This window comes from Methylobacterium sp. Ger2507, assembly GCF_055231875.1.
In genome coordinates this window covers 3,568,187-3,622,960 of the sequence record NZ_JBUYVC010000001.1, presented here as the reverse complement: position 1 = coordinate 3,622,960, position 54,774 = coordinate 3,568,187, and the positions used below count along the sequence as shown (strand labels likewise).

57 protein-coding genes (2 of these 57 only partly in view) are annotated in these 54,774 nt (G+C 69.8%); 29 read left to right on the top strand and 28 right to left on the bottom strand.

Features of this window, described 5'->3' with window-relative positions; translation table 11 throughout:
• Positions 1–112, top strand: the final stretch of a protein-coding gene (locus ACV7NL_RS16695) for a hypothetical protein (protein WP_056185360.1). 116 nt of this gene lie to the left of the window's left edge; only the last 112 of its 228 coding nucleotides appear in the window; its start codon lies off the left edge, out of view; the stop codon is at positions 110–112.
• A gap of 341 nt (positions 113–453) precedes the next feature.
• Positions 454–888 (top strand): PilZ domain-containing protein, encoded by a 435-nt coding sequence (locus ACV7NL_RS16690; protein WP_056185363.1) that lies wholly within the window; start codon positions 454–456, stop codon positions 886–888.
• Between the two features lie 42 nt (positions 889–930).
• On the opposite strand, the gene ACV7NL_RS16685 is transcribed toward ACV7NL_RS16690, so the two are convergent.
• A complete protein-coding gene (locus ACV7NL_RS16685) occupies positions 931–1,374 on the bottom strand; it encodes an HIT family protein (protein ID WP_056185367.1) in 444 nt (147 codons plus the stop codon).
• Positions 1,375–1,762: 388 nt separating this feature from the next.
• On the opposite strand from ACV7NL_RS16685, the gene ACV7NL_RS16680 reads away from it, so the two are divergent.
• Complete coding sequence (locus ACV7NL_RS16680; RefSeq protein ID WP_056487030.1) at positions 1,763–2,509, top strand: glutaredoxin family protein; 747 nt, start codon at positions 1,763–1,765, stop codon at positions 2,507–2,509.
• Between the two features lie 253 nt (positions 2,510–2,762).
• Positions 2,763–3,740 (top strand): cation diffusion facilitator family transporter, encoded by a 978-nt coding sequence (locus tag ACV7NL_RS16675; protein WP_056185374.1) that lies wholly within the window; start codon positions 2,763–2,765, stop codon positions 3,738–3,740.
• A gap of 3 nt (positions 3,741–3,743) precedes the next feature.
• Here the strand turns inward: ACV7NL_RS16675 and ACV7NL_RS16670 are convergent, their stop codons facing one another.
• From ACV7NL_RS16670 to ACV7NL_RS16660, 3 genes are read right to left on the bottom strand one after another with little or no spacing between them, the layout of a single operon-like run.
• Complete coding sequence (locus ACV7NL_RS16670) at positions 3,744–4,238, bottom strand: glutathione peroxidase (protein WP_463356272.1); 495 nt, start codon at positions 4,236–4,238, stop codon at positions 3,744–3,746.
• Positions 4,239–4,275: 37 nt separating this feature from the next.
• Positions 4,276–5,436: a M20 aminoacylase family protein gene (locus ACV7NL_RS16665; protein ID WP_056185378.1), complete on the bottom strand. Its 1,161-nt coding sequence runs from the start codon at positions 5,434–5,436 to the stop codon at positions 4,276–4,278.
• Positions 5,433–6,755, bottom strand: coding sequence for a GNAT family N-acetyltransferase (locus ACV7NL_RS16660; protein WP_463356271.1), 1,323 nt, complete (start codon positions 6,753–6,755; stop codon positions 5,433–5,435). Before ACV7NL_RS16660 ends, ACV7NL_RS16665 begins: the two co-directional genes overlap by 4 nt.
• A 237-nt stretch (positions 6,756–6,992) precedes the next feature.
• On the opposite strand from ACV7NL_RS16660, the gene ACV7NL_RS16655 reads away from it, so the two are divergent.
• Positions 6,993–7,283: a hypothetical protein gene (locus ACV7NL_RS16655; protein ID WP_463356270.1), complete on the top strand. Its 291-nt coding sequence runs from the start codon at positions 6,993–6,995 to the stop codon at positions 7,281–7,283.
• A gap of 117 nt (positions 7,284–7,400) precedes the next feature.
• Here ACV7NL_RS16655 and ACV7NL_RS16650 read toward each other — a convergent pair whose 3' ends face one another.
• On the bottom strand, positions 7,401–8,165 hold the full coding sequence (locus tag ACV7NL_RS16650; RefSeq protein WP_463356269.1) for a glycerophosphodiester phosphodiesterase family protein: 765 nt from the start codon (positions 8,163–8,165) through the stop codon (positions 7,401–7,403).
• Entirely contained in the window at positions 8,162–8,635 is a 474-nt protein-coding gene (locus ACV7NL_RS16645; RefSeq protein ID WP_463356268.1) for a RidA family protein, read from the bottom strand. Before ACV7NL_RS16645 ends, ACV7NL_RS16650 begins: the two co-directional genes overlap by 4 nt.
• Positions 8,636–8,929: 294 nt before the next feature.
• Between ACV7NL_RS16645 and ACV7NL_RS16640 the strand changes: the two genes are divergently transcribed.
• From ACV7NL_RS16640 to ACV7NL_RS16625, 4 genes are all read left to right on the top strand, one after another.
• Positions 8,930–10,123, top strand: a complete 1,194-nt coding sequence (locus ACV7NL_RS16640) for an aspartate aminotransferase family protein (protein ID WP_056487045.1) — start codon at positions 8,930–8,932, stop codon at positions 10,121–10,123.
• Between the two features lie 137 nt (positions 10,124–10,260).
• Positions 10,261–11,214: an ornithine carbamoyltransferase gene (argF, locus tag ACV7NL_RS16635; RefSeq protein WP_056185521.1), complete on the top strand. Its 954-nt coding sequence runs from the start codon at positions 10,261–10,263 to the stop codon at positions 11,212–11,214.
• A 222-nt stretch (positions 11,215–11,436) separates the two neighbouring features.
• Positions 11,437–12,489 (top strand): Hsp33 family molecular chaperone, encoded by a 1,053-nt coding sequence (locus tag ACV7NL_RS16630; protein ID WP_463356267.1) that lies wholly within the window; start codon positions 11,437–11,439, stop codon positions 12,487–12,489.
• A 173-nt stretch (positions 12,490–12,662) separates the two neighbouring features.
• On the top strand, positions 12,663–13,829 hold the full coding sequence (locus ACV7NL_RS16625; protein ID WP_463356266.1) for a hypothetical protein: 1,167 nt from the start codon (positions 12,663–12,665) through the stop codon (positions 13,827–13,829).
• Positions 13,830–14,053: 224 nt separating this feature from the next.
• Here the strand turns inward: ACV7NL_RS16625 and speG are convergent, their stop codons facing one another.
• From speG to apaG, 3 genes are read right to left on the bottom strand one after another with little or no spacing between them, the layout of a single operon-like run.
• Entirely contained in the window at positions 14,054–14,638 is a 585-nt protein-coding gene (speG, locus tag ACV7NL_RS16620) for a spermidine N1-acetyltransferase (RefSeq protein WP_056185397.1), read from the bottom strand.
• A 13-nt stretch (positions 14,639–14,651) separates the two neighbouring features.
• Positions 14,652–15,824, bottom strand: coding sequence for an acetylornithine deacetylase (gene argE, locus ACV7NL_RS16615; RefSeq protein WP_463356265.1), 1,173 nt, complete (start codon positions 15,822–15,824; stop codon positions 14,652–14,654).
• Between the two features lie 4 nt (positions 15,825–15,828).
• Positions 15,829–16,221 (bottom strand): Co2+/Mg2+ efflux protein ApaG, encoded by a 393-nt coding sequence (apaG, locus tag ACV7NL_RS16610; RefSeq protein ID WP_463356264.1) that lies wholly within the window; start codon positions 16,219–16,221, stop codon positions 15,829–15,831.
• A 192-nt stretch (positions 16,222–16,413) separates the two neighbouring features.
• On the opposite strand from apaG, the gene ACV7NL_RS16605 reads away from it, so the two are divergent.
• The 6 genes from ACV7NL_RS16605 to ACV7NL_RS16580 all read left to right on the top strand — a co-directional run bounded on the left by ACV7NL_RS16605 (position 16,414) and on the right by ACV7NL_RS16580 (position 21,291).
• Entirely contained in the window at positions 16,414–16,836 is a 423-nt protein-coding gene (locus ACV7NL_RS16605) for a hypothetical protein (protein WP_463356263.1), read from the top strand.
• A gap of 97 nt (positions 16,837–16,933) precedes the next feature.
• Positions 16,934–18,040, top strand: coding sequence for a 2'-deoxycytidine 5'-triphosphate deaminase (locus ACV7NL_RS16600; protein ID WP_056487060.1), 1,107 nt, complete (start codon positions 16,934–16,936; stop codon positions 18,038–18,040).
• A gap of 45 nt (positions 18,041–18,085) precedes the next feature.
• Complete coding sequence (gene map, locus ACV7NL_RS16595; RefSeq protein ID WP_463356262.1) at positions 18,086–18,838, top strand: type I methionyl aminopeptidase; 753 nt, start codon at positions 18,086–18,088, stop codon at positions 18,836–18,838.
• Between the two features lie 493 nt (positions 18,839–19,331).
• Positions 19,332–20,630, top strand: a complete 1,299-nt coding sequence (gene oxlT, locus ACV7NL_RS16590; protein WP_463356261.1) for an oxalate/formate MFS antiporter — start codon at positions 19,332–19,334, stop codon at positions 20,628–20,630.
• Between the two features lie 138 nt (positions 20,631–20,768).
• Positions 20,769–20,966 (top strand): hypothetical protein, encoded by a 198-nt coding sequence (locus ACV7NL_RS16585; protein WP_056185421.1) that lies wholly within the window; start codon positions 20,769–20,771, stop codon positions 20,964–20,966.
• 157 nt (positions 20,967–21,123) lie between these two features.
• Positions 21,124–21,291 (top strand): hypothetical protein, encoded by a 168-nt coding sequence (locus ACV7NL_RS16580; protein WP_156376258.1) that lies wholly within the window; start codon positions 21,124–21,126, stop codon positions 21,289–21,291.
• Between the two features lie 8 nt (positions 21,292–21,299).
• Here the strand turns inward: ACV7NL_RS16580 and ACV7NL_RS16575 are convergent, their stop codons facing one another.
• The 4 genes from ACV7NL_RS16575 to ACV7NL_RS16560 all read right to left on the bottom strand — a co-directional run bounded on the left by ACV7NL_RS16575 (position 21,300) and on the right by ACV7NL_RS16560 (position 26,536).
• Positions 21,300–21,836, bottom strand: coding sequence for a hypothetical protein (locus ACV7NL_RS16575; protein ID WP_463356260.1), 537 nt, complete (start codon positions 21,834–21,836; stop codon positions 21,300–21,302).
• 425 nt (positions 21,837–22,261) lie between these two features.
• Positions 22,262–22,990, bottom strand: coding sequence for a 6-phosphogluconolactonase (pgl, locus tag ACV7NL_RS16570; protein ID WP_056487073.1), 729 nt, complete (start codon positions 22,988–22,990; stop codon positions 22,262–22,264).
• Positions 22,991–23,081: 91 nt separating this feature from the next.
• Positions 23,082–24,056 (bottom strand): phosphogluconate dehydrogenase (NAD(+)-dependent, decarboxylating), encoded by a 975-nt coding sequence (gene gnd / locus ACV7NL_RS16565; protein WP_056185430.1) that lies wholly within the window; start codon positions 24,054–24,056, stop codon positions 23,082–23,084.
• Between the two features lie 146 nt (positions 24,057–24,202).
• A complete protein-coding gene (locus ACV7NL_RS16560) occupies positions 24,203–26,536 on the bottom strand; it encodes an NADP-dependent malic enzyme (protein ID WP_056185432.1) in 2,334 nt (777 codons plus the stop codon).
• A gap of 379 nt (positions 26,537–26,915) precedes the next feature.
• Between ACV7NL_RS16560 and ACV7NL_RS16555 the strand changes: the two genes are divergently transcribed.
• Entirely contained in the window at positions 26,916–27,170 is a 255-nt protein-coding gene (locus ACV7NL_RS16555) for a DUF3297 family protein (protein WP_056185435.1), read from the top strand.
• A 3-nt stretch (positions 27,171–27,173) separates the two neighbouring features.
• On the opposite strand, the gene ACV7NL_RS16550 is transcribed toward ACV7NL_RS16555, so the two are convergent.
• The 4 genes from ACV7NL_RS16550 to aspS form a co-directional block, all read right to left on the bottom strand.
• A complete protein-coding gene (locus ACV7NL_RS16550) occupies positions 27,174–27,866 on the bottom strand; it encodes a hypothetical protein (RefSeq protein ID WP_247636420.1) in 693 nt (230 codons plus the stop codon).
• Positions 27,863–28,888 carry a hypothetical protein gene (locus ACV7NL_RS16545; RefSeq protein WP_156634084.1) on the bottom strand — a complete coding sequence of 342 codons (1,026 nt, stop codon included), beginning with the start codon at positions 28,886–28,888 and terminating at the stop codon, positions 27,863–27,865. Before ACV7NL_RS16545 ends, ACV7NL_RS16550 begins: the two co-directional genes overlap by 4 nt.
• An 88-nt stretch (positions 28,889–28,976) precedes the next feature.
• Entirely contained in the window at positions 28,977–29,312 is a 336-nt protein-coding gene (locus ACV7NL_RS16540) for a hypothetical protein (protein ID WP_056487085.1), read from the bottom strand.
• Between the two features lie 40 nt (positions 29,313–29,352).
• Complete coding sequence (gene aspS, locus ACV7NL_RS16535; RefSeq protein ID WP_056487088.1) at positions 29,353–31,167, bottom strand: aspartate--tRNA ligase; 1,815 nt, start codon at positions 31,165–31,167, stop codon at positions 29,353–29,355.
• A gap of 217 nt (positions 31,168–31,384) precedes the next feature.
• Here aspS and ACV7NL_RS16530 point away from each other — a divergent pair, with 217 nt between their 5' ends.
• On the top strand, positions 31,385–31,831 hold the full coding sequence (locus tag ACV7NL_RS16530; RefSeq protein WP_200935908.1) for a hypothetical protein: 447 nt from the start codon (positions 31,385–31,387) through the stop codon (positions 31,829–31,831).
• A 141-nt stretch (positions 31,832–31,972) separates the two neighbouring features.
• Positions 31,973–33,124, top strand: a complete 1,152-nt coding sequence (rnd, locus tag ACV7NL_RS16525; RefSeq protein ID WP_463356259.1) for a ribonuclease D — start codon at positions 31,973–31,975, stop codon at positions 33,122–33,124.
• Positions 33,125–33,173: 49 nt separating this feature from the next.
• Here the strand turns inward: rnd and ACV7NL_RS16520 are convergent, their stop codons facing one another.
• On the bottom strand, positions 33,174–35,015 hold the full coding sequence (locus ACV7NL_RS16520; protein WP_463356258.1) for a hypothetical protein: 1,842 nt from the start codon (positions 35,013–35,015) through the stop codon (positions 33,174–33,176).
• 150 nt (positions 35,016–35,165) lie between these two features.
• A complete protein-coding gene (gene erpA, locus ACV7NL_RS16515) occupies positions 35,166–35,492 on the bottom strand; it encodes an iron-sulfur cluster insertion protein ErpA (RefSeq protein WP_056185457.1) in 327 nt (108 codons plus the stop codon).
• A gap of 163 nt (positions 35,493–35,655) precedes the next feature.
• On the opposite strand from erpA, the gene ACV7NL_RS16510 reads away from it, so the two are divergent.
• Entirely contained in the window at positions 35,656–36,957 is a 1,302-nt protein-coding gene (locus tag ACV7NL_RS16510; protein ID WP_463357147.1) for a deoxyguanosinetriphosphate triphosphohydrolase, read from the top strand.
• A 37-nt stretch (positions 36,958–36,994) separates the two neighbouring features.
• On the opposite strand, the gene ACV7NL_RS16505 is transcribed toward ACV7NL_RS16510, so the two are convergent.
• Entirely contained in the window at positions 36,995–37,621 is a 627-nt protein-coding gene (locus ACV7NL_RS16505) for a PilZ domain-containing protein (RefSeq protein ID WP_056185462.1), read from the bottom strand.
• 106 nt (positions 37,622–37,727) lie between these two features.
• The gene (locus ACV7NL_RS16500; RefSeq protein WP_056487098.1) at positions 37,728–38,336 is read right to left on the bottom strand and encodes a PAS domain-containing protein; all 609 of its coding nucleotides are present in this window, start codon (positions 38,334–38,336) and stop codon (positions 37,728–37,730) included.
• Between the two features lie 352 nt (positions 38,337–38,688).
• Here ACV7NL_RS16500 and ACV7NL_RS16495 point away from each other — a divergent pair, with 352 nt between their 5' ends.
• Both ACV7NL_RS16495 and ACV7NL_RS16490 read left to right on the top strand, forming a co-directional pair.
• Positions 38,689–39,504: a rhomboid family intramembrane serine protease gene (locus ACV7NL_RS16495; protein WP_463356257.1), complete on the top strand. Its 816-nt coding sequence runs from the start codon at positions 38,689–38,691 to the stop codon at positions 39,502–39,504.
• Positions 39,505–39,704: 200 nt separating this feature from the next.
• The gene (locus ACV7NL_RS16490; protein ID WP_056185470.1) at positions 39,705–40,136 is read left to right on the top strand and encodes a CBS domain-containing protein; all 432 of its coding nucleotides are present in this window, start codon (positions 39,705–39,707) and stop codon (positions 40,134–40,136) included.
• A gap of 539 nt (positions 40,137–40,675) precedes the next feature.
• Here the strand turns inward: ACV7NL_RS16490 and ACV7NL_RS16485 are convergent.
• From ACV7NL_RS16485 to folE, 3 genes are all read right to left on the bottom strand, one after another.
• Positions 40,676–41,761 (bottom strand): patatin-like phospholipase family protein, encoded by a 1,086-nt coding sequence (locus tag ACV7NL_RS16485; protein ID WP_463356256.1) that lies wholly within the window; start codon positions 41,759–41,761, stop codon positions 40,676–40,678.
• Positions 41,762–41,885: 124 nt separating this feature from the next.
• Entirely contained in the window at positions 41,886–42,320 is a 435-nt protein-coding gene (hisI, locus tag ACV7NL_RS16480) for a phosphoribosyl-AMP cyclohydrolase (protein WP_463356255.1), read from the bottom strand.
• A gap of 10 nt (positions 42,321–42,330) precedes the next feature.
• Positions 42,331–43,161, bottom strand: coding sequence for a GTP cyclohydrolase I FolE (gene folE / locus ACV7NL_RS16475; protein ID WP_056185477.1), 831 nt, complete (start codon positions 43,159–43,161; stop codon positions 42,331–42,333).
• A gap of 245 nt (positions 43,162–43,406) precedes the next feature.
• On the opposite strand from folE, the gene ACV7NL_RS16470 reads away from it, so the two are divergent.
• Both ACV7NL_RS16470 and yidD read left to right on the top strand, forming a co-directional pair.
• Positions 43,407–43,850 (top strand): iron-sulfur cluster assembly scaffold protein, encoded by a 444-nt coding sequence (locus ACV7NL_RS16470; RefSeq protein WP_056185479.1) that lies wholly within the window; start codon positions 43,407–43,409, stop codon positions 43,848–43,850.
• Between the two features lies 1 nt (position 43,851).
• Entirely contained in the window at positions 43,852–44,196 is a 345-nt protein-coding gene (yidD, locus tag ACV7NL_RS16465) for a membrane protein insertion efficiency factor YidD (RefSeq protein WP_463356254.1), read from the top strand.
• Here the strand turns inward: yidD and ACV7NL_RS16460 are convergent.
• Positions 44,180–45,568: a 2-hydroxycarboxylate transporter family protein gene (locus tag ACV7NL_RS16460; protein WP_463356253.1), complete on the bottom strand. Its 1,389-nt coding sequence runs from the start codon at positions 45,566–45,568 to the stop codon at positions 44,180–44,182. The genes yidD and ACV7NL_RS16460 overlap by 17 nt on opposite strands.
• Positions 45,569–46,052: 484 nt before the next feature.
• Here ACV7NL_RS16460 and thrS point away from each other — a divergent pair, with 484 nt between their 5' ends.
• Positions 46,053–48,080, top strand: a complete 2,028-nt coding sequence (gene thrS / locus ACV7NL_RS16455) for a threonine--tRNA ligase (protein ID WP_056185484.1) — start codon at positions 46,053–46,055, stop codon at positions 48,078–48,080.
• A 104-nt stretch (positions 48,081–48,184) separates the two neighbouring features.
• On the opposite strand, the gene ACV7NL_RS16450 is transcribed toward thrS, so the two are convergent.
• Both ACV7NL_RS16450 and ACV7NL_RS16445 read right to left on the bottom strand, forming a co-directional pair.
• Positions 48,185–48,568, bottom strand: a complete 384-nt coding sequence (locus tag ACV7NL_RS16450) for a hypothetical protein (RefSeq protein WP_463356252.1) — start codon at positions 48,566–48,568, stop codon at positions 48,185–48,187.
• Positions 48,569–48,597: 29 nt separating this feature from the next.
• Positions 48,598–49,521, bottom strand: coding sequence for a hypothetical protein (locus ACV7NL_RS16445; protein WP_056185490.1), 924 nt, complete (start codon positions 49,519–49,521; stop codon positions 48,598–48,600).
• A 226-nt stretch (positions 49,522–49,747) separates the two neighbouring features.
• Here ACV7NL_RS16445 and ACV7NL_RS16440 point away from each other — a divergent pair, with 226 nt between their 5' ends.
• The 3 genes from ACV7NL_RS16440 (at position 49,748) to ACV7NL_RS16430 (ending at position 51,584) form a co-directional block, all read left to right on the top strand.
• Positions 49,748–50,311 carry a nitroreductase family protein gene (locus tag ACV7NL_RS16440; RefSeq protein ID WP_056185493.1) on the top strand — a complete coding sequence of 188 codons (564 nt, stop codon included), beginning with the start codon at positions 49,748–49,750 and terminating at the stop codon, positions 50,309–50,311.
• Positions 50,312–50,321: 10 nt separating this feature from the next.
• Positions 50,322–50,933 carry a flavin reductase family protein gene (locus tag ACV7NL_RS16435; protein ID WP_463356251.1) on the top strand — a complete coding sequence of 204 codons (612 nt, stop codon included), beginning with the start codon at positions 50,322–50,324 and terminating at the stop codon, positions 50,931–50,933.
• Positions 50,934–51,074: 141 nt separating this feature from the next.
• A complete protein-coding gene (locus ACV7NL_RS16430) occupies positions 51,075–51,584 on the top strand; it encodes a P-loop NTPase family protein (RefSeq protein ID WP_463356250.1) in 510 nt (169 codons plus the stop codon).
• A 29-nt stretch (positions 51,585–51,613) separates the two neighbouring features.
• On the opposite strand, the gene ACV7NL_RS16425 is transcribed toward ACV7NL_RS16430, so the two are convergent.
• Positions 51,614–52,543, bottom strand: a complete 930-nt coding sequence (locus ACV7NL_RS16425; protein ID WP_056185503.1) for a DMT family transporter — start codon at positions 52,541–52,543, stop codon at positions 51,614–51,616.
• Positions 52,544–52,868: 325 nt separating this feature from the next.
• Between ACV7NL_RS16425 and ACV7NL_RS16420 the strand changes: the two genes are divergently transcribed.
• Both ACV7NL_RS16420 and ACV7NL_RS16415 read left to right on the top strand, forming a co-directional pair.
• Positions 52,869–53,948 (top strand): efflux RND transporter periplasmic adaptor subunit, encoded by a 1,080-nt coding sequence (locus ACV7NL_RS16420; RefSeq protein WP_463356249.1) that lies wholly within the window; start codon positions 52,869–52,871, stop codon positions 53,946–53,948.
• On the top strand, positions 53,938–54,774 hold the 5' end (the start) of the coding sequence (locus ACV7NL_RS16415) for an efflux RND transporter permease subunit (RefSeq protein WP_463357146.1). The gene runs 2,325 nt beyond the window's last position; only the first 837 of its 3,162 coding nucleotides appear in the window; it begins with the start codon at positions 53,938–53,940; its stop codon lies off the right edge, out of view. The genes ACV7NL_RS16420 and ACV7NL_RS16415 overlap by 11 nt, the downstream gene beginning before the upstream one ends.

Here is a 54,774-nt window from a genome sequence, read left to right as displayed (position 1 = left end):
GCTCGGCGCCACCGGCGATGCGCCGCGGGATTTCGACGACCGCGCGGCCGAGACCGCCGTGCGCTTCAACGGCTTCTACCTGTTTCAGACCATGGACAGCCGTTTCCACTGAGGCCGGCCCCCGAGCCCCTGCATCAGGCCGCTGTCGGCACGATCCGAACGCCGCCCCGCATGGGACGAACCGGCCTTCGCGGGAAGCGGGCCGGGGAGACGGGCTGCCGAGATCCCGGCGACGAAATCCTGATCGGAAAAGCCTGACCGGGCAGGCTGGTCCGCGGACGGTTGCGACTTCTGACACCAAAATCCCGGTCGCGAAGTCCTCGCCATAGAAGTCCTCGCCACCGAAGTCCCCAGTTCGATGTCTCGCCCGATCCCAACAACGCGGCGATTATTCCTTAACAGGCCGCGTGTCAGGGTTCCGCTTCGTCTGAAACGGAGCCGGAGGCCGACCCCATGTCGGAGCAGCAGGGTACGGACAACCGCAAGGAGGCCCGACAGAGGACCTTCCTCAAGGGCCGGATCATCTTCAACAAGGGGGCCTCGACGATGGATTGCCTGGTGCGGGATCTGTCCGCGTCGGGCGCGCGCCTGGCCCTGACCGAAACCCCGACCCTGCCCGAGAGCTTCGACCTCTACATCCCGCAGAAGGCAAAGACCTATCGGGCCAGTCTGTGCTGGCGCCGCGCCGACGGCATCGGCGTCACTTTCGCGGACGAGGCCGCGCAGGCGTCCGCGCCGCCGAGTTCCCAGACGTCCCCGTCATCGCCGGACGGGGCGGCCCCCGGGGCGGACGACGCCGCCTCGGTGCTGGCCCTGGTGCGCCGGATCGGCGAACTCGAGGCCGAGAACGCCGCCCTGCGCCGCCTCCTCACGACCCTGCCGGCCTGAGGCCGCGATCCCACCCGGCGGAATCGTTTTCCCGGGGCCCGATCAGGCGGCCAGCGCCGTCCGGATGCGCGCGGCATGCTCTGCCAGGACGGCCTTGTCCGCCATGCCGCCGCTGTGGCGCTGGAGCGGCACCCCCTCGAAACGGGGCACGACGTGGACGTGGAGGTGGAACACCGTCTGTCCGCCCGCCGGCTCGTTGTACTGGAACACCGTGAGGCCGTCGGCCGCGAAGGCCGCCTTCACCGCGCGGGCGACCCGCTGCACCGTCCGGGCCAGGGCCGCGAGGACGTCCGGGTCGGCGTCGAGGAGACCGCGCGACGGGGCCTTCGGGATCACCAGGGTGTGGCCGTCGCCCTGCGGCATGACATCCATGAAGGCGAGGGTATCGGCATCCTCGTAGACCCGCTCGGCCGGGATCTCCCCCCTGAGGATCTTGGCGAAGACGTTGTCGGGATCGTAGGCTGACGCTGCGGGCGTGACGGTCATGCGGCCGGCTCCGGTTGTGGCTCGGGTGATGGGCGCGCACGATGCACAGGCCGACGCACCCCGTCCACCTCGTCCCCACCCTCCTCATCCCTGGCCTGGGCTGTCGCGTTGGGACCCTGCCGTTTGGACGATCCCGGTGCTTCGCCGCTCAGTCTTGGGAAGCGAAAGCCGCGTCCGACGCATGCCGGAGAGCCGGCCTCTGCAACCCAGGGTCTGTCACCCGACGATCCCACAACGAATCGTCTCCGACCCCTTGACCTTCCCACCGTGGGAAGCACCATCTGCGGGACGTCGCGCACCGGCAGCCGGTGCATCACGACGCAGGGCGAACCGGCGGGGTTTCGAACCGCCCCCGGGGCCGGCCCGCGTCACCCGTCGAGGAGCCCCCATGTCGAGTCCTGCCCGGACGGCCACCCTGTACCGCATGGTGATGCCGAAGCACACCTGTCCCTATGGCCTGAAGGCCAAGGACCTGCTCGAGCGCGAGGGCTTCGCGGTCGAGGACCATTGGCTGACGACGCGGGACGAGACCGACCGCTTCAAGGCCGAACATGACGTGAAGACCACGCCGCAGACCTTCATCGCCGGCCAGCGCGTCGGCGGCTACGACGACCTGCGCCGACATCTCGGCCGGTCCGTCCCGGACCCCCAGGCCACGACCTACACGCCGGTGATCGCGGTCTTCGCCATGACGGCCCTGATGGCGCTCGCCGCCAGCCACGCCGCCTTCGGCTCCCCCTTCACCCTGCGGGCGGCCGAGTGGTTCATCGCCCTCAGCATGTGCGTGCTCGCGATCCTGAAGCTGCAGGACATCGAGCGTTTCTCGTCGATGTTCCTCGGCTACGACCTGCTGGCCCAGCGCTGGGTACGCTACGCCTACGCCTATCCGTTCTGCGAGGCGCTGGCCGGGCTCCTGATGCTGTCCGGCGCCCTGTCCTGGATCTCGATCCCGGTGGCGCTGTTCATCGGCACGGTGGGGGCGGTCTCGGTGTTCAAGGCGGTCTATATCGACAAGCGCGAGCTGAAATGCGCTTGCGTCGGCGGATCGAGCAACGTGCCGCTCGGCTTCGTCTCGCTGACCGAAAACCTGATGATGGTCGGCATGGCCCTCTGGATGCTGGTCATGGTGGCCTGATCCGCCGGCCGCCCGATCGATCGGCGGCCGAACCCCGCGGGAGCCCGGCGCACGAAGCCGGGCCGACCTTCATCCGGGGCGGCGACCTTCGGACGCGCAGAACTGTCATGGACGGAGAACCTTTGGGGGCTGCCATGCGTTGCCTGCGCTTCGCCCCCAGCGGCAACGCTTGTCCGAACGCCGCGCCCCGCGGGCGGGCCGGTCGGGCGTCGCCGCAGCCCCGATCGCGTCCCGCAAAGAGCACCGCCCCCGCATGGCCCATGAGAGCACCAGCGCCATCTACACCGCGGCGGGCGCCAACCTGGCCATCGCCGTGGCGAAATTCGTGGGCGCCTTCCTCACCGGCAGTTCGGCCATGCTGGCCGAGGGCGTCCACTCGGTGGTCGACACCACCAACCAGATCCTGCTGCTGATCGGCATGAAGCGGTCGCAGCGTCCGGCGACCGAGAAGCATCCGTTCGGCTACGGACGCGAGCTGTACTTCTACGCCTTCATCGTGGCGCTGTTCATCTTTCTCGGCGGCGGCGCCTTCGCGGTCTACGAGGGCATCCACAAGCTCCAGCATCCGGAACCCTCGGCGGACGCGGTGATCTATGGCTACCACATCTCCGGATTCTGGGTGAACGTGGCGATCCTGGGCTTCTCGGTGATGGCCGAGGGCTATTCCTGCTTCGTGGCCATGAAGGCGTTCTGGGCCGAGAAGGGCCAGCGCCCGCCCCTCGCCGCCATCCGGCGCAGCAAGGACCCGGCCCTGTTCACGGTGCTGGCGGAGGACGTCGCCGCCCTGATGGGCCTCGTGGTGGCGCTCGCCGGCGTGATCCTGGCGCATGTCCTGGACATGCCGTCCCTGGACGGCTGGTCCTCGATCGGCATCGGCCTGATCCTGATCGGGATGGCGGCCTTCCTGATGGTGGAGACGCACGGCCTCCTCATCGGCGAGGCCGCAGACCCGGAACTCGTCGGGGCGATCCGCGCCGTGGTGCGCGACGAGCCCGGCGTGCACCACGTCAACACCGTGCTGACCCAGCACCTCGGTCCCTCCGACGTCCTGGTCAACATCAGCCTCGACATGGACGACACCCTCAGCGCCGGGCAGATCGAGGCCATGGTGGCCCGCGTCGAGGCCAAGCTGAAGGCCCGCAGTCCTGACGTGACCCGCGTCTTCATCGAGGTTCAGGCCCGGGCGAGCCTCGAAGCCATGCCTGAGACCCCGGCCCCTATGCCCGCCTGAAGCTCAGGGGGCAGGCTCGGCCAGGGCCGCCACGATGGCGGCGTCCAGGGCCTCGGGCTTGGTGGCGGGGGCGTAACGGGCGATCACCCGCCCGTCGCGCCCGACCAGGAACTTGGTGAAGTTCCATTTGATCGCCCGACTGCCGAGGAGACCGGGCTTGGCCCGGGTGAGGTGGGCGTAGACCGGATCGGCGCCGGGCCCGTTGACCACGACCTTGGCCAGGAGCGGGAAGCTCACGTCATAGGTCAGGCTGCAGAAGCGAGCGATCTCGGTGGCGTCCCCCGGCTCCTGGGCGCCGAACTGGTTGCAGGGGAAGCCCAGCACCACGAGGCCCTGGGCGCGGTGCTTCCGCGCCAGGGACTCGAGGCCGGCATATTGCGGCGTGAACCCGCATTTCGAGGCGGTGTTGACGATGAGGAGCACCTGGCCCCGATGCCGGGCCAGGGGGTAGGGCGCTCCATCGGCCGCGCGCGGGGTCAGATCGTGAAGGCTGTCCATGGGCGGGCGACCGTGGGTTCGACGCGCGGGGGCGCGTTCAGGCGGCGGTGCGGCGCTCGACGAGGCGGGCCAGGAAGGCCGAGCCGAGCGGGATGATGCTGTCGTCGAAGTCGAAGCTCGCATTGTGCAGGCCGGGACCGGGCGTCGAGCCGATCCACGCATAAGCGCCGGGCACGCGCGCGACCATGTCGGCGAAATCCTCGCTGCCCATCCGGGGCTTCGACTGGTCGTCGATGCCCTCGGGCCCGAACAGCTCGCGGGCGACATCGGCGGCCGCCGCCGCATGCTCGGGGCTGTTCATCAGGACCGAGAACACGTCGCGGATGTCGACCTCGATGGTCGCGCCGTAGGCCGCCGCGATGCCCTGGGCGATTTCGCGGATGCGGGTGGTGACGAGGCTGCGCAGGTCCGCGTCGAAGGTCCGCACCGTGCCGGTGATGTGGGCGCCCTCCGGGATGACGTTGTAGGCGGCCCCGGCGTGGAACTGCGTCACCGAGAGGACGGCGCTCTTCAGCGGGTCGGCGTTGCGCGAGACGATCGACTGCAGCGCCTGGACCAGGGTGGAGCCCACCACGATCGGGTCGATGCCCTGCTGCGGCTGGGCCGCATGGGCGCCGCGCCCGGTGATGCGGATGTCGAAGAAATCCGCCGCCGCCATGGCGGGGCCGGGGCGCAGCTTGATCTTGCCGTGCGGGCCGTTGGGCTGGTTGTGGATCGCGTAGATCTCGTCGCAGGGGAATTTCTCGAACAATCCGTCGGCGATCATCGCGCGGGCGCCACCCTGGCCCTCTTCCGCCGGCTGGAACACGAACACCGCGGTGCCGTCGAAGTCGCGGGTCTCGGCAAGGTAGCGCGCCGCACCCAGCAGCATCGTGGTGTGCCCGTCATGGCCGCAGGCGTGCATCTTGCCCGGCACGGTCGAGCGGTAGGGCAGGTTGGTCTCCTCCTCGATCGGCAGGGCGTCCATGTCGGCGCGCAGGCCGACCCGCCGGCCGGACCCGGTGCGGCCCTCGAGCACGCCCACCACCCCGGTGCCGCCGATGCCGCGATGGACGGTGACGCCGTAGCGGGCCAGCTCCGCGGCGACGATGCCGGAGGTGCGAACCTCCTCGAAGCCGAGCTCGGGATGGGCGTGGAAGTCGCGGCGGATGGCCACGAGGTCGTCGGCGAAGGTCTTGATGCGATCGATGGGACTCACGGGTCTTCCTTGGGCTCTCGCGTCTCGTCGGCGGAGGGTGTCGCCTCCGGCGCGGCCCCAGGCAAGTCGGATGCCGAAGCCGCATCGGTTTCGCGCCGGAACGGCGTCAGCGTATCCAGGACTTCGGCCGCCTCCAGCACGTGTTCGCGCTCGCGCACCAAGTAATCGGCCACGGCCCGGCGCAGGGCCGGATCGGCGATGTCGTGGGCCGAGTGCATGAGGACGGGGCGGTAGCCGCGCGCGAGCTTGTGCTCACCTTGCGCCCCCGCCTCGACGCGCTTCAGCCCCTGCGCGATGGCGAAGTCGATGGCTTGGTAGTAGCACACCTCGAAATGCAGGAACGGATGATCCTCGACGCAGCCCCAGTTGCGGCCGTAGAGGGCGACGTCGCCGATGAGATTGATGGCCCCGGCAACGTAGCGTCCCTCACGCTTGGCCATCACCAGCAGCACCCGCTCCGGCATGCGCTCGCCGAGCAGCCCGAAGAACGTGCGGTTCAGGTAGGGCCGGCCCCACTTGCGGGCGCCGGTATCGGCGTAGAACGCGTAGAAGGCGTCCCAGTGGGCCGGGGTCAGATCGGCGCCGGTGACGTGCTCGATGGTGATGCCGTTGGCCAGGGCGTCGCGGCGCTCGCGCCGGATCGCCTTGCGCTTGCGGGAGGCGAGTGCGGCGAGGAAATCCTCGAAGGTCCGGTAACCGGCATTGTCCCAGTGGAACTGCTGGTCGACGCGCTGCAGGAAGCCCAGCGCCCCGGCCTGGTCCCACTCGCGCTCCTGCATGAAGGTGACGTGGATCGAGGAGGCTTTGGTCTCGGCCCGCAGGGCGCGCAGGCCCGCCACGATGGCGGACGCCGCCTCGTTCACGCCCTGACCCGGCGCGATCAGGAAGCGCGGGCCGGTGACGGGGGTGAAGGGCACGCTGACCTGCAGCTTGGGATAGTAGCTGCCGCCGGCCCGCTCGTAGGCGTCGGCCCAGCCATGGTCGAAGACGTACTCGCCCTGGCTGTGGGATTTCAGGTAGCAGGGCGCCACCCCGACGAGGCGGCCCTCGCGCTCCACCGCCACGTGGAGGGGAAGCCAGCCGGTCTTGCGCGAGACGCAGCCGGAATCCTCCAGGGACGACAGGAAGGCGTGCGACAGGAAGGGATTGTGGGTCTCGTCGCCCCCCGACAGGGTCTCGGCCGAGGTGGCGCAGGCATCCCATTCGGCCGCCGCGATCCCAGCCAGGCCCGGCACCGCGCGCACCTGCAGCTCCGTCACGGTCTCGGCCGGGGCGTCGGGGCCTTCGCCGGAACGCTGTGTTTCGCCGGGAATGTCCATCGCGAGGCAATCTAGTCCTCGGCGACCGGCGGGCCAAGGGCGGCGCGGGGCCGCGCGCCGTCGCACGGGAGGCTTGGCATTTCAGATCTTCCTGGCCGAGATGTAGCCGGCCGAGATCTTGCCGCCGGCCGGGTGTTTTCCAGAATCAGGCTTGTCTGGGCGAGACGGCACGCCCACCGTGATCCGACGCGTGCTTCCCAGATGAGCCAAGAGGGGACTGATGACCCCGCATGTCGGGTGACCCTGCATGTCGGGCAGACGCATCCGGTGCGGACGCCGCCCGACGATTTCGCTGACGATGTCCTGATCGCGAGGGCCAATCTCGACGAGCCAGGCACCAACGTTCCCGGCACGATCTTCGTCTCGACCATGCTGGGTGCCCATGGCCCCCGGGTGAAACGGTACGCCGACCGACCCGGACGGTCGCTGCCCTGCCTGATCGTCCCGATCGGCCCCGATCCGCAGCCGCGCGACGATTGCCTGCCGCCCATCGTCTCGCGGGCGGCGCTTCCGCGGATCACCGAATAGGTTCGCCTCAATCACGGGGCGCGACTCGGTTTCTGGACCGACGGCGCGACCCGGAACCGCCGCGAGGTCGCTGCCTTCCCGGACACTTTCGAGCCGGTTACCCGATCAGCGCCACGTTCAGGGGCAAAACCCCTCGAACACCATCTGGTCGGCGTGGATCTCGGCCTGGCGGCGCTGGTCCGGGTTGCGCACGGTCCAGGTCATCACCGGGCGCTGGCCGAGGAGCCGGCACAGCACGGTGGGGGCGCAGGGCAGGTCGTCGACTCGCCAGGACAGGAAGTCCGGCCGGGTCTCGTCGAAGTGCAGCAGGTCGGAGAGCGCGCGCCGCAGGCTTGGGGCCAGCGCCGCGTAGGCCGGATCGTCCTGGCGCGTCTCGGCGACGATGCCGCGCGGCAGGCCCGGCGCCAGCGTCCGCAGGGCGGCGACGAGGCGCGGGTCGAACGACTTCAGCGCCACGGGGCCGTCATACGCGGCCGCGAGGGCGGCGACGCGCTCCGTCAGCCGCAGATCGCCGGTGTAGCGCGACTTGACCTCGATCACGAGGGGCGTGCGCCCGCCGATCCGCTCGAGGAAGGCCGGCAGGGTCGGGATGCGCTCGGCGCTGCCCGCCACCGCCAGGGCGCCGAGAGCCGCGGCGGAGCGCGCCCCGACCGCCTCCTCGGCCGTGGTCAGGCGGCCCAGGGTCTCGTCGTGGAACACCATCGCCTCGCCATCGGCGCTGAGCTGAACGTCGCACTCGATGGCGTAGCCACCCCGAATCGCCGCCTCGGCGGCCGCGAGGGTGTTCTCCGGCACGCCGCCCGCCCGGTCGTGCAGTCCGCGATGGGCGATCGGCTGCGCGGTGAGCCAGGCGGGCGCGTTGGGACTCGCCTGCGGGCTCATTTGACCTCGAACATCGCCTCGACCTCGACGGCCGCGTCGAGGGGCAGTTCGGCGACGCCGACGGTGGAACGGGCGTGGCGGCCGCGATCACCCAGAATCTCGACCATGAGGTCGGAGGCGCCGTTCATGATGCCGGCCAGCCCCGCGAAGGTCGGAACCGCGTTGATGAAGCCGCCCAGACGGATGCACTGCACGACGCCGCGGTCGAGATCGCCCACCGCCGCCTGCACCTGGGCCAGCACGTTGAGGGCGCAGAGCTTCGCGGCGGCGATGCCGTCCTCCGCCGAAACCTCGGCCCCGAGCTTGCCCGTGTGGGCATCGGCGATCTTGCCGTCGAGGCCGAAGCAGATCTGGCCGGAGATCACCACGAGGTTGCCGCTGCGCACGAAGGGCACGTAGTTCGCGACCGGGGCCGCCGCCTTGGGCAGGGTGAGGCCGAGGGCCTCCAGGCGTTCCGTGACGGTGCTCATCTGTGTCGTTCCTGTGCTGGGCGGCGGCGGGTGGTCCGGCCGGGATGACGCGGCTCTGAGCACTTCCGTGCGATGCACGCAAGGCGGGCTGCGCGATGCGCGCAGGGCGGGCCGCACGATCTGCGCGCAACAGCCTAATTGGCAGGCATGTCAGGCCGATGAACCCCGTCCGTCGTTGACAGAATTGGACATTTCTCTAGTAATCGCGCGCGTGCCGCCCCATCCGAGGCGGCACTTTCATTTGGTGCGGTCGCGTCTCTCGCGTGCCCGCGAGACACACGGGAAGACGGGATCGTGACATCCGCCCTTCTGCCGACCTATGCCCGGGCCCCCATCGCCTTCGAGCGCGGCGAGGGCGCATGGCTGGAGGCACGCGGGGGGGCGCGATACCTCGATTTCGGCGCCGGCATCGCGGTGAACGCCCTCGGCCACGCCCATCCGCACCTCGTCGCGGCCCTGACCGAGCAGGCGCAGAAGCTCTGGCACACCTCGAACCTGTTCGAGATCCCGGAAGGCGAGCGGCTGGGCCGGCGCCTCGTGGACGCGACCTTCGCGGACGTGGCGTTCTTCGCCAATTCGGGTGCGGAGGCCAACGAGGCCGCCATCAAGATGGCGCGCAAGTACCATGCGGCGGCCGGGCATCCCGAGCGCTTCCGCATCATCACCTTCGAGGGCGCCTTCCACGGCCGGACGCTGGCGACCATCGCGGCCGGTGGGCAAGCCAAATACATCGAGGGCTTCGGCCCGAAGGTCGACGGCTTCGATCAGGTGCCCACCGGTGATTTCGCGGCCCTCGAGGCGGCCATCACCCCGGAGACGGCGGCCCTGATGATCGAGCCGATCCAGGGGGAGGGCGGCGTGCGGGTGATCCCGCACGAGGATCTGCGGCGCCTGCGCGCGCTCTGCGACGCGCACGGTCTCCTGCTGATCATGGACGAGGTCCAGACCGGGGTCGGGCGCACGGGTCGGCTGTTCGCCCACGAATGGTCGGGCATCACGCCCGACATCATGAGCGCCGCCAAGGGCATCGGCGGCGGATTCCCCCTGGGCGTCTGCCTCGCCACGGCGGAGGCCGCACGCGGCATGGTTGCGGGCAGCCACGGCACCACCTTCGGCGGCAACCCGCTCGCCATGGCGGTGGGCAACGCTGTCCTCGACGTGGTGCTGGCCGATGGCTTCCTCGACCATGTCCAGCGCATGGGCCTCATCCTGAAGCAGCGGCTCGCCGCCCTGCAGGACCGGCATCCGGGCGTGATCGCGGACATCCGCGGCGAGGGGCTGATGCTCGGCCTCAAGCTCAACGTCCTCAACACCGAGTTCGCGGCCGCCGCGCGGGACGCGCACCTGCTGGTGGTTCCGGCCGGCGACAACGTGGTGCGCCTGCTGCCGCCGCTGATCATCACGGATTCCGACGTGGCGGAGGCGGTCACCCGCCTCGATGCCGCCGCCGGGCGGCTCGGGACGCACCTGCGCGGAGCGGCCGAGTGACCGGCCGCTCCGCCTCCGCGAAACCCGAGACCGCAGGCGCCAACACTGCCGACACCAAGACCCCCGACACCAACACCGTTGATTCCAGGACCGCCGCGAACGTCCGGAGCCGGACCCCGCACACGAAGAACGGACCGATGACCACGACACTGAACGGGACCGGAGACGGGACCCGCCACTTCCTCGACCTGAAGGACTTCTCGGCCGCGCAGCTGCGGGCGGTGCTGGACACCTCCGCCGCCATCAAGGCGCGCCGCCGCAAGGGTGAATTGGCCGAGGACCGCCCGCTGATCGGCAAGACCCTCGCAATGGTGTTCGACCGGCCCTCGACGCGCACCCGCGTGTCGTTCGACGTCGGCATGCGCGAACTCGGCGGCGAGACCCTGATGCTGACGGGGAGCGAGATGCAGCTCGGCCGGGGCGAGACCGTGGGCGACACCGCCCGGGTGCTCTCGCGCTACGTCGACGCGATCATGATCCGCATCCTCGACCACGACCTGATGCTGGAACTGGCCGAGTACGCCACCGTGCCGGTGATCAACGCCCTGACCAAGGTCTCGCACCCCTGCCAGATCATGGCCGACCTGCTGACCTTCGAGGAGCATCGCGGGCCGATCCAGGGCCGCACGATCGCCTGGTCGGGGGACGCCAACAACGTGCTCGCCTCCTGGGTCCACGCCGCCGCGCGTTTCGACTTCACCCTCAACATCGCGGCCCCCCCGGAACTGTCGACGCCCCAGCCGCTGCTCGACTGGGCGCGAGCCGAGGGCGCCACCGTCAACGTCACCACCGACGCCTACGAGGCGGTGAACGGGGCGGACGCGGTGGTCACCGATTGCTGGGTCTCCATGGGCGACGAGGACGACCAGCACCGGCACAACCTGCTCGTGCCCTACCGGGTCGATGCCCGCCTGATGGCGGCCGCCGCCAAGGACGCGATCTTCATGCATTGCCTGCCCGCCCATCGCGGCGAGGAGGTCACGGCCGAGGTCATCGACGGTCCGCAATCGGTGATCTTCGACGAGGCCGAGAACCGTCTGCACGCCCAGAAGGGCATCCTGGCCTGGTGCCTGCGGGCGCACGGCCTCTGAGGAGGCACAGCGCGACCCGGTCGCCGTGTCGGTCGCGCCGCCGCGTCGGGATGCCTATATAGGATTCGATCCTGAACCGAGGGTCGGGGGCGGCCGTTGCGACGAGCGCGGGCGTTCCGACCGGTGCGCCGCCGCCATCCGTGCACTCCCCATACCCCGCCCTGCGGCGGCGGGAGGCCCGTGGCCCAGCCCTCGCGTTCGTCGAGCCCGATCGGAGACGCCATGACTCTTGGAACGACTTCTGGAACCACGTCTGGAACCACCCCCGGGGACGATCGACCCCTCGTCCCGGTCGCCATCGAGGGCGACGACGACGTGGTGCTGCCGTTTGCCGTCGAGGCCCTGGACGTGCGCGGCCGCGTGGTCCGGCTCGGGCCGTCCGTCGACACCATCCTGCGCCGCCACGGCTATCCCGATGCGGTGGCCCGCCTCCTCGGCGAGGCGGCCGCGCTCACCGTGCTCCTCGGCTCGTCCCTGAAGTTCGAGGGCCGGTTCCAGCTCCAAACCAAGACCGACGGTCCGGTCGAGATGGTGGTGGTCGATTTCGAAGCGCCCGACCGCCTGCGCGCCACCGCCCGCTTCGACACCGCGCGGGTGGAGGCCCTCGGCACCGGTCCGTTGCAGGACCAGGACCTGATCGGGCAGGGGCACCTGGCCATGACCATCGACCAGGGCCCGACCAGCAGCCGCTACCAGGGCGTCGTCGCCCTCGAAGGACAGAGCCTGGAGGAGGCGGCGCACCAGTATTTCCGCCAGTCCGAGCAGATCCCGACCCAGGTCCGCTTGGCGGTGGCCGAGCAATATGCCGGCGGCTCCCGGAGCTACCGGGCCGGCGGCCTGCTGGTGCAGTTCCTGCCCCAGTCGATCGATCGGGCGCGGCTCGCCGACCTGCCGCCGGGTGACATCCCGGAGGGGCATGTCCACCTCGACGCGCATGGCGTGCCCGAGGACGACGCCTGGGTCGAGGCCCGCAGCCTGGTGTCGACCATCGAGGACCACGAACTCGTCGATCCCGAGGTCTCGGCCGAGCGCCTGCTCTACCGCCTGTTCCACGAGCGCGGCGTGCGGGTGTTCGAGGCGCAGGGCGTGCGCGAGCAGTGCCGCTGCTCGCCCGAGCGCGTGATGGGCATGATCACCTCGTTCTCGCCCCAGGAGCGGCGGGACATGATCGCCGACGACGGCCGGATCGGCATCACCTGCGAGTTCTGCTCGCGTCGCTACGACCTCGATCCGGCGGCGGTGGAAGCCGAAGTCGCGGCCCAATCGGGAAGTTGATGACGCGCTGCCACGACAGGTGTCGCGGCAGCGCCAACAAGCTTGACCAAACCGGAATACAAGACGTCGCAAGTGCTCGCCACTGCACGCGGGGTTTGTATTTGAACCGTTTCTAAGGTGTCGACGTTTGGGGTTTCTCAAGATTGCTCAACAAGAGCTCAGGAGGAACGTCGATGAAGACATTCGTGGTTGGTCTGACGGCACTGCTGATGACGACGTCGGCCTACGCCCAGAACGCAGGCCAGGCCGGCGCCGCCGGCGAGGCCGGTGGTCGCGGCGGTTCGGCCGCGCGCAGCCAGGGCGCCCCCGAGGGAAGCTCGGGCGGTCGTGTTTCCGGCACCGACGGCGCCCGCAGTGAGACGGGCGGACGCGCCGAGGCCGGCGGACGCCGAGAGGGTGGTCGCACGGAAACCGGCGGACGCGGCGACGCGGCGACACGGGATCTTCAGGGCGGAGACGCTCAGACGAAAGCTTCGCAGAACCGGGATTCGCAGTCTCGCGGCGCCGACCGGAGCGATCGCGACGGCGACCGGGCGACCCGCACCTCCTCCCGGGAAGACCGGGCCGGTGGCCGCGCGCAGCGCGACCGCGTCTCGGTCGATACTCGCAGCGAATCCCGCAGCGAGCGCGTCGAGGGCGGGCGTCGGTCTGGCCGCTTCGTCTTCATCGGCGGCCAGCGCGTGGTCTATGGCTCGCCCGAATACCGCCGCCTCGTCACGGTGGAGCGCCGCGGCGGCGACCGCGTGGTCGAGCGCGCGCGCCGGCGCTACGTCACCATCCGGGGCCAGCGCGTCCTGTACGGCTCGCCCCAGTATCGCCGCCTCGTTCGGGTCGAGGAGACGACGACCCGCCGTCCGGGCACCCGCTACGTCGTGGTGCGCGGCCAGCGCGTGGTCTATGGCTCGCCCGAGTATCGTCGCCTGACGGTGACCGAGCGCCGCGGCGGCACTGTCGGGGCCCGCTTCGAGGAGCGCGGGTTTCGCGGCAAGGCCGTCTCGTCCCGCACCGAGGAACGGCGCGACAGCCGGAACGTGCGGTCCACGCAGGGCGAGTCCCGCGAGGGCATCCGGAACGCCGACCCGCGCCAAGGCAACGACCGCAACCGCGCCGCCGCCGACCGTAACATGAACCGGAACCGGGGCGGTGAGGACGCCGGTATCCGCAACGCGGCCGAACGGTCGGGCGGCGCCGAGCGCGGCACCGAGCGCGGCACTATGAACACCGGCAGCCGGAGCGGGGGCGCCGAGCAGGGCGGGTCCGAGCGAGGGATGAGCGGTGGCTCGAACGGCGGCGGCCTCGGTGCCGGCTCTGGCGGCCGGAGCGGCGCGGGCCGCAACTGATCCGACGCAATGGGGTGCCGGGCCTTCCGCGAGGCCCGGCAATTCCGCGCTCTGACATCCGGCTGACCGGTTCGGACCGGTGAATCGGATGGAGCGCGCGTCGCCTCTTCTCGAGGCCAGGGCGAGGGCAGAGTCCGGTCTGCGTTTCAGAAACCCACGCGTCCCACCTGGAAGGAGAGGAGGCGCTTCGCGGGCCGGACCTGAAGCGATCAGCCCGGATCGGTTCAGGCCTTCAGCACGGATTCGGCGATGTCGCCGCCGCCCCGACGGGCGAGGTAGGCCGGCTGGAACAGACACATCCGCACGGCATCGCGGTACTTGCCGTTGACGAAGAACTCGTCCTTCAGGATGCCCTCCGGCTGGAACCCGCAGCGCTCGTAGATCCGCACCGCGCGGGCGTTGTCCTTGTCCACGTGCAGGTAGAGCTTGTGGATGTTAAGGACGCTGAAGGCGTAGTCCATGGCGATGCGCGTGGCCCGCGGGGCATAGCCCTGGCCCTGGAAGGCCGGGTGGATGGCGATCTGGAACTCGCAGCGGCGGTGCAGGTGGTTGATCTCGACGAGCTCGACGAGGCCGGCCGGCGCGCCCTCCGAATTGGCGATGATGAAGCGCCGTTCGGTCTGGTTGTGGATGTTGCGCTCGTAGAGCTGCGCCAGTTCGGCGAAGGACTCGTAGGCCTCCTCGAACCAGTAGCGCATGATGCTGTCGTTGTTGTTGAGCTGATGCACGAACATCAGGTCCTCGCGCTCCAGGGGGCGGAGCTTCACGGGGCCGTCCGCCGCGATGGTCCGGGCGCTGATGGCAGTCATGGGGTCGATCCGTTCAGGGCGTCGCGCATTCCGCGGCGAGCCGGTCCATGAAGGCCTCGCCGGCCCGGAGGGCCGCCAGGGTGATGTATTCGTCCGGCTGATGCGCCTGGTCGATGGAGCCGGGGCCGCAGACCACGGTGGGGATGCCGGCGGCCTGGAAGCGCCCGGCTTCCGTGGCATAGGGCACCGAGATCGTGTGGTTGCGCCCCGCCACCCGGAGCGCAAGCTGCTCGGCCACCGAGCCGGGTTCCGGCGCGAGGCCCGGCACCGCGACCTCCTCCAAGGTCTCGATGCGCCCGTAATCGCCGTAGCGATTGAGCCGGTCGCGCAGCACGGTGCGGACCTTGGCTTCGAACAGGGCCGGAATCTCGCCCATTTCGAGGTCGGGCAGGCCGCGGAACTCCCAGTGGAAGGTGCAGACCTTGGGCAGGATGTTGCGGGCGGTGCCGCCCGCGATGGTGCCCACATGCACGGTGGTGGCGGGCGGGTCGAAGCGGCCCGAAGCGTCGCCCCGGGCGATCATCGCGTCGGCGATCCGGTTCAGTTCGGAGACGAGATCGGCCGCCGCCATCACCGCATTGGCACCGAGCATCGGCTTGGCCGAGTGAGCCTCGTGCCCGTGCACGGTGGTGAGATAGGTGACGATGCTCTTGTGCGCGTCCGCCACCTCGAGGTCGGTCGGTTCGCCGACGATGACCGCGCCGGGACGCGGCAGGTCGGCACCGAAGCGCGCGATGGTGTCGGTCACACCCAGGCAGGTGGTCTCCTCGTCGTAGGACAGGAGGATGTGGATCGGGCGCTTGAGGTCGGCGGCCTGGAAGCGCGGGATCGCCGCGAGCGCCAGGGCGCAGAAGCCCTTCATGTCGACGGCGCCGCGTCCGTAGGCGCGCCCGTCCGCCACCCGCAGGGTGAAGGGGTCGGCGCTCCAGGCCTGGCCCGTCACCGGCACCACGTCGGTATGGCCGGACAGCACGATGCCGCCATCGACCATCGGCCCGATGGTGGCGAACAGGGCCGCCTTGTCGCCGTCGGCGTTCGGGACGCGGACGAAGGGCACGCCGAGAGCGTCGAGGGCGGCCACCACGCTGTCGATCAGCGCGAGGTTCGATTTCGAACTCTCGGTGTCGAAGGCCACGAGCCGCGCCAGCCAGTCGAGGGTCTCCGGGCGCGGGCCGTCGCGCGACATGACCTTAATGGACGCTGCGGAGGACGTGGGGGGAATCCAGGGAGAAGGCCGGAATCTCCGCCTCGAAGCTCTCGCCCGCATCGGTCGCCATGGTGTAGCTGCCGGCCATGAGGCCGTCCGGCGTGGTGAGCGGGCAGCCGCTGGTGTAGCTGAACGACTCGCCCGGCTCGAGCACCGGCTGCTTGCCGACGACGCCGGCGCCGCGCACCTCCTGGGTCTCGCCGCGCCCGTCGATGATACGCCAGTGGCGCGAGCGCAGCTGCACCTGCTCCGAGCCGTTGTTCACGATCTCGACCGTGTAGGCGAAGAAGTAGCGGCTCTCGGCCGGCGACGATTCCTCCTCGACGAAGCGAGGCATCACGGTCACGCTGATTCCGCGCGTCTGAGCCTTGTACATCCCCGTCATTGCCTCCCTGCCCGGACCTGAACCCCGATCGCCCTGCGGTCGCGACAAGCACTGGGGGTCGTGGTACGGCCCTCGCAAATGCCCGTCAATCGTGGTGAATGCGTGCGTGGCGCATGCGTGCCCACGCACCGTCCATGCGCGCCTGTTCCAGGCGTGCCGACGCAACGTCGAGGTCCGTCCCCCGTGCTCGAGCAGACCGTTCCGCGTCGCGCCGCCGCCGCGCCACCCGGCCGGGCGCTCCTCGCCAGCCTCGCCCTCGCGGGGCTGGCCGGTGCCTTCGCCTGGGCCGCGCCCGATCGCAACGGCTGGGCCGCCCTCGCCCTGGCGCTCGCCCTGGTTCTCGACGGATCGGCGCAGGCCACGGGGGCCTGGCTCGCCCGTCGCGGGGACGGGTTGCCCCGGATCGTCGGCCTGCCCTCCCTGGTGCTCGCCTTCGGCCCCGGGTCCGGCCTCGGCGCCCTGCTGTTCGCAGCAGCCCTCCTGGTCTGGCCGGCAGGCTTCCCGGTGCTGGCCAGCGCGCTCGCCGGGCTCATCGCCATGGGGGCCATCGCGCGCCTCGTCCTGGCTTGGATCGTGCTGCGCATCCCGTCCGAGCCGGAGGCTTAACCAGGTCTTAGGCGATCCCGCGGCATGCGTGCAGAATGCGGCGTTCCCGCCCCGGCCGACGGGGTGGTGCCCGAACGAGAGCGGGTGGTGCGAGCGGATGCCGGACGCAGATCAGGACAAGACAGGCCCCGGCCCTCACGGGATCTTGGCGGCGCAGGGCATCCTGGCCCTGACGCGGTCCGGCGCGATCCGGCCCGACACGCCCTACGCGCCCGACCAGATCCAGCCCGCAAGCCTCGACCTGCGCCTCGGCGCCCGGGTGTTCCGCGTACGCACCAGCTTCCTGCCCGGCGCCCGCACGGTGGCGGCCTGCATCGAGGCCTTCGTGCTGCACGAGATGGATCTGACGCACGGCGCCGTGCTGGAGACGGGCTGCGTCTACATCGCCGAATTGCAGGAGCACCTCGCCCTGCCGGCCGATCTCGCGGCCAGCGCCAACCCGAAGAGTTCCACCGGCCGCATCGACGTGTTCACCCGCGTCATCACCGACCGGGGCGCCGCCTTCGACCAGGTCGAGGCCGGCTATCGCGGGCCGCTCTACGCCGAGATCTCGCCCCGGACCTTTCCGGTGAAGGTCCGCACCGGCTCGCGCCTGTCGCAGATCCGCTTCCGGCGCGGCGAGCCCCGCCTCTCCGATTCCGAACTCGCGGGCCTGCACGCGACATCACCGCTGGTCGACGCCCCGAACCCGACCTTCCAGGGCGGCATCGGCGTCTCCATCGATCTCGCGGGCTTCTCCGGCCTCGTCGGCTACCGCGCCCGGCGCCATACGGGCCTCGTCGACGTCGATGCGCCGGGAGCCCACCGGGCCGCGGATTTCTGGGAGCCGCTGCAGGCCGACGCCTCGCGGGCCCTGATCCTCGATCCGGGCCAGTTCTACATCCTGGCCTCGAAGGAGGCGGTGCAGGTGCCCCCCGACTTCGCCGCCGAGATGGTGCCGTTCGATCCCCTGGTGGGCGAGTTCCGGGTCCATTATGCGGGTTTCTTCGATCCGGGCTTCGGCTTTGCCGCCGCCGGGGGCGCCGGCGCCCGGGCCGTGCTCGAAGTGCGCTCGCGCGACGTGCCGTTCCTGCTGGAGGACGGGCAGATCGTCGGTCGCCTCGTCTACGAGCGCATGGCCGAACGCCCCGCCACCCTCTATGGCGCAGGCGCCGGCTCGAACTATCAGGCCCAGGGGCTGAAGCTCTCCAAACATTTCGCCTGAAGCGAGACCTTCGCCTCCGGCCGACCCCGGACCCGCGGAGATGCCATGACCGTGTCCAACGACGACGAATTGACGGCGCTGAAGCGGATCGGGCGCATCGTCGCCGATGCGCTCGACGCGATGGGCCGGGCCATCGAGCCCGGCATGACCACGCGCGACCTCGATCGGATCGGCCGGGCGTTCCTGGAAACGGCCGGCGCCCGGCCGGCGCCCGAGATGGTCTACGGCTTTCCCGGCGCGACCTGCATCAGCGTCAACGAGGAAATCGCGCACGGCATCCCGGGAGAGCGCCGGATCGGTCCGGGGGACCTCGTCAACATCGACGTCTCCGCCGAGCGGGACGGCTACTTCGCGGATACGGGCGCTTCGTTCGCCGTACCGCCGGTGACGCGGGCGGTGGAACGGCTGTGCCGCGACGGGCGCCGGGCGATGTGGGCCGGCCTGCGCCAGGTCGGTCCGGGCAAGCCGCTGGCCGAGATCGGGAACGCCGTGGGGGCCTTCGCGCGCAAGAACGGCTATACGCTGGTGCGCAACCTCGCCAGCCACGGGGTCGGCCTGTCGCTGCACGAGGCGCCGACCGAAATCGCGACCTGGCCCGACCCGTCCGAGCGCCGGATCATCCAGGAGGGCCTGGTGTTCACCGTCGAGCCCTTCCTGTCCCTCGGCGCCGACTACGCGGAGGATGGCGACGACCCCTGGACCCTCTACAGCCGACCGCAGGCCCTGACGGTCCAGTACGAGCACACCGTCGTCGCTTCCCGCAGCGGACCGCTGATCCTGACGATGCCGGGCCAATAGGCGCCGTCGCGAACACAGGAAGACCGGACCTCAGGACACAATACCGGGCCGTCCCGGCCACGTCTTCCAGTCCCTTGTTCAGGCGAACTCTTGTTCAAGCGAAGTCTTCTGTTCAGGCGAAGTCTTCCGGCCGGTGCTTCGACCGCTCTTCCGCGACCCGGATCGATCCCAGGGGCGGCGTGCGCGGACGCACGCAAACGCGCGGGCCCCGCACCGGCGTGACGCCTCGGGGCTGAGCCGGAATGGAGGAAACCGCCTCAGGCGGCGACCAGGGGCGTAAACGCGCTTGGCCTATCCCTTAATCCCGAAAATTCAGCACCCAATGTAGAATTATTCTGCTTGCGCGGACTTCTGGTATACCAAATAATGCCGATATGCGAACCGCCAAGTGAAACGCGTGGCTGATCTCAGGCGGGCGGAGCGCAAACGAGCATTTCAATTCGGATCCTCAGCAAAACGCTCAACGTCCCAAGCAGAACGAGGAACTCAGCTCATGGCGATGTCCGCTGCCGCGCCCCCTATAGCGAAACCGTCCGCCAATCGGTGGTTGCAACTCATCTTCGGCGTCGCCTGCATGGTGGCCGCCGCCAATATCCAGTACGCGTGGACGCTGTTCGTCCCCGAGATCCAGAAGACCTTCGGCTGGGATCGCGCCGCGATCCAGGTCGCGTTCACGATCTTCGTCGTGGTGCAGACCTGGCTGACCCCCATCGAGGGCTACTTCATCGACAAGTACGGCCCGAGCCGCGTGGTGATGTTCGGCGGTCTGATGACCGGCCTCGCCTGGGTGATCAACTCCTACGCCACCACGCTCACCGGCTTCTATCTCGGCTCCGTGGCGGGCGGCATCGGCGTCGGCTGCGTCTACGCCACCTGCATCAACAACGCCCTCAAGTGGTTCCCGGACAAGCGCGGCCTCGCGGTCGGCCTCACGGCGGGCGGCTACGGCGCCGGCTCGGCCCTGACGATCATCCCGATCGCCAACATGATCTCGCAGGGCAGCTACGCCCAGGCCTTCTTCGTGTTCGGGCTGATCCAGGGCGGCATCATCATGCTGGCGGCCATCGGTCTGCGGGCGCCGTCCAAGGGCGAGGTCACCTTCTCGACCAAGGTGCTGCAGACCCGGCGCGACTACACCCTGCGCGAGGCCCTGCGCACGCCGGTCTTCTGGGTGATGCTGCTGATGTTCACCTGCACGGTGACGGGCGGCCTGATGGCCGTGGCCCAGCTCGGCGTCATCGCGCAGGATCTCGGCGTGAAGGAATTCCAGGTCAACCTGTACTTCTTCGCCATGGCCGCGCTGCCCTTCGCGCTGATGCTCGACCGGATCATGAACGGCATCTCGCGGCCGCTCTTCGGCTACGTCTCCGACCGGATCGGCCGTGAGAAGACGATGTTCATCGCCTTCACCATGGAGGGCATCGGCATCGTGGCGCTGGGCTATTTCGGCACCAACCCGTGGGCCTTCGTGATCCTCTCCGGCATCGTGTTCCTGGCCTGGGGCGAAGTCTACTCGCTGTTCAGCGCCACGGCCGCCGACACCTTCGGCTCCAAGCACATCGGCAAGATCTACGGCGTGCTCTACTGCGCCAAGGGCTTCGCAGCCCTGTTCGTACCGGTGGGCAACCTGCTGATGCAGGCCACCGGCACCTGGGCGACGGTGCTCTACACCGTGGCGATCATGGACCTCGTGGCAGCCTTCCTGGCCATCGCGGTGCTGCGGCCGATGCTCAAGCGCCACCATGCGGCGCAAGGGCAGGTCCAGCCGGCCGGCGCCCTGGCGCATGCCTGACCCATCCCGCGCCCCGGTACCGGGCGCGGGACCTGCCTATCTCCTGCGAGCCGGATCCCCTCCGGCTCGCAGTCGTTCGAGGCCGAGGGCGATAACCGGGGCGCCCCGGTCGACCTCGCACCGGCAAAGGTTTCCGCGATGGTCGTCTCCATCCTCCTCGCCCTGGTGAGCATTCCCTTCGCGGCCATCGTCCTGCGAACGGCGGACTTCAACCGTGACGTCTTCGCCATCCTGTATGTCTCGTCGCTCGGTCTGGTCCTGTCGGCCATCCTGCTCGTCGGCGGGTACTACCTGCTGCCGCTACCCCCGATCGTCGCCGATCCCGTTCACCGGTAGATCACCCGGCCGGATGGCTTGGCGGCGGCGCCGCGCCAACAACGTCGCAGCCGAACGCGCCAGCCACGCTCCGGCTGCATGACCGCGTAGCGGTATACGATATACCAGACGCCGTTGTGCAGTGCGATAAACCCGGATCGCCATCGGGATCCGCACCATGATCGCTCTGTTCGTTCTCGGCCTGTGTGCCGTCGCCATCGGGCCGATGCTGGCCCTCCTCACCGACGATGCCGCTTCGGGCTCGGTCCTCCCGGACAAAGCCTCGGCCGGCATGTTCGTCGCGCTCAACGACAACACGCTCACGGCGGCCCGACGCGCCGCCTGATCGCCCGGTCAGGGAGCCTTCGCGGTCCGGGCCGACGGGGCAGGGCGACCGGACCGGGCCGGCCTTGCAGGGGAGACCGGCGCGTCCTCGGTCGTCAGCGCGCCGTTCGCATCGTCGAGGACCGGAATCTGGTCCAGGGTGAGGAGAGGTCGGGTGGAGCGGGCCTCGCCGCGCAGTGGCTCGGCACGGCCCGGGGCCGCTTCGGACACGGCAGCCATCACGGACGCAGAACCCCTGCGCGATGGCGTCGGGGCCACCGCGACGGATGCCGTCGGCATCGCGGCCTTGACCGGCGGGAGCGTGGGAGCGGCCGGCGTCGCTTCCGCCCGCTCCGTTTGAACCCGGTCTCCTGGCACAGGCGGCGCCCGCAGGGGCATCGCCGAGGCCGGGCGCGCGCCCGCGATCTCTGCCTCGTGCGACGCGGCCCAGACACGGGCCGGCGCCAGCGCCGCATCGTCGGCCGGGTGCGGTGCCTTCACGGTCAGAACCAGCAGGACCGGCAGGACCGGCAGGCTGAGGACGGCCACCAGGGTCAGGCCCGCCACGGCGCCGGAGCGGATTCCGCGGAGGACCGGATGGGGTCCCGATTCGTCGAGCGGGCGCAACGGTCCGATGCGTTGATGCGAGGACCGGCGCCACCGCTTCGCCGGAACGGGGCGCCGGGGCAGACCGATCCAGGGACCACCGACTACAGGACCACCGGCAAAAGGATCTTGGCCCATAACAGTTCTTGGCCCGTGGCGCGGCGTCGTGAAACCGGGCGATTCCGGCTATCGCCAAGTGTTCGCTCGCGGATTTCCAGAACGCAACACTTTTCATCACGGGTGTCGGCCCGCGCCGATCGGAGCGACACCCGATGAGCCAAGCTGTGCAACGCGCCGGGGATGCCGAAATCCTCCAGGCCGACGGATTCGACCGGCCCTCAGGGCTTCGGTGAACCGGATCCGAGCCGTTCCGGTCCCGTTGCCGGTCAGGCGCCTGCCGCCTCCCGGTCGACGAGCCAGGCGAGCCGCCCAACGCTGCGGACGTGCCGGACGGGCAGGTCTTCGCCGCGCGCGAGGCGGCGCAGGGGCTCCTGCTTTCCGGCACCGGTCACGAGAAACAGGGTCTCGCGGGCGGAGGCGAGGGCCGGGACGGTGAGGGTGATGCGGGGCACGAAGGGGGCGAGCCCCGCCTCCGGCACCGGTGCCGTCCACGCGTGGCGCTCGCTCAGGGCAGGCTTGCCCGGAAACAGTGAGGCGGTGTGACCGTCCTCGCCGAGGCCGAGGAGGACGAGGTCGAACAGCGGTCTGGCCGGGTCGAGCACGTCCGCGCCGTAGAACGCCCGCAGGGTCTCGGCATAGGCGCGGGCGCCGGCCTCCGGCGTGCCGTGCGTGTCCATGGCGTGGAGATGGCCCTCCGGGATCGGAGCCTCGCCGAAGGCGTCGCGCGCCATGCGGACATTGCTTGCCGCATCGGTCCACGGCACCATCCGGTCGTCGCCGAAGAACCAGTGCAGGCGCTCCCAAGGCAGGTGCGCCCGGTAGGCCGGCCCGCTCAGCAACCCGTAGAGTCGCTTCGGCGTCGAGCCGCCGGAGAGGCAGACCGCGATGGCCGGGCGCGGCGCCGACTGGCACAGGGCCACGAGACGGTCGGCGGCGGCCGCCGCCACCGCATCGGCGTCGGGCAGGATCTCGGCGCGCTCGGGCAGGGGGATCATCGGCGCAGGCCCTCGAGGCTGGCAGGGAATGAGGTCCGGGGTGCCCCTCGGACCAGCGGACAACCGACGCGGGCCTATTTCGGCTCCAGAACTACTTCGGCTCCTGGTGCCCGCCAAAGCCCTTGCGCATCGCCGAGAGCAGCTTGTCGGCATAGCTCGCCTCCTCGCGGGAGCGGAAGCGCGCGTAGAGGGCGGCCGAGAGCACGTTGGCCGGCACGGATTCCTCGATGGCGGCATTCAGGGTCCAGCGGCCCTCGCCGGAATCGGCGACGAAGCCGGAGAAATGTTCGAGCGTCTCGTCCTGCGCCAAGGCACCGGCGGTGAGATCGAGGAGCCAGGACGAGACCACGCTGCCGCGGCGCCAGACTTCGGCGATGTCGCCGATGTCGAGGTCGAAGCGTTGGGCCTCGGGCAGATCCTGGGAATTGGCGTGCCGGAGGATGTCGAAGCCCTCGGCATAGGCCTGCATCAGACCGTACTCGATGCCGTTATGGACCATCTTGACGAAGTGGCCCGCACCGCTCGGCCCGGCATGGATGTAGCCCGCCTCCGCGCGCGGATCGCGGCCCTCGCGGCCGGGGGTCTTCGGGATGGTGCCGACGCCCGGCGCCAGCGTCTTGAAGATCGGATCGAGGCGCTCAAGGGCGGCGTTGTCGCCGCCGATCATCATGCAGTAGCCGCGCTCGAGACCCCAGACGCCGCCGGAGGTGCCGACATCGACGTAGTGGATGCCGGCGCTCTTCAGCTCGGCGGCGCGACGGATGTCGTCCTTGTAGAAGGAATTGCCGCCGTCGATGACGACGTCGTCCGCCGCCATCAGCCCCCCGAGGGTCTTCACCGTGGCCTCGGTGATGGTCCCCGCCGGCAGCATCACCCAAGCGGCGCGGGGCGCGGAGAGCTTGGCGACGAAGTCCTCCAGACTGTCCGCGCCGACCGCGCCCTCCGCCACCAGGGCGGCGACCGCATCGGGGTTCTGGTCGAAGACGACCGCGTCGTGCCCGTCGCGCAGCAGCCGGCGGACGATGTTGCCGCCCATCCGGCCGAGGCCGATCATGCCGAGTTGCATCCCGTGTCTCCCGTGTCCGCGATGACGCGCCGGACTCGAGCCCGGCCGTCGCACGCTCCCTCGCGAGCAGGGCTATCGCACTTGGCCCGCCAGGGCGAGGCGGCGGTTCGGCCGCAGCGCCCTGCGTCGCACGCAGGGGTTCCGCTTCAGGCCGAGGTCGGCCCGACGCCCGGCTCGGCCAGCGCCGCCCCGACGCCGATCTCGGCCGCCTGGGCCTCGACCACGGCGGCGGCCGTGACGTTGACGATGCCGCGCGCGGTGACCGAGGGCGACAGGATGTGGGCCGGCTTGGCCGGCCCGATCAGCAGCGGACCCACCGGGAGGGCGTCGGCCAGCACCTTGGCGAACTGGAACGCGATGTTGGCCGCATCGAGGTTCGGCAGGATCAGCACGTTGGCCGCGCCCTTCAGGCGCGAGGCCGGCATCACCCGGTCGCGGATAACCTCCGACAGGGCGGAATCGCCCTGCATCTCGCCGTCGACCTCCAGGTCGGACCGGCGCTCCCGAATCAGCCCGAGGGCGGTCCGCATCTTCACCGCCGAGCGCGAATCCGACTGGCCGAAATCCGAGTGGCTCAAGAGCGCGATCTTGGGGGTCAGGCCGAAGCGGCTGACGTGCTCGGCACAGGCCACGGCGACGTCGGCGATCTCCTCGGCGCTGGGGTCCGGCCGCACGTGGGTGTCGGCCAGGAAGTAGGCGCCCTCCTTGGTGACGATCAGGCTCATGGCGGCGAAGTCGAGCACGCCGGGGGCGAGGCCGATCACGTCGCGGATCACCCGCAGGCGGGTCTCGAAGCGGCCCTCGAGGCCGCAGATCAGCGCATCCGCCTCGCCGCGACGCACCGCGATGGCGCCGATCACGGTGTTGTTGGTGCGCACCAGGGTGCGGGCGGCGTCCGGCGTGATGCCGCGCCGTCCGGCCGCCTCCAGGTAGGTGGCGACGTAGTCGCGGTAGCGCGGATCGTCCTCGGGATCGATCAGGTCGAAATCGACGCCCTGCTTGAGCGAGAGGCCGAAGCGTTTGATCCGGGTCTCGATCACCCGGGGGCGCCCGACCAGGATCGGCCGCGCGACCTTGTCCTCACAGATGGCCTGGGCGGCGCGCAGCACGCGCTCGTCCTCGCCCTCGGTGTAGATGACGCGCTTGGGGTTCTCCTTCGCCTTGGAGAAGATCGGCTTCATGATGAAGCCCGAGCGGTGGACGAAGCGGTCGAGGCTGTCGGTATAGGCCTGGACGTTTTCCAGGGGCCGGCCGGCGACGCCGGAATCCATCGCCGCCTGGGCGACGGCGGGGGCGATGCGCAGGATCAGGCGCGGGTCGAACGGGCTCGGGATCAGCGAGCGCGGGCCGAAGGGCCGGGCCTCGCCGCCATAGGCGCGGGCGACCACGTCGGAGGGCGTCTCACGGGCCAGCGCCGCGATCGCCTTCACGGCGGCCTGCTTCATCTCCTCGTTGATCGAGGTGGCACCGACGTCGAGCGCACCCCGGAAGATGTAGGGGAAGCACAGGACGTTGTTGACCTGGTTGGGGAAGTCCGAGCGCCCGGTGCAGATCATCGCGTCGGGGCGCTTCTCCTGCGCCAGGTCGGGCATGATCTCGGGGTAGGGGTTGGCCAGCGCCATGATCAGCGGCTTCTCGGCCATCTTCTCCAGATATTCGGGCTTCAGCACGCCGCCGGCCGAGAGGCCGATGAACACGTCCGCGCCCGGAATCACCTCGGCCAGTGTGCGGGCCTCGGTCTCCTGGGCGTAGATGTCCTTCCAGCGGTCCATCAGCTCGGGCCGGCCCTTGTAGACCACGCCCTTGATATCGGTGACGGTGATGTTCTCGACCCGGGCGCCGAGCGACACCAGCAGGTTGAGGCAGGCCAGCGCCGCCGCGCCCGCACCCGAGGTGACGATGCGGACGTCGGGGAGGTTCTTGCCGGCGAGTTCGAGGGCGTTGAGGACGGCGGCCGCCACGATGATGGCGGTGCCGTGCTGGTCGTCGTGGAAGACCGGGATGTTCATCCGGGCCCGGCACTGCTCCTCGACCTCGAAGCACTCGGGCGCCTTGATGTCCTCGAGGTTGATGCCGCCGAAGGTCGGCTCCAGGGCACAGACCACGTCGACGAGCTTGGCGACGTCGTTCTGGGCGACCTCGATGTCGAACACGTCGATGCCGGCGAATTTCTTGAACAGGACGGCCTTGCCCTCCATCACCGGCTTCGAGGCCAGCGGCCCGATGTTGCCGAGGCCGAGCACGGCGGTGCCGTTGGTGAGCACCGCGACGAGGTTCTGCCGGATGGTGAGGGTGGCGGCCTCCTGCGGGTCCTCGTGGATCGCCATGCAGGCGGCGGCGACGCCGGGCGAGTAGGCCAGCGCCAGATCACGCTGGTTGCCGAGCGGCTTGGTCGCCTGGATCTCGAGTTTTCCGGGACGCGGCAGGCGGTGGTAGACCAGTGCTCCCGACTTGAGATCGTCGGACATGTTGTCGCCCATGGTCGTCCTCCTTCGGATGTCGCGCTGCCCCCGGCGTCGGAGCGCGTCTCCCATCATCGGCGGGGTTTTTGACTGGGGCTCCTGTTGCACCGGCTGCCCAGTGGGCGCAACCCGAGCCGGAAACCCCGAATCGACCGCGCCCAATCGCCGTTCGGGCCGGTTTCCCCATCGGAGCAAATGCCCGTGGCCGGCCGGCATTGTCGCGTCGGGCCCGAGGTCCGACGCTGACGATCGGGGCGTTTTGTTCCATCGTGCGGCGGATTGTGGTCCTGTCGGGGTCCGGGTAGCGGGTCGGCGTTGCGAGGGCGCGCCGAATCCCGTACCCGCTTGCGTTCGAAATCTTCACCACACGACGTGAAACGACCCAAGGTCCGCGACGATGTCCGATACGCCTCCCGACCGCCTCGCTGTGAATCCCAACAGCCCGTTCTACGACGAGAAGATCCTGGAGCGCGGCATCGGCATCCGCTTCAAGGGCGTCGAGAAGACCAATGTCGAGGAATACTGCGTCAGCGAGGGCTGGGTCCGCCTCTCGGCCGGCAAGACCCTGGACCGCGCCGGCAATCCGATGACGGTGAAGCTCAAGGGCCCCGTGGAGCCGTATTTTCGCGATGAGACGCCGGCCGAGGGCTGAGCCTCAGGCCGACGCGTCCTCCAGCGGGAACGGCGTCGGCTGCCAGTAGGGCTCGAGCTTGGTGCCGCGGATGTTGTCCGCCTCCCAGCCGTGCAGGATTTTCGCGAGGGCGGCCCGGTCGCCGGCCAGGAGCGGTTCGGCGACGCTCAGGACCATCCGGCGGCGTTTCTGGACCCAGGCGATATTGGGATACCGATCTTCGCGAAGCTCCGGCTCCAGGGTTTCGTAGAGCGCCCGCGCCGAATCCAGGTCGCCGAGAGCGATGTGGAAGATCAGGCGAGTTTCCGGCCATTGCGGCACCTTGCGATCGGTGCCGTCGGTGTAGACCGCCCAAAATGCCGGCAGCGAATCGATCGCGCGAAGCCGGGGTAGTGCTTCCGTCGCGATGACCGAGAGCAGATCGTCGATCATCGTCGGATCCGACCAGTCCCATTCCACCACGCGGGACGATGCGGGACGATGCAGGTAGCCGGAATAGCCGATGCTCGTCAGCAGATCGGGACCCGGCATGAAGGTCTGCAACATCGTCCATTGCGGCGTGCACAGATCCTTGTGCGAACTTCGGTCGATCAGGACACGCAGCGCCACGTGCCGAACCGGCAGAAGCCAGAGATAGTGGGACCCAATCTGTCTCAGATCGTCATACTGCGCTGCCAGGGGCCCGAAAATCTGTTTGATCTGCTTGGCGTTCGTCATCGGGAAGGCCTTATTTCATTCACGATAATGCGCCGCGTGCCAGGGAAATTGATGGCAACCATCCGTGCGATATGGGTGGCACGTAGAGCTGCGAGGCCGCTCTTGCCGGTCTTGAAATCGTGGACGCAGACCGTCAATGGGTCACTTTTTTCAAGGGCGTCGAGACGAATTGAGAACTGAGTTCCGTAGGGCACCGGGTCTGTTTTATCGGGAATAACCGGTTCCGTTGTACCAGGAACATATGAAACTTCTTGAACAAGATTCGGATCGTTAAGTGCACGAATTTTTGCGGCAGCGACGGCGTGAACTTTATTGCCGAAATCCTGCGCGTCCATGAAATTACCGGTCGTGCGCACCTGAGAGACGGAGTCATCGAGGATCCCCTGAACCTCGCCACGACGCGGACAGGCGGCGTCCAGTTCCGCTTGGTCGACCCGACCGACCCACATGGCCGGATTGTTCGCATCCGACCCGGGCTCATACGCGCTGGCCGGCGCCTCAAAGATCGCAGTGCCATCCCGGCTCTTCCGGAGAGAAAGGATTGAGAGCAAGGCCATCCCGGCCTCGACAGCTGCTGCAGTCCGTGACCGGGATGGTTGTGGGGCTCTCGCGCTTTGAACGAATGCTTCCGGCTCCACCCGGCCGTCGATCCGAGTGCCGCGCGACAGGATCTCTCCCGTCTCGCCATCGCTGATGGTCTGGGTCCGCCCCTCCATCTCGAAGAGCGTCTTGGTTCCATCCGGCGCGATGACGACGTGCCGCTCGTCCCAGGTCTCGGACGGCTGGCTGCGAACCCGCAGCGAGAGCACCCGCGAGCCGTCATCGGCGATGACGTCCTGCCCGTCGTCTCCAGAGGTCCATCGCCCGGCCCCGGTCTGGCCAGCCGGGGTGCGAGGCTGATCAGGATCGTACGCCCGGGAGAGGAGATGCTCGACGCGGAGCAGTCCGACTTCGACTCTCAGGGCTGCGAGGTCATAGGGGAGTTTCGCGCGTTCTCCGCTTTGGCGACCTGACGACGACATGGGCGGTGCTCCCGAGAGATCGAGCGACCGGCCCATCTGTCTCATAGACACGCCAAAATATCAATAAAAACCTATCATAGCTCTATATTCATGGATAGGTTCGGTCAATCGCCCTCACCCCGAGCACCCGCTCCCGCTTCGCCCGCTCGCCGGCGAAATTCCGCACCGCCACGGCGACCGCCTCCGCCAGCGCCGCCTCGGAGGTCGGGTCGCGCAGGACGAGGCTGGTGATGGCGTCGGGGTGATTCTTGCGCTGCTTCGGGGTGCGGGCGTGGTTCGAGACCCGCAGGGCGAAGGCGCAGGCTTCGGGCTTGAGGTAGACGCTGTCGCCCCGGGTGTTGCGGGCGACCACCGCGAAGCCCTGCGCCGCGAGGATCTCGACAGCGCGGACCAGGGCCTCCGCGGGCCTGAGGACGGATGTCACGGGTAACGATCCCGCCGGGCGGAGGAGGGGGCTTGGCCCCTCAGGCGCCTTTTTCGGGCAGGTTGAGGCGGATGTGGAGCTCGCGCAGCTGCTTCGGGGTGGCCTCGGCGGGGGCGCCCATCATCAGGTCCTCGGCGCGCTGGTTCATCGGGAACAGCACGACCTCGCGCAGGTTCTGCTCGCCGCAGAGCAGCATGACGATGCGGTCGATGCCCGGCGCGATGCCACCGTGCGGGGGGGCGCCGAGCTTCAGCGCGTTGAGCATGCCGCCGAACTTCTCCTCCAGCACCTCGACGCCGTAGCCGGCGATACCGAAGGCCTTCTCCATCACGTCGGGGCGATGGTTGCGGATCGCGCCGGAGGACAATTCGGTGCCGTTGCAGACGATGTCGTACTGGAACGCCTTGATGTTCAGGATCGTCTCGGCATCCGACGGATCGAGGGCCAGGAATGCCTCGCGGTCGAAGTTCGGCATCGAGAACGGGTTGTGCGAGAAGTCGATCCGCTTCTCGTCCTCGTTCCACTCGTACATCGGGAAGTCGGTGATCCAGCAGAAGGCGTACTGGTCCTTGTCGGACAGGTTCAGCTCGTCGCCGATGCGGATGCGGGCCTTGCCGGCGAGCGCCGCCGCCTTGCCCTCGGTGCCGGCGGAGAAGAACACCGCGTCGCCGGCCTTGGTCCCGGTCTTCTGCGCGATCAGGGCCTGGACCTCGGCCGGGATGAACTTGGCGATCGGGCCCTTGCCGGTGAGCGTGCCGTTGTCGTCCTCGAAGATGATGTAGCCGAGGCCAGGCGCGCCCTCGGCGCGGGCGAAGTCATTGAGCTTGTCGAAGAACGAGCGCGGCTGGGTCGCCGCCCCCGTGGCGGGGATGGCCCGGACCACGCCGCCGGACGCGATCACGCCCTTGAAGGCCTTGAAGGCGACGTCCTCGCGGGCGAATTCGTCCGTCACGTCGGCGATGATCAGCGGGTTGCGCAGATCGGGCTTGTCGACGCCGTATTTCAGCATCGCCTCGGCATAGGGGATGCGCGGGAAGGTGCCGGTGACGCGCTTGCCCTCGGCGAATTCCTCGAAGACCGAGCGCAGCACGGGCTCCACCGCCTGGAACACGTCCTCTTGCGTGACGAAGCTCATCTCGATGTCGAGCTGGTAGAACTCGCCCGGGCTCCGGTCGGCGCGGGCATCCTCATCGCGAAAACACGGCGCGATCTGGAAGTAGCGGTCGAAGCCCGCGATCATCGTCAGCTGCTTGAACTGCTGCGGGGCCTGCGGCAGCGCATAGAACTTGCCCGGGTGCACGCGGGACGGCACGAGATAGTCGCGCGCGCCCTCCGGCGAGGAGGCGGTGAGGATCGGGGTCTGGAACTCGAAGAAGCCGCCGTCGCGCATCCGGCGGCGCAGGCTGTCGATGATCGCCCCGCGCTTCATGATGTTGGCGTGCAGCTTCTCGCGGCGCAGATCCAGGAAGCGGTACTTCAGCCGGGTCTCTTCCGGGTAGTCGAGGTCGCCGAAGACCGGCATCGGCAATTCGCCGGCCGGGCCGAGCACTTCGAGGTCGTCGATATAGACCTCCAGCGCGCCGGTGGGCAGGTCCGGGTTCTCAGTGCCGGCGGGGCGGGTGCGGACCCGGCCGTCGATGCGGATGACCCACTCCGAGCGCGCCGCGTTGGCGGCCTGGAAGGCCTTCGAGTCCGAATCCACCACGCATTGCGTCAGGCCGTAATGGTCGCGCAGATCGATGAACAGCACGCCGCCATGGTCGCGGATGCGGTGGCACCAGCCGGAGAGGCGGACGCTCTCGCCGACGTCGGACGGGCGCAGCGCCCCGCAGGTATGGGTCCGATAACGGTGCATGGCAGGCTGTTGCATCAGGGGCTGACGGATCACGGGCGCTTGGGATGGAGCGGCGCACCATTCACGTGGGGGGTGCGAAGTCAAGGCGACGGGCAGGCACCGAGGACTCGGGAGCCGAAGCCGGAGGCGTCGAGAGCAGGGGCCGAAGGCGGGTTGCCCCTTACCGAAAAGCGCCGGATCCCTTCCGGAATCGCAGGCCCATCCCCATATCAGGCCTATGAATTCCAACGCTTTTTTCGACATTCTGAGACAGGCGGCGTCGGGGGCGCCCGGACCTGTGCAGGAGCCGGCCGGCGCCTCCGAACCGCGCGAGCGGCAGGAGGGCCAATGGCGTGTCCTGCCCCTCGAGGGCACCTTCGAGATCGTCTACGAGGATTCGCGCGGAGCCTGGAGCACTCGGCGCGTCGAGGCGCGCGAGCTGAGGCTCGGGCCGGGCCGGACGCTCCTCGGCGGCATCGACCGCGGCCGCGGCGGGTACCGGGGTTTCCGCGCCGACCGCATCCGCCGGCTCACCGATCCATCCAGCGCCACGCGCATCGAGACCGGCATCCTCGATTGGCTGCTGGCCCGCGCCGAGGCGCAGCGCCGCGAACGGACGGCGCAGCGCCGGGCCTGGGCGCAAGCGGCCCGCCGGGGCGGGCGAGCGGGATCGGTCGCGGCCTGAGCCCTGGCCGCCGATCCGTGCCACAGCGCCGGGACGGGCGGGGACAGGCGGACCGGTGCGCGTGCGAATTAGGGGGACGTGGCCAAGGACGTGAGCCGGCATCCCTCGCCTGAGGCGAGAACCTTCGGTATAGCCGGATTCATGGATCTGATCGCCACCACCGCGGCCCTGACCGAGGCCTGCACCCGCCTGTCCGCGCATCCCTTCGTGACCGTCGACACGGAGTTCATGCGCGAGACCACCTACTACCCGAAGCTCTGCCTCATCCAGATGGCGGCGCCGGACGGCTCGGGGGTGCTCGTCGACCCGCTCTCGCCCGACCTCGACCTCGCGCCCTTCTTCGCCCTGATGGCCGACGAGGGCGTGGTGAAGGTGTTCCATTCCGCCCGCCAGGACCTGGAGATCATCTGGCTCCTAGGGGGCCTGCTGCCGCAGCCGTTCTTCGACACGCAGGTCGCCGCGATGGTCTGCGGCTACGGCGACTCGGTCTCCTACGAGCAGCTCGTCAACGACGTGGCCAAGGCCAAGGTCGACAAGTCCTCGCGCTTCACCGACTGGTCGCGCCGGCCGCTCTCGGACGCCCAGCTCAGCTATGCCCTTTCCGACGTGACCCACCTCGTGAAGGTCTACGAGGTGCTGGCGGGCCAGCTCCTGTCCACCGATCGCGGCGAGTGGCTCGACGAGGAGATGAGCGTGCTCACCTCGCCGGAGACCTACAAGGCCGATCCGGCCTCCGCCTGGCGCCGGCTGGCGGGGCGGATGCGCAAGCCCCGCGAGATCGCCGTGCTGATGGAGGTCGCCGCCTGGCGCGAGCGCGAGGCGCAGAGCCGCAACGTGCCGCGCGGACGCATCCTCAAGGACGAGGCGGTGATCGACGTCGCGACCTCGGCCCCCCGCAGCATCGAGGCGCTCGGGCGCCTGCGCTCGATTCCCGCCGGCTTCGAGCGCTCGCGCACCGGGACCGACATCCTGGCGGCGGTGGAGCGGGGCTTCGCCCGCGACCTCACGGAGATCGCACTGCCCGAGCGCGCGCGCAGCCGGGGCGGCAACGGGGCTCTGGTCGAACTGCTCAAGGTGCTGCTGAAGGCGGTGTGCGAGACCGAAGGCGTCGCCCCGAAGATCATCGCCACCGTGGACGACCTGGAGGCCATCGCCGACGACGACGACGCCGACGTGGCCGTGCTCCACGGCTGGCGCCGCACGCTGTTCGGCGAGAAGGCCCTGGCTCTCAAGAGCGGCCGCCTCGCCCTTTCGGCCGAGCGCGGCCGGGTGGTGGTGCGCGACCTGGCATGAGGCCGGAGCGGCCGAGCACCGCTCCGATCCGCGCAACCACCGCCCTTTGTCAGTTCGCCTTGGCGTTGACCTCGAGCCGGTCGAACAGGGCCGCCGGGGTCGGGGCGGCGCTGAATTCCAGCATGCCGATGCCGGTGCCGTTCTTGGGCCGCAGGCTGAGCGAGAGGGTGCCGGGCTTCGTCACGAACTGACCCATCGCGGTGCCGATGGCCTTGGCGCCCGCCGAATTGCCGAGAATCGCGGGGACGCCGAACGTGCTGGCGGTGACGTATTCCTGCTTCAGCTCCTCGGGCTTCAGGCTCAGCACCTTCGACTGGGCGGCGATGAAGCGGTCGAACAGCCCGGTATTCTCGATGGTGAGGTCGAGGGCCTTGGCCGTGGCCGACAGCATGGCGAAGCTCGACACCGCCACGTCCGGATTGAAGACCTCCGGGCCGATGCCGCCGATCATGCCGTTGATGCGGACGCTGCCCATGTCCTTACCGGAGACCGAGACCTCGCCGAGCTTCAGCTCACGGGCGGATTCGTCCCAGGCAGTGTCGGCCACGAGGGCGAGATCGAGGTCGCGGTAGCCGTAGAGGCCCAGCGAGCCGAGGCCCGGCACCCCCGCGACCGCCGAGGCCGGCAGGGTCAGGCCCGACAGGCTGAGGCGCCCGGCGGTCGGCACCCCGTCGCGCGGGGCGGCGAAGTTCAGCGAGCCGTCGCGCAGGCCCACATGCATCGGCGCGGCGGCGGCCTTGTCGCCAGGGTCGCGCGCAGGGTCACGGACCGGGTCGCGTCCGTTCTGCGGCTCGGCCGGCAGATCGAGGCTGAGATCCTTCAGTGCCAGGGTGCCGAGGGCGGGCGTCAGCAGGCGCAGGTCCGCCTCCGCGGGCGGCGTGGTCAGGGCGGCGAGCTTGCGCAGGGCCGCGACGGTCGGAGCGAGCGAGAAGCCGTCGAGGGAGAGCCGGGCGAGGCGGGCCTTGGCGCCGTCGATCCCCGCGAAGGTGATGTCCTCCAGGTGGAGGCCCGCGCTCGTCATCTCCAGGCGGGCGACGCCGAGGCTGAAGGCATCGCGGGGCTTGGCTTCCTGGACGCTGAGGCCGGTGGCCTCCAGGGCGCCGACCGAGACCGCCTCGGCGAGATCGGCGCCGAGGCCCATCAGCCGCGCGCGTTCGGCAGGGGCGATCCGCTCGTAATCGAGCCCCGTGAAGGCCTGGAGCGCCCCGGTCCAGGTCGCCGGAATCTGTCGCCCGCTGAGGTCTCGGCCCTCGATCCGGGCGATCTTCACGGCCGTGCCCCGGGCGTCCACGTAGGCCACGTCGTCGACCGCGAAGGTGGCGTAGATCCGCTGCAGGGCACTCTTGCCGTCGCCCGGCTCGCCGTACAGGCGGGCGAGCACGGTCAGGTCGAGGTCGGTCGCCCGCATGCGCCCGTAGGTGCCGGTCCCCTTCTGAGGACCGCCCGCCACCAGGATCGAGGCGCCCGCCGCGGTGAGTTCGGCAATGCGCCCGGCCCGGACGTCGCGGGCGACCACATCGCGATAGGTCACCACCGGCGTCGCGTCGGCCGCGGCCGTGCGCTCGACCCGCAATTCGGGAATGGCCAGGCTGGCGGCATCGAGCCGGACGAGGCGGGCGGGCCAGGATTCGCCGGCTCCCCCCTTCAGCAGCGCGGAGAGTTCGTCCTTGGAGAGTCGGGTCCCGCTGGCGGTGATGCGGGGCGCCTTCAGCACCGTCTCGCCGAAGGCGAGGGTCACGTCCTGCAGGGTCACGTCCTGCACCGCCGAGGCCGCCTCCTGGGCCTGAGCCGCACCGGACCCGGCGCCGATTCCCGCGCCGAGGAGGACGAGGACGCAGGCCGAGACACCGGTCGCCCACGCACGGAGGGGGCGGCCTTTCGAGCAGGTCATGGGCGTATCCGGATCGCTGGCGAAGAGGCGCTTCGAAGGATCGCGTTCCGGGAGAGGAGCCCGGAGGCGTCGGAGAGAGGGCCTCTCCCGTGCCGCAGTTTCACGCGGGAGGCAATCGCGGGGCGGCCCCACGCGGGGACCGCACCTCATTCACAGGGAGAACGAGGTTCCGCAGCCACAGGAGGCGGTGGCCTGGGGATTCTCGATCTTAAAGGATTGCCCGATCAGGTCGTTCACGAAATCGATGGTCGCGCCGCTCATGTATTCCAGCGACATCGGGTCGACGAGGACGGTGGCACCGTCGCGCTCGATGGCGATATCGTCGGCAGCCCGCGCCTTCTCGATGTCGAAGGCGTAGGAGAAGCCCGAGCAGCCGCCGCCGTTCACGCTGATCCGCAGGGAGGCGCCGGGCGGCTCGGCGCCCATGATCTCGTTGATGCGCTTGGCGGCGCGGGGCGTCAGGGTGATGTCGGCCATCGGGGTGTTCTCGCGGGGTGGTCTCGAGATCCGCCGGCCGCCCAGGCCGATCGTGGCCCGGACGACGTTGGAACAACTGCTATGCGATACAAGATATGCCGGGGACCCTGATGCTGCAACGCGGCGGGACGTCAGGACACCGGATGCGGAGCGACGGAGCGTGATGCAGGCGGATTCGACAGGGCAGGGCGAGGCGCCCCAACGGCGTGATGAGGCGCCGCAGCGGCGTGGCGAGCGCTGGCGCGCGCCCTATGCCACCGACCCGGCGGCCACGCGCGGGCGCCTGATCCCGGAGGCGATCTCCCCGACGCGCAGCGATTTCCAGCGCGACCGCGACCGGATCATCCATTCCTCGGCCTTCCGGCGCCTCAAGCACAAGACCCAGGTCTTCGTCCATCACGAGGGCGACCATTACCGGACGCGCCTGACCCACACCCTGGAGGTGAGCCAGATCGCTCGGGCCCTGGCCCGGGCGCTCGGCCTCGACGAGGATCTCGCCGAGGCGCTGGCCCTGAGTCACGACCTCGGCCACACCTGCTTCGGCCATACCGGGGAGGACAGCCTGGACGCCTGCATGGCGGACCATGGCGGCTTCGACCACAACGCCCAGGCCCTGCGCATCGTCACGCGGCTGGAGCGGCGCTACGCCGGCTTCGACGGGCTCAACCTCGCCTGGGAGACCCTGGAGGGCCTGGTCAAGCACAACGGCCCCCTGCTGGAGCCGGATGGCCGGCCGACCCGACGCTGGATCGGCCGCGGCATCCCGGCGGCGATCCTCGAGTACAACGCCCTCAACGACCTCGAACTGGCGCGCTTCGCCGGCCCCGAGGCGCAGGCGGCGGCGCTCGCCGACGACATCGCCTACGACAGCCACGACCTCGACGACGGCCTGCGCGCCGGCCTGTTCGATCTCGCGGACCTCGCCGAGGTGCCGTTCCTAAGCGACCTGCTGACCGAGATCGACCGCCTCCATCCAAACCTCGAGTCCTCGCGAAAGATTCACGAGCTGGCGCGGCGGGTCATCACCCGCTTCGTCGAGGACGTGATCGCCGAGAGCACCCGGCGCATCGACGCCCTCAATCCGTCCTCGGTGGGCGACATCCGGGCGGCGCAGGCGCCGGTCATCGCCTTCTCGGAGGCGATCGCGGAGGCGGACGCGGCGATCAAGACCTTCCTGTTCGCGCGGATGTACCGCCACCCCGGCGTGCTCGCGGTGCGGGCCAAGGCCAACATCATCGTGGCCGACCTGTTCGCGCGCTTCACGGCCGAGCCCGGCGCGATGCCGGAGGAATGGTCGGCCGGGTTGGCGGAGGCGGAGCCGGGTCGCATCGCCCGCCGGGTCGCCGACTACATCGCCGGCATGACCGATACCTATGCGGCCCTCGCCCACAAGCGCCTCTTCGCGACGACGCCGGACCTGTCCTGGAGCCCGAACAGCCGCAGCCTGCCCCTCACCGAGGCGTAGGCAGCAGGACGGGACAGCACGGGGCGGCGCGCGGATCTTAGAGCGTCAGGCCCTCGTGGAACAGGTCGGGCGAGATCGGCAGCATGAACTGCACGCCGATACCGCCCTCGAAATGGCGCACCACCCGCCCGGGCGTACGCCCGACCATCAGGCTCACGCCGATCGCCGGGGTGCTGGCGGTGGTGAGCGCGACGCCTGACATCGAGATGTCGATGATCCGGGCCGCGACCTCGCGCCCGCTCTCCAGGCGCAGGACGACGCCCGTGACCAGGGGCGTGAGGCGCTCGTGGGTGCGGCCCTCGGGCAGACCGAGGTTCTCGCGGTTGGCGAGCCAGGTGAGTTGCGAGGCGATCTTGTCGCGCTTGCGCGGGGTGGCGTTGAGCCGGACGGCGAAGCCCCCGGGAATCAGGCGTGCGATCGTCCCCTCGATCCGGCCGACATGCTCGAGGTAGAGCACCACGCGCTCACCGAGCGCGCCCATGACCGCACAGGTCAGGCTGACCCCGCCCGGCGACATGTCGACGGTCTGGCAGGGATATTCCCGACGGTCGGCCAGCATGTAGCGCCCGAGTATCGAGACCTTGACGCGATGGTGCCGACGCAGGTCCGGACTGCGTCGATCCCGGGCCGACAGCCCGGCGGAACGTTCGACGTCCTCGATCATGATGGCGGGGCGACTCGCTTCGAGGATTCAAGCGGCTTCACGCTACCTGCCGATGGTTACCAAAGTTTTGTCGGATTATCCTTCCGCCGCTGGCCGGCCGCCTCGATCAGGCGCGTCCGCCCGGATGGACCAGGAGATGGCCGCGCCGCAACGGGGCGGAATCGTTGGCCGGCTCGGGCAGGTCGTCGAGGGTGGCCCTGGCATCCTGATAGGCCGGCACGGTCTCGTGGCCGAGGATGCGCAGGGAGGTCGTGCGCATCCGGGTCAGGGGCCGTATCCCGAGCCAATGCGGCACGCAGGTCGGGCTGAGCGCCCCGAGGATGCGGGTCTGGGTCTCGCCATGGTGCCGCAGGGGCAGCAGCAGCAGTTCGAGATCGATGGTCTCGTCACGCTCCGTCAGACCCTGCAGGCCGGCCACCACCCCAACCGTGTCGAGGGCCACGGCCTCCACCAGCAGCCAGGGATCAGCGTCGGGCACGCCCCAGAGCCCGGCGAAATCCCGGCCCTTGAGTTCCCGTCCGAACAGGGCGCAGACATGGGTCCCGGCCAGCCGGACCGAGGCCGCGCCGCGGGCCATGTCGACCTCGAGGATCAGGCTGTCCGCCAGCAGGTTCCGGATCTCGCCGGGCTCGATCTCGCTGCGCTCCGGCGCGGCGCGCGCGTGACGCAGTCGATCCCAGTAGGCGTGGAGCATGCGGCTGGTCGGATGCTTCATGAGATCCCACAATGGCACGGTCCGGCAAAGGACCTTCTCGAATTGGGCGGCTTCGGGAGCAATCTGGGATTGCCCGCGGAGTCTGTGCCGGGTCAGCGCAGAGTGTATGCCGATCAAGATCGACGCGCGCCCTTAACCTCTGATCAAGGTTAATGCGCAGGCCCGGTTGTCCACCGGCAAATTCAGGCCCGGTGTCCGGGTCGCGGCCCGGCGGACCTTCGTGTTCCTCACAATGGCCTTCGAGCACAGGGGGGCTGGTTTCGGGCAGGGCAGGGCGGTTTCGGGCATTGCAGGGTGGTTTCGGGCATTGCAGGACTTGCCGCGCCGCACCCGACCCCGACATGGTGGCCGCATGGATGCCACCCCCGACCTGCCGCCGCAGAACCGCGTTCCGATCTTCAACATGCCGGGCGTGGTCAGCACGTCGATCGGCGTGCTCGTGGGCATCCATGCCCTGCGGGAGTTCGTATTGCCGGACACCTGGGACATCGCGGCGCTGATCGACCTCGCGCTGATCCCGGGCCGCTGGAGCGTGGCCCTCGATCCGGCCCGGGCCGAGGATCTCCTCCGGGCGGCCTCGACCCTGGCGGGAGACCCCGACGTGGTCGAGGCGCGGCAGGCCTTCGCCCGTTACGTGGTGGCGGACCCCGCCGCCATGCCGTGGACCTTCGCCACCTACGCGCTGCTGCACGGCTCGTGGATGCATGTCATCTTCAACACCGTCTGGCTCGCCGCTTTCGGGGCGCCGGTGGCCCGCCGCTACGGGGCCTGGCGCTACGGCCTGGTCGGCCTGGTCGGCGCGGTGGCGGGCGGCATCCTCCACGTCCTCCTCGATCCCCTGAGCACCGCCCCCCTGATCGGGGCTTCGGCAGGCGTCTCCGCCCTGATGGCGGCAGCCGCGCGCTTCGTGTTCCAGCCGCCTCCCGTCTATGCCGGTGGCCCACCCTGGCAGCGGCCGGCCTTCGCCCCGCTCCAGACCATTCCGGAACTGATGCGCAACCGCACCGCGGTGGTGTTCCTGGTGATCTGGCTCGTCACCAACTTCCTGTTCGGAATCATCGCCCTGCCGCTTGGGGCCGAGGCGACGTCGGTCGCGTGGGACGCGCATCTCGGCGGCTTCCTCGCGGGCTTTTTCCTGCTGCCGCTGATCGACCGCGCCCGGCGCTGAGGGCAGCCCCTCCCGACCACCCCGGCGCCTTGAACTATCGTGCTATTTCCCTCCTCGATCCTGCGGGATCTTGCCAAGTGCGCACGCGGGCCACACTATCGCCATAGACCGAGCCGGGCACCCTGCCGCACAGGCCAAGCCCGGCATCCCTGCCCATCCGGCCCCCTGTCCATGGGGATATTCCGGGAAAGGACATGTCTATGACCGTTGCACGCATCCTCGCCGAGAAAGGCCGCTCCGTCGTGACGGTGGAGCCGCAGCGCAGTCTCGACGAGGCCATCCATCTCCTGGCCGAGAAGCGCATCGGCGCCGTCGTCGTCAGCGATGCGGATGGGGCCGTACGCGGCATCCTCTCCGAGCGCGACATCATGCGGGCGCTCGCCGCCAAGGGCGCCAACGCCCTGGACGCCCTGGTCTCCGAGCACATGACCGCCGACGTCACCACCTGCACCCGCGCCTGCAGCATCGAGGAGGTCATGCATCTCATGACCGAGGGCCGCTTCCGCCACGTGCCCGTGGTCGAGGAGGGGCGCCTAGCCGGGCTCATCTCCATCGGCGACGTGGTCAAGCGCCGGATCGAGGCCGTCGAGGCCGAACACCAGGCGATGCGCGACTACATCACCATGGCCTGATTTCCGGGCCTGATTTCCGGGCCTGATTTCCGGGCCTGATTTCCGGGCCTGATTTCCGGGCCTGATTTCCGGGCCTGATTTCCGGGCCTGATTTCCGGGCCTGATTTCCGGGCCTGATTTCCGGGCCTGATTTCCGGGCCTGATTTCCGGGCCTGATTTCCGGGCCTGATTTCCGGGCCTGATTTCCGGGCCTGATTTCCGGGCCTGATTTCCGGGCCTGATTTCCGGGCCTGATTTCCGGGCCTGATTTCCGGGCCTGATTTCCGGGCCTGATTTCCGGGCCTGATTTCCGGGCCTGATTTCCGGGCCTGATTTCCGGGCCTGATTTCCGGGCCTGATTTCCGGGCCTGATTTCCGGGCCTGATTTCCGGGCCTGATTTCCGGGCCTGATTTCCGGGCCTGATTTCCGGGCCTGATTTCCGGGCCTGATTTCCGGGCCTGATTTCCGGGCCTGATTTCCGGGCCTGATTTCCGGGCCTGATTTCCGGGCCTGATTTCCGGGCGTAATTTCCAGGCCTGCCCCGGAGCCCCGAGGCCGGTCAGGTCCGGGCGGCCGCCGCCGCCACGAGGCTGCGGATCTGCGGCAGGGCGGCGCGCGCCGCCTCGCGGCCGAGGGCGATTCCCTCGGCCGCGCGATGAAACTCGAACAGGCCCATCTCCGCCAGACGCGGCACGATGGCGATGTCGGGCGGATCGCCGGCGAGGCGCGCCCGCGAGATCCGGTCCTGCGTGATGTTGAAGGCATCGAGCATCACCCGCGCCATGCCGGGCGTGGCGAGGCCGTGCGCCGACCCGGGGGCCTCGGCTCCGGCAGTCTGGACTCCGGCGATCTGGGCTCCGGCGGTCTGGGCGCGCGGTCCCGGACGGCGCAGGCCCCAGCGCCGCGGCCGGCGCGGGGCGGGCGCGACGACAGGCTCGGCCGCGATCCGGGCTGGGACCGCATCCCGCGGGTCACCGGAGCGCGGGTCGCCGTGGAGGTTGACGCAGATCACCAGATCGGCCCCGAGCGCCCGCGCGATGCTCACCGGAACCGGATTGACCAGCGTCCCGTCGAGGAGGAGCCGGCCGCCGCAGCGCACCGGCGGGAAGATGCCCGGCAGGGCATAGGAGGCCCGCAGGGCCTCCACCAGACAGCCCCGGGTGAGCCAGACCTCCTCGCCGCTGTCGAGGTCGGTGGCCACGCTGGCGAAACGGATCGGAAGCCCCTCGATGCGACGGTCGGCGAGGTCGTGCTGGAGGCGCCGTCTCAGGCGGTCGCCCGCGATGAGGCCGGAGCGGAGCCGGAGATCGAGCAGCCCCATGACGCTGCGCCGGGTCAGCGACAGGGCGAAGCTCTTGAGAAGGCCGAGCTGGCCCGCCGCGTAGCAGCCGCCCACCACGGCGCCGATGGAGCAGCCCGCCACCACGACCGGGTGGATGCCGGCCTCCTCCAGCACCTCGATCACCCCGATCTGCGACCAGCCCCGGGCCGATCCGCCGCCGAGCGCGAGGCCGATGCGCGGCCCCGGAGCCTGCGGCGGGGTCACGGGCTCGACGGCACCGGGGGGAAAGCGCGGGCGTGCCGGCGCGATCCGCTGGACCTCGACCTGGGCCGAGCGCCCCGGGGAGAGGCCATCCCACATCATCGACACAGGATTCGGCAGGATGTGCGCAGGCGAGCCAGGACGTTTCGAGGCGGGATCATGCCGGGCAGGAACCTCGTCGAACAAACCGCGTCCAAGAAACCGCGTCCAAGAAACCGCGTCGGGCTCAGGTGTCGGCGGGGCTCAGGACACCCTGTCCGGTCACCGGATCGTGATCGACGCGGCGATAGAAACAGGCGCGCCGGCCAGTGTGGCAGCAGCCGCCATCCCCCCCGACATCGACGCGAATCAGCACGGCATCCTGGTCGCAATCGACCCGCATCTCGACGATGCGCTGGACCTGCCCACTGGTAGCGCCCTTGTGCCAGAGTTCGCCGCGCGAACGCGACCAGTACCAGGCCTCGCCGGTCTCCAGGGTCCTGGCCAGCGCTTCGGCGTTCATGTGGGCGAGCATCAGCACCTGCCCGTCGGTGGCATCGACGGCGATGCAGGAGACGAGGCCGTGGGCGTCGAACCGGGGGGTGAAGACGGCCCCTTCCTCGACCTCGGCCCGGGCGCCCGGGTTCGGGAAGGCGCTCGTTCTGGGGACGGAAGAGGTCATAAGGATCGGCTCAGGACTTGTTGCGCACGAGGGTGAGGAAGCGCACCTGCTCGTTGGCATCGTTGCGGAAGGCGCCCCGGAATTGGGTGGTGATGGTGGAGACGCCGGCCTTCTGGACGCCGCGCATCGCCATGCAGAGATGCTCGGCCTCGACCATCACGGCGATGCCGCGGGGTTTGAGGATGCTCTCGATCACGTCGGCGATCTGCGCCGTCATGGTCTCCTGGGTCTGCAGGCGGCGGGCGAAGGTGTCGACCACGCGGGCGAGCTTCGACAGGCCGACCACGCCCTTGGTCGGGTAATAGGCGATGTGCGCCAGCCCCATGAAGGGCACCATGTGGTGCTCGCAATGGGAATAGAACGGGATGTCGCGCACCAGAACGATGTCCGAATAGCCCTCAACCTCCTCGAAGACCCGCTCGAGGAGCGCGTCGGCATCCTGGGCGTAGCCGCCGAAGATCTGGCCATAGGCCTTCGCCACCCGGGCCGGGGTGTCGCGCAGGCCCTCGCGGTTCGGGTCGTCGCCGGCCCAGCGCAGCAGCGTGCGCACGGCGGCCTCGGCCTCTTCGCGGCTCGGACGGCCGGTGGCGATGGCGTCGGGCACCCGCTGGGCGGAGGCGGGCAGGGGCGCGATCTCGGGAGCGGGTTCGGGCGCAGGGGCCTGGCCGCGCGCGTTGTCGTTGCGCATGGCGTTGAGGGCGCCGTTCTGGCGGGTCGGTTCCATCCCGGATTCCTCCGTCTCGGTCAGGCGGTAGGAAAGGGACTTGAGCGCGGCATCCATGGCATCTTCCGCCCGGGCGATCCGGGTCGTCATCGGGTGGCTGTCAGGCTTTGCGTACATCGTCGAACCATGGGCCGTCGGGTAAGATGGACCGATGCCCGGACGGTGCCGCCTGTCGTGGCGCGACCCTGGCCGTGGGCGCGCCCCGGGTCGACGAGCCGCCTCCTCGCGAAACGGTGCGTGGGGGCCTATATCGTCGTTATCGCGCCGTCGCGCAATGCAGGCCGAGCGGATCAGATCTCCGGGATTGGAAGCCGGCTTCGCGCCCGGTCGTCCCGGCGGAACGGCCAGAGGATCGAAATTCCATGCTCGACGACATCTACAACCGTCGCATTCTCGAACTGGCCGCCGATATCCCGCGTCTCGGCCGCCTGGACGCTCCGGATGCCAGCGCCACCGCGCATTCGAAGCTCTGCGGCTCCACCGTCACGGTGGACCTCGCGGTGCGGGACGGCACGGTCACCGACTTCGCGCACGAGGTGAAGGCCTGCGCTCTCGGCCAGGCCTCGTCCTCGCTGATGGCCCGCCACGTGGTCGGGGCGCGGGCGGAGGAGCTACGCGAGGTCCGCGCCGCGATGCGGCGGATGCTCAAGGAGGGCGGCCCCGCGCCCGGCGGCCCCTGGGCCGACTTCGCCGTGCTGGAGCCGGTGCGCGACTTCAAGGCTCGCCACGCCTCGACGCTGCTGACCTTCGACGCGGTGGTCGAGGCCCTCGACCGGATCGAGGCCGGCGCGGTGGCGGCCGAATAGCATGCGGCTCCGCCGCGTCGCCCACGGGGCGATCCGCGCCTATCAGCTCACCCTGTCGAGCCTGATCGGCCGCCAGTGCCGGCACTGGCCCTCGTGCTCGACCTACAGCGACGAGGCGATCCAGCGGCACGGGCTCTGGGCAGGCGGCTGGATCGGGTTCGCCCGTATCTGCCGCTGCGGTCCCCTCGGCACCCACGGCATCGACCTGGTGCCGGAGTCCCTGCCGGCGCGCGCCACCGGATTGACCCCGTGGCGCTACGGCCGCTGGCGCGGCGTGAACGCGCCGCCCTCGCCGTTCGCCTGCGAGGCGATCGGGGAGGAGGCCGTGCCTACCCGACCTTCGTGATCCACTTCAGCAATACCAGCGTCCCCGTCACCGTGAGGGCGCCGCCGATGCGGGTGGCGATCTGGGCGAAGGGCATCAGCGCCATGCGGTTGGCGGCGGTGAGGATCGCCACGTCGCCGGTGCCGCCCTGGCCGCTGTGGCAGGCGTTCACGATCGCGGTCTCGATCGGATACATGCCGAGGCGGCGACCGACGAGGTAGCCCGTTCCCATCAGGGTGACGACGGTGGCCACGATGGTGATGAGGTTCGGAATCGTGAAGGCCGCCACCAGCTTGTCCCAGGGCGTCAGCGAGACGCCGATGGCGAAGAGCAGCGGGTAGGTCATGCCGACCTGCACGAATTTGTAGACGATGAAGCCACCGGCCTGGAGCCGGGGCGAGACCGCGCTGGCGAGCTTGGCCAGCACGGCCAGGAACAGCATCGCCACGGGGGCGGGCAGGCCGGTGAGGTGGTGGCACATCACGCCGAGCAGGTAGAGCGTCACCGCCGTGAGGCCGGCCGCCGCCACCGTGGCGGCGTCGATGGGGCCGGTCTCCACGGGCGCCCGCGCCTGCATGTCGTTCTCGGTGTCGGGTTGCAGGCGGCCCTCGCCGGTGAGATGCGGCTTGCGCTTGCCCACCCAGTTGAGGGTGCCGGCCAGGATGATCGCCGTGAGGCTGCCCAGCATCACGACCGGCAGCACCTGCGCGAAGACGTCGCCCTCGGGCAGGCCGAGGATGTTGCCGTAGCCGATGGAGAGCGGGATCGCGCCCTCGCCGACGCCGCCGGCCATGATGGGCACCACGATGAAGAAGAAGGTGTGGTGCGCCCCGAGCCCCAGCAGGGTGCCCACGAGCGTGCCGACGCAGCCCGCCGCCAGGGACCCGAGCCCGAGGGGGACGAAGATCTTGAGGAAGCCCTTGATCAGCACCGTCCGGTCCATGCCCAGGATGCTGCCGACGATGATCGCCGCGATATAGAGATAGAGGAAGTTGGTGAACTTGGTGAAGTCGGTGATCGCCTTGACGATCGAGCCCGGGATCAGTTGGTAATAGACCAGCGCCGACGGGATGAAGGTGGCGAAGATCGCCCCCGCCCCGATCTGGCGCAGGACCGGCAGGCGCTTGCCGATCTCCGCGCAGGTGAAGCCGCCGAGGACCAGAACGGCGATCATCGTCGGCGCGTCGGCCTTGATCTCGCCCTCCGAGGTCAGCACCCAGAGCAGCGCCACCAGGATGAGGTAGACCGGCAGCGGGATGATGCCGATCTGCAGGTCGACGAGACGCCACCAGCCCTGCGGCCAGAATCGTGTCCCGGTCTGGACCCCCGGCAGGTGGGCCGTCGTGGTGATCGCAACGCCCTCGGGGTGCGCCGTCGGTACGGGGCTCGGCATGAACGTGTCTCCCGGCGAAAGCCCTTTTTGCCCCGAGGGGCCGGCTCTTGTCTGATTTTCTGGATTTCGTTGCTGGTCTCGACCGCGCTTAACGGAAGGCCATCCGTCAGCAGAAGTCGGCGCAAGCGGGCTTTGTCAATTGATCGGCCCGCACGACACCGCACGGGTGATTGAGGATCGCTGGCGATTGTCAGCGACCGGGACGGGAGCCGTGCGGGCCGGCGCCGGCCCGGCCTGGCGGTCCTGTCGGGGTCTCGTGCTCCCGGACGCGCGAATTCGCGTTCCTTCACGCCCGGAATAGGTCTAAACGGCCCGACGCGGCGCACCTTACGGGGCCCGCCCAGAACCTGCTTCCCCGATCCCGCTTGCCCGATCCCGCTGCCATCCCCCCATCAGCCATCTCTCCACCAGCCATCTCCCCACCAGCCATGCCCCGCTTACCTGCCGCGTACGCAGGAGTGAGCCTTCCAAGGAGCCTTCGGCCATGCCGACCCTGACCTTCCCCGACGGCAACACCCGCAGCTACGAGGCCGCGATCACCGGCCGCGCCGTCGTCGAGGGCATCGCCAAATCCCTGGCCAAGCGCACCGTCGCCATGGCGCTCGACGGCACCGTGCGCGACCTCGACGACCTCATCGCGCAGGACGCCCGCATCGAGTTCCTCGACCGCACCGACGCGCGCAGCCTCGAGCTGATCCGGCACGATTGCGCCCACGTGCTGGCGGAGGCGGTGCAGGCCCTGTGGCCGGGCACGCAGGTCACCATCGGGCCGGTGATCGAGAACGGGTTCTACTACGACTTCGCCCGGGACGAGCCGTTCACGCCCGAGGATTTTCCGAAGATCGAGGCGAAGATGCGCGAGCTCATCGCGCGCGACGCCCCCTTCACCAAGGAGGTCTGGAAGCGCGACGACATCCGCGCGCTCTTCGCCGAGAAGGGCGAGGCCTACAAGGTCGAACTCGTGGACGCGATCCCGCCCGGCGAGGACCTCAAGGTCTACCGCCAGGGCGATTGGTTCGACCTCTGCCGCGGCCCGCACATGACCTCGACCGGCAAGGTCGGCACCGCCTTCAAGCTGATGAAGGTGGCGGGCGCCTACTGGCGGGGCGATTCCAACAACCCGATGCTGACCCGCATCTACGGCACCGCCTGGGCCTCGAAGGAAGACCTCGACGCCTACCTGCACCGCCTGGAGGAGGCCGAGCGCCGCGACCACCGGCGCCTGGGGCGGGAGATGGACCTGTTCCACTTCCAGGAGGAGGGGCCGGGCGTCGTGTTCTGGCACGCCAAGGGCTGGACCGTGTTCCAGGAGCTGATCGCCTACATGCGCCGGCGCCTGCGCGGCGACTACCAGGAGGTCAACGCTCCCCAGATCCTCGACAAGGCCCTGTGGGAGACCTCCGGCCACTGGGGCTGGTATCGTGAAAACATGTTCGCGGCCCAGAGCGCCGGCGACGAGGCCGAGGACAAGCGCTGGTTCGCGCTCAAGCCCATGAACTGCCCCGGCCACGTGATGATCTTCAAGCACGGCCTGAAATCCTACCGCGACCTTCCCTTACGCATGGCCGAGTTCGGCGTGGTCCACCGCTACGAGCCCTCGGGCGCCATGCACGGCCTGATGCGGGTGCGCGGCTTCACCCAGGACGACGCCCACATCTTCTGCACCGAGGACCAGCTCGCCGACGAGTGCCTGAAGATCAACGACCTGATCCTCTCCACCTATGCCGATTTCGGCTTCGGCGAGATCGTGGTGAAGCTCTCGACCCGGCCGGAGAAGCGGGTCGGCTCGGACGCGCTCTGGGACCATGCCGAGGAGGTGATGACGCGCGTCCTCTCTCAGATCGAGGAGCAGTCCGGCGGCCGGATCAGGACCGCGATCAACCCGGGGGAGGGCGCCTTCTACGGGCCGAAATTCGAATACGTGCTGCGCGACGCCATCGGGCGCGACTGGCAATGCGGCACGACGCAAGTCGACTTCAACCTGCCGGAGCGCTTCGGCGCCTTCTACGTCGATGCCGAGAGCGGCAAGAAGCCCCCGGTCATGGTCCACCGCGCCATCTGCGGCTCCCTGGAGCGCTTCACCGGAATTCTGATCGAGCATTTCGCCGGGCATTTCCCGCTCTGGCTGGCGCCCGTGCAGGTGGTGGTCGCCACCATCACGGGGGACGCCGACCCCTACGCCCGCGAGGTGGTCGCCGCCGCGACCCGTCTGGGCCTGCGGGTGGAGGCGGACCTGCGCAACGAGAAGATCAACTACAAGGTCCGCGAGCATTCGCTGGCCAAGGTGCCGGTGATGCTCGTCGTCGGCCGCAAGGAGGGCGAGGAGCGCACGGTCTCGGTGCGGCGCCTGGGCAGCCAGCACACCCGCACCGGCGGCCTCGACGAGACCCTGGCGGCCCTGGTGGCGGAGGCGACCGCGCCGGACCGCATCCGGGCGGATGCGGTGGCCGAGACCGTGCCGAGCGCGAACGTCGCCCTCGACGCCCAGCACGGCGAGGCGCCGACGCCGTAGCGTTTGTCAGGGATCAGGGGCAACCGGTTATCCCGACACGACAAACGAAAGCCTCGGAAGTCTGTCCGGCTCCCTCCGGCCCACGTTGTCCGGAGAGGCCCGGATCAGGTGGCGCAATTGGCCGCGTAGAGGGCCAGGATGCGCTGCATGGCCGCGTAATCCTGCGGCGTCGCCGGATTGCGCAGTTCCGGCCCGTCCGGAACGATACCGGCGATGCCCGCCGCGAGGTCGGCGACGAAGCGGCGGGGTCCGACCGGGTTGCCCATGCGGTTGGGGGTGTCGACCGCGCCGCAGACAGCCCCCGCGCGACCGGCGCGAAGCCCGCTGTAGCGGGCGGCGGCGGGATGCTTCAGCCCCTGGCCGAGCAGCGCCATCACCCGGCCGGTGATGTCCGGACCGATCTCCCGGTCGGAGCCGTCCGTGACCTCGGCGCGGGCCGGACTCATTGCCAGGAGCAGGGTGAGGGCGCCGATCGCCAGTCGCGTCATCCGTGCGCTGTCCCTCCGGACGTTTCGCTTCAGCCGGCTTTGGCGAGGACCTCGACGTCGCGGTTCAGGCCGCTCTCGACCTTGAACTCGCGGGTGTAGACCTGCCCGTCGTGGCGGGCGATCAGGACGTAGTCGCCCTCCGCCAGGGTCACCTGCGGGAAGGCGCCGATGGCCTCGCGGATGGTGTCGCCGCCCGGCGTCAGCACGCTGAAGGCGGTGCCGGCGAAGGCCTCGGCGCCCTCGGCCGCCACCAGCTTCAGGGTCAGGGTGGCGGCCCGGTGGTTGAGGGTGGCGTCCGTGACCTTGCCGTTCTCCACCTTGAGGTCGGCGCGCTGGATCGCGTTCGAGCCGCCATAGGTCGAGACCACGTGGTAGGTGCCCTCGGGCAGGCGCAGGAGTTCCCCGGCCTTGACGCCGCTGCGCACGAGGCGCCCCTCGGAATTCGTCCCGATCGGCACGAAGACCGAGAAGGCGAGCTGGTCGGCGCTGAGCTTCACGTCACCGATGGCGCCGGACAGCCTCAGTGCCCCGGCGCTGACCTTGAGCTGTTCGGCGACGGGCTGGCCCGCCATCGCGATGCGGCGCGAGGCGCTGGCATAGCCGTAGGTGACGGTGGCGACGTAACTGCCGGGCGGCAGGGTGAAACTCGGCTCGGCCGCCTCGGAGCGGGCGACGATGCCGGGCTTGGCCCCGTCCGGCCGGTCCTCGTAGATGCGCCAGGCCAGCCCCGAGCGCAGAGGCTTGTCGCCACCGGCGAACACCGCCGTCAGGTTCAGGGCCGCGCTCGCCATCTCGGGCAGCGGTGGCACGGACGGGTCCGACATCGAGGGGGAGGGGAGGTTGGGCCCGATGCGGTTGTGAAAGGCGTTGCCGTCCTGGGCGCCGGCGGGCAGCGCGGCGACGATCAGGAGGGCGCCGCTCAGAAGACCCCACCGGTTTCCAGCCCGTACCATCCGTTACTCCTCCGCGCCCGGCGCGGCGTTGCCAATCCGGCGCCGAGGCGCCATGTCTCGAATCTCGCGCCGAGCGGCGCCATCTCTCGATCCGTCATGAGGCGTCGCGCCCGGCGCCGGACCATGGCGGGGCCAAGATGGCGGCGGCAAGGCCAGAATCGCGTGTGCGCGGCGGCCCCGCCCCGTGGCCCCCGTTCCGTCCGGCGGATTTCACCACAAGGGTCCCATGAACGCCACCCTCGATCTCCTGCGCACCCGTCGCTCGGTTCCGCCGCTCCGCCTGGAGGAGCCCGGCCCGAATCCGGCCGAACTGGACACGATCCTCACCCTCGCGTCGCGGGTGCCGGACCATGGCAAGCTGGCGCCCTGGCGCTTCCTGGTGATCGCGGGCGAGGCCCGCACCCGCATCGGCGCCACCATCGCCGAGGCCTACGCCGCCGACCATCCGGAGGCCGACGCCGTCCGCCTCGACCTCGAGCGCAACCGCCTCGCGCTCGCCCCCCTGGTGGTGGCGGTGGTGTCGCGGGCCGGTCCGCACATCAAGATTCCCGAATGGGAGCAGGTGCTGTCGGCGGGTGCGGTCTCGATGAACCTCGTGGTCGCCGCCAACGCCGCGGGCTTCGCCACGGCCTGGCTGACCGAGTGGTTCGCCTACGACCGCCGCATCCTCGACGTTCTCGGCCTGGAGCCCCGCGAGCGGCTCGCCGGCTTCATCCATATCGGCCGCCCGCAGGAGGTGCCGCCCGACCGGCCCCGGCCGGCGCTCGCCGACATCGTCACCCGGCTCTGAGGGCGCAGCCATGCATTACGACGCTGAGACCAAGGGCCTGCCCCACAACCCGCTGAAGGCCCTGGTGGCCCCGCGCCCCATCGGCTGGATCAGCGCGATGAACCGCGACGGCGCGGTGAACCTCGCGCCCTACTCGTACTTCAACGCGGTGGCGGCCGGCCCCGACATGGTCATGTTCTCCTCGTCCGGGCGCAAGGACGCCATGACCTTCGCGGAGGAGGGCGGCGAGTTTGTCTGCAACCTTGCGACCTACGACCTGCGCGAAGCGGTGAACGCCACCTCGGCGCCCCTGCCCCGCGGGGAGAGCGAATTCACCTTCGCGGGCCTGACCCCGGCGCCATCGCGAAAGGTGCGTCCGCCCCGGGTCGCCGAATCGCCGGCCGCCCTGGAGTGCAAGTGGCTGCAGACCGTGCCGCTCACGCCGCTCGACGGCAGCGACGCCTCCCACTTCCTGGTGATCGGGCAGGTGGTCTCGATCTACATCGACGACCGCTTCATCCGCGATGGCCTCGTCGACACCGGCGCCATGCGGCCGCTCCTGCGCGGTGGCTATTTCGACTACTTCACGGCGGAATCGGAGAATCGGTTCGAGCTGCGCCGGCCGGCGGGCGGGGGTGGGTAATACCTCTTCACCCCAAGAACATCCCGCTGATGGAAATACAGGCCGAGCGTGCAAACGGTCTGACAACACGCTGTCGTTGCCTCATTAGCGATCGTCGAGGACGATGTTGGGTCTGCGGCCATAGGACTGGATCGTCAGCCGATGAAGCGGATCAACGTCCTAGGCAATTCCGGCAGCGGTAAGTCCACGTTCGCGCGCTTGATCGGTGAACGCTTGCAGATTCCGGTCGTTCATCTCGACCAGCTGTTTTGGGAGCCGGGCTGGCGACAGGCTGATGCGGATCTTTTTCGGCGGCGCGTCGCCAGCGCCCTGAGCGGCGAGACTTGGATTTGTGAAGGCAACTATTCGAACCGAACGTTCGACCTGCGCGTTCCTGTCTCTGACCTCAATATCTGGCTTGAAACCCCTCGTCTGACCTGCGCCATTCGCATCCTGATCAGGAGCGCACGGCTCAAGGCCAGACCCGATCTGCCGGCGGGATGCGCGGAAGGCGACATTCGCAACGCGATCAATCTTGTTCGCTATGCGTGGCGCTTCGATGCCGCCCAGCGCGGCCGTGTGGATGCGGAATTGGCACGCTGGGTCGCCCCGAACCCCGTCGTGCACCTCAGAGACCGGAACCAGATCGCGCAGTTCCTCGGTGACCTCTAACGGCGTCCCTCAGCGGGCATGCCGGCGCCTCACCGCAAGCGCCGCCGCCCCACCCGCTCCGCGATCGCGATGCCGCCGATGACGAGGGCGAGCGCCAGGCCCTCGTGCCAGCGGAACGGCTCCCCCACGAGCAGGATGGCGAGCCCGGCCCCGAAGATCGGCACGAGGTTGACGAACAGGCCGGCCCGGTTCGGGCCGATCAGCTCGACGCCGCGCATGAAGGCGAGCTGCGCGAGGAGCGAGGGGCCGAGCGCCACGAACAGCACGATGGCCCAGCCCTTCGGCGTCGGCCAGATGGTGTGGCCGAGGGCCCATTCGGCGGCGAGCGGCGGCAGGGAGGTCACGAGGGCGGAGAGCGCCACCGCCGTGAAGAAGCTCAGGCCCGAGACCTTGGGCCTCCCGGCGAGCGCCACGGTGTAGCCGGCATAGAGCAGGCAGGCGAGGAGCATCAGCACGTCGCCCCGGTTGAACGCGAAGGTCGCCAGCACCCGCCAGTCGCCGTGGGTGGCCGCCACCACGGCGCCCGCCAGGGTGACGGCGACGCCGAGGACCTGTGCGCCCGTCACCGTCACCCGGTGGACGCCGTAATTGATGAGGATGACCAGGACGGGGATCGCCCCCTGGAACAGGGCGATGTTGATGCCGGTGGTGAACAGGCCGGCGGCGTAGAACAGGCTGGCATAGAGGGTGTAGCCGCAGGCCCCCATCAGCAGCACGGAACGCCAGTGGGGTTTGAGCTGGCCCCACTCCGCCTTGAGCCCGGCCCGGGCCGGCAACGCCAGGGCGAGGCAGGCGAAGGCCCAGCGCAGGCAGGTGAGCACCTGGGGCGAGACCTCGCCGGCCGCCCACTTGCTCGCCACCACGTTGCCGCCCCAGAGCAGCATCGTGAACACGAGGAGCGGGTAGGCCGTGGCCGCGGGCTCGGCCGCGCGTCCGGCGGGCGTCTCCGGGACGCACATGGGGCGGATCTCCCTGGGCTCGACCGGGCTCACGGCCGGCGACCGGGGGATAGCCCGCCCCGCCGCGCGGGGACAGGCCGTCCGGCGCAACGCCGCCATCGAAATCCGTCCGCGGCCGCCGCCCCGTGATCAACAGGGGCCACAGCCGGAGCCAAACGAGGAACCGGGGCCAAGTGAGAAACCGCAGCCAAGCGAGGAACCGCGCCCGAACCCATCCCCCGGTATCGATCGGCAGGCCGATTCCCTCTGCGGGTGAACACCGTTATGCCGGGCGGAACACAGCGGCGATACGACCGCGGATCAAGGGGGGAGGGCGAGACATCCGGTGACGTGGCGATCCCTCCTCCTCGTCGGCGTCCTGGCGGTCGGTCTCGGCGGCCTCGCCGTCTCGCCGCAGGGCGTCCTCCTCCTCGGCGAGCTGCGCGAGCGTCTCGAAGCCCTCCAGGCCCGCCCCGGGCCGGAGAAGCCCGCGCACCTGCCGGCCCAGCGCACCGCCGTGGAGGAGGGCCGCACCGTGGTGCGCCTCTCGGCCGCCGAGCGCGCCCGCATCGGCCTCGTCACCGAGGCCCGTCCCCTGGCCGCCCACCGGGAGGAGTTGCAGGCCTACGGCAGCGTCCTCGACCTCGCCCGGGTCACCGACCTGACCAATGCCTATGCCAGCGCCCGGGCCGCGCTCCAGACCGCCCAGGCCCGTGCGGACGTCTCGCGCAGCGCCCTGCAGCGGGCCAGGACCCTTGGCCCCTATGCCACCACCGTGCAGGTCGAGGCGGCCGGGGGCACCGCCCAGACCGACCAGGCGGCGCTGGCGGCCGCGGAATCGCAGGTGCGCACCCTCTCGGCCACCGCCCAGCAGGAATGGGGACCGGTGATCGGCCGGGCCATCGTCGAGCGCTCGGCCATCGTCACCCGGCTGATCGAGCGGACCGACTTCCTGGTCCAGGTCACCCTGCCGCCGGGGGAGTCGCTGAAGGGGCCGCCGGCCGCGGCCTTCGCCGAGGTGCCGCCCCAGAGCGCCCGGGTGGCCCTGGCCTACGTCTCGCCCGCCACCCGCACGGACCCGCGCATCCAGGGCCTGAGTTTCTTCTACACCGTGCCGGGCGACAGCGGCTTCCTGCCCGGCATGAGCATGCTGGCCTTCCTGGCGGCCGACCGCAGCGTCACGGGCCTGAGCGTGCCTGAGGACGCGGTGGTGCACTGGCAGGGGGCGGCCTGGATCTACCGGGCGGTCGGCCCCGACGCCTTCGCCCGCCACCGGCTGAAGGCCGACACGCCGATGTCGGCCGACGCCTACGTGGTGGAGGATCTGCCCGGCGGCACCGAGATCGTGCTCTCGGGGGCGCAGGCGCTCCTGTCCGAGGAGATGAAGAGCCAGCTGCAGGTCTCGGGCGGTGTCGATGACGATTGAGGCGCCGGGTTCCGGCCCCGAAGGCCCCCGCGGCCCCCAGGCGGCGCTGGTCGCCTTCGCGGTGCGCTTTCGCGGCATCGTCCTGGCGCTCAGCCTGGCGCTGGCCGCCTACGGCTTCGTGGTGCTGGCGGATGCCCAGTACGACGTCTTCCCGGAATTCGCGCCCCCCTCCGTGGTGATCCAGACCGAGGCCCCCGGCCTCAACCCCGAGCAGGTCGAGGTGCTGGTGACCCAGCCGGTGGAGGTGGCGGTCAACGGCCTGCCGGGGGTGGTCTCCCTGCGCTCGAGTTCGATCCAGGGGCTGTCGGTGATCACCGTGACCTTCGGGGCCGGCAGCGACGTCTATCGGGTGCGCCAGCTCGTCACCGAGCGGCTGACCGCCCTGGCCGGCCGCCTGCCGCAAGGGGTGCTGCCGCCGGCGATGACGGCGCTCACCTCCGCCACCAGCACGGTGCTGCTGGTCGGCCTGACCACGCAGACGCGCTCCGACATGGACCTCCGGACGCTCGCCGACTGGACGGTCCGCCTGCGCCTGCTCGCCGTGCCGGGCGTCAGCCAAGTCTCGGTCTACGGCGGTGCGGTGCGCTCGCTGCAGGTGCAGATCCGCCCGAACGACCTCGTGCGCTTCAACATCGGGGTCAACGACGTGCTCGCCGCCGCGCGCAAGGCCACGGGCGTGCGCGGCGCCGGCTTCGTCGATACCCCGAACCAGCGCATCGCCCTCCAGACCGACGGCCAGTCGCTGAGCCCCGAGGCGGTCTCCCGCACCGTGCTGATCAACGAGGGCGGGGCCAGCGTGACCCTGGCCGACGTCGCCACCGTGGTC

Excerpts from the sequence above, each read along its gene's own strand:
- ACV7NL_RS16530 (WP_200935908.1), top strand. The coding sequence starts at position 31,385 with ATGAATTCCAACGCTTTTTTCGACATTCTGAGACAGGCGGCGTCGGGG.
- ACV7NL_RS16650 (WP_463356269.1), bottom strand. The coding sequence starts at position 8,165 with ATGAGCCCGCAGGCGAGTCCCAACGCGCCCGCCTGGCTCACCGCGCAG.
- ACV7NL_RS16440 (WP_056185493.1), top strand. The coding sequence starts at position 49,748 with ATGAACGCCACCCTCGATCTCCTGCGCACCCGTCGCTCGGTTCCGCCG.
- ACV7NL_RS16505 (WP_056185462.1), bottom strand. The coding sequence starts at position 37,621 with ATGATCGAGGACGTCGAACGTTCCGCCGGGCTGTCGGCCCGGGATCGA.
- ACV7NL_RS16445 (WP_056185490.1), bottom strand. The coding sequence starts at position 49,521 with ATGGTACGGGCTGGAAACCGGTGGGGTCTTCTGAGCGGCGCCCTCCTG.
- ACV7NL_RS16435 (WP_463356251.1), top strand. The coding sequence starts at position 50,322 with ATGCATTACGACGCTGAGACCAAGGGCCTGCCCCACAACCCGCTGAAG.
- ACV7NL_RS16690 (WP_056185363.1), top strand. The coding sequence starts at position 454 with ATGTCGGAGCAGCAGGGTACGGACAACCGCAAGGAGGCCCGACAGAGG.
- ACV7NL_RS16495 (WP_463356257.1), top strand. The coding sequence starts at position 38,689 with ATGGATGCCACCCCCGACCTGCCGCCGCAGAACCGCGTTCCGATCTTC.
- ACV7NL_RS16670 (WP_463356272.1), bottom strand. The coding sequence starts at position 4,238 with ATGGACAGCCTTCACGATCTGACCCCGCGCGCGGCCGATGGAGCGCCC.
- argF (WP_056185521.1), top strand. The coding sequence starts at position 10,261 with ATGACCACGACACTGAACGGGACCGGAGACGGGACCCGCCACTTCCTC.
- ACV7NL_RS16485 (WP_463356256.1), bottom strand. The coding sequence starts at position 41,761 with ATGATGTGGGATGGCCTCTCCCCGGGGCGCTCGGCCCAGGTCGAGGTC.
- ACV7NL_RS16470 (WP_056185479.1), top strand. The coding sequence starts at position 43,407 with ATGCTCGACGACATCTACAACCGTCGCATTCTCGAACTGGCCGCCGAT.
- oxlT (WP_463356261.1), top strand. The coding sequence starts at position 19,332 with ATGGCGATGTCCGCTGCCGCGCCCCCTATAGCGAAACCGTCCGCCAAT.
- ACV7NL_RS16600 (WP_056487060.1), top strand. The coding sequence starts at position 16,934 with ATGCCGGACGCAGATCAGGACAAGACAGGCCCCGGCCCTCACGGGATC.
- erpA (WP_056185457.1), bottom strand. The coding sequence starts at position 35,492 with ATGGCCGACATCACCCTGACGCCCCGCGCCGCCAAGCGCATCAACGAG.
- ACV7NL_RS16510 (WP_463357147.1), top strand. The coding sequence starts at position 35,656 with ATGCAGGCGGATTCGACAGGGCAGGGCGAGGCGCCCCAACGGCGTGAT.
- ACV7NL_RS16545 (WP_156634084.1), bottom strand. The coding sequence starts at position 28,888 with ATGTCGTCGTCAGGTCGCCAAAGCGGAGAACGCGCGAAACTCCCCTAT.
- ACV7NL_RS16580 (WP_156376258.1), top strand. The coding sequence starts at position 21,124 with ATGATCGCTCTGTTCGTTCTCGGCCTGTGTGCCGTCGCCATCGGGCCG.
- ACV7NL_RS16460 (WP_463356253.1), bottom strand. The coding sequence starts at position 45,568 with ATGCCGAGCCCCGTACCGACGGCGCACCCCGAGGGCGTTGCGATCACC.
- ACV7NL_RS16555 (WP_056185435.1), top strand. The coding sequence starts at position 26,916 with ATGTCCGATACGCCTCCCGACCGCCTCGCTGTGAATCCCAACAGCCCG.
- ACV7NL_RS16630 (WP_463356267.1), top strand. The coding sequence starts at position 11,437 with ATGACTCTTGGAACGACTTCTGGAACCACGTCTGGAACCACCCCCGGG.
- ACV7NL_RS16660 (WP_463356271.1), bottom strand. The coding sequence starts at position 6,755 with ATGGACATTCCCGGCGAAACACAGCGTTCCGGCGAAGGCCCCGACGCC.
- ACV7NL_RS16585 (WP_056185421.1), top strand. The coding sequence starts at position 20,769 with ATGGTCGTCTCCATCCTCCTCGCCCTGGTGAGCATTCCCTTCGCGGCC.
- yidD (WP_463356254.1), top strand. The coding sequence starts at position 43,852 with ATGCGGCTCCGCCGCGTCGCCCACGGGGCGATCCGCGCCTATCAGCTC.
- apaG (WP_463356264.1), bottom strand. The coding sequence starts at position 16,221 with ATGTACAAGGCTCAGACGCGCGGAATCAGCGTGACCGTGATGCCTCGC.
- ACV7NL_RS16645 (WP_463356268.1), bottom strand. The coding sequence starts at position 8,635 with ATGAGCACCGTCACGGAACGCCTGGAGGCCCTCGGCCTCACCCTGCCC.
- ACV7NL_RS16430 (WP_463356250.1), top strand. The coding sequence starts at position 51,075 with ATGAAGCGGATCAACGTCCTAGGCAATTCCGGCAGCGGTAAGTCCACG.
- rnd (WP_463356259.1), top strand. The coding sequence starts at position 31,973 with ATGGATCTGATCGCCACCACCGCGGCCCTGACCGAGGCCTGCACCCGC.
- speG (WP_056185397.1), bottom strand. The coding sequence starts at position 14,638 with ATGACTGCCATCAGCGCCCGGACCATCGCGGCGGACGGCCCCGTGAAG.
- map (WP_463356262.1), top strand. The coding sequence starts at position 18,086 with ATGACCGTGTCCAACGACGACGAATTGACGGCGCTGAAGCGGATCGGG.
- thrS (WP_056185484.1), top strand. The coding sequence starts at position 46,053 with ATGCCGACCCTGACCTTCCCCGACGGCAACACCCGCAGCTACGAGGCC.
- argE (WP_463356265.1), bottom strand. The coding sequence starts at position 15,824 with ATGTCGCGCGACGGCCCGCGCCCGGAGACCCTCGACTGGCTGGCGCGG.
- ACV7NL_RS16500 (WP_056487098.1), bottom strand. The coding sequence starts at position 38,336 with ATGAAGCATCCGACCAGCCGCATGCTCCACGCCTACTGGGATCGACTG.
- ACV7NL_RS16550 (WP_247636420.1), bottom strand. The coding sequence starts at position 27,866 with ATGACGAACGCCAAGCAGATCAAACAGATTTTCGGGCCCCTGGCAGCG.
- ACV7NL_RS16680 (WP_056487030.1), top strand. The coding sequence starts at position 1,763 with ATGTCGAGTCCTGCCCGGACGGCCACCCTGTACCGCATGGTGATGCCG.
- ACV7NL_RS16490 (WP_056185470.1), top strand. The coding sequence starts at position 39,705 with ATGACCGTTGCACGCATCCTCGCCGAGAAAGGCCGCTCCGTCGTGACG.
- ACV7NL_RS16625 (WP_463356266.1), top strand. The coding sequence starts at position 12,663 with ATGAAGACATTCGTGGTTGGTCTGACGGCACTGCTGATGACGACGTCG.
- hisI (WP_463356255.1), bottom strand. The coding sequence starts at position 42,320 with ATGACCTCTTCCGTCCCCAGAACGAGCGCCTTCCCGAACCCGGGCGCC.
- ACV7NL_RS16425 (WP_056185503.1), bottom strand. The coding sequence starts at position 52,543 with ATGTGCGTCCCGGAGACGCCCGCCGGACGCGCGGCCGAGCCCGCGGCC.
- ACV7NL_RS16520 (WP_463356258.1), bottom strand. The coding sequence starts at position 35,015 with ATGACCTGCTCGAAAGGCCGCCCCCTCCGTGCGTGGGCGACCGGTGTC.
- gnd (WP_056185430.1), bottom strand. The coding sequence starts at position 24,056 with ATGCAACTCGGCATGATCGGCCTCGGCCGGATGGGCGGCAACATCGTC.
- ACV7NL_RS16560 (WP_056185432.1), bottom strand. The coding sequence starts at position 26,536 with ATGGGCGACAACATGTCCGACGATCTCAAGTCGGGAGCACTGGTCTAC.
- ACV7NL_RS16450 (WP_463356252.1), bottom strand. The coding sequence starts at position 48,568 with ATGACGCGACTGGCGATCGGCGCCCTCACCCTGCTCCTGGCAATGAGT.
- aspS (WP_056487088.1), bottom strand. The coding sequence starts at position 31,167 with ATGCACCGTTATCGGACCCATACCTGCGGGGCGCTGCGCCCGTCCGAC.
- pgl (WP_056487073.1), bottom strand. The coding sequence starts at position 22,990 with ATGATCCCCCTGCCCGAGCGCGCCGAGATCCTGCCCGACGCCGATGCG.
- folE (WP_056185477.1), bottom strand. The coding sequence starts at position 43,161 with ATGTACGCAAAGCCTGACAGCCACCCGATGACGACCCGGATCGCCCGG.
- ACV7NL_RS16685 (WP_056185367.1), bottom strand. The coding sequence starts at position 1,374 with ATGACCGTCACGCCCGCAGCGTCAGCCTACGATCCCGACAACGTCTTC.
- ACV7NL_RS16675 (WP_056185374.1), top strand. The coding sequence starts at position 2,763 with ATGGCCCATGAGAGCACCAGCGCCATCTACACCGCGGCGGGCGCCAAC.